This is a genomic window from Microbacterium sp. MYb66 (genome assembly GCF_002979435.1).
In the GTDB taxonomy this organism is placed as follows: Bacteria; Actinomycetota; Actinomycetes; order Actinomycetales; family Microbacteriaceae; genus Microbacterium.
The window spans coordinates 1-55,684 of record NZ_PCOV01000006.1; the positions used below are offsets into that span (position 1 = coordinate 1).

A 55,684-nucleotide genomic window follows, 5' to 3' on the forward strand; every position below is an offset into this window, starting at 1 on the left:
CGTCCCCGCAGCCCCGACCGCGCTTCCGGCTCGTCCGGTGCAGCCCGCGCCGCAGCCGACGCAGAGCTATCCCGGTGCCGCGCCGACATATGCCCCGCCCGGCCCGGCGGCCTACGGCGTTCAGCCCGTCGCCGCACCGCAGCCCGGTTACGCCCCGCCGACCCAGCCCGGATACGCCCCGCCGACCCAGCCCGGTTACGCCCCGCCGGCCCAGCCCGGTTATGCAGTACTACCCGGACAGCCCGGCTACTCGCCGTACGTCGCGCCCGCGTATCCTGCGGCCCAGCCCCGCCCGACGAGTGGTCTCGCCATCACCTCGCTGGTCTGCGGAATCGCCGCGATCCTCCTGTTCTGGGCCATCATCCCGTTGCTGGCTTCGATCGCCGCCGTCATCACCGGTCACATGGCCCTCGGCCAGACGAAGCGCAAGCCGGAGATCGGGGGCCGAGGAATGGCGATCGCCGGCCTGATCCTCGGCTACATCGTGATCGGAATCGGCGGGTTCATCCTCGTCAGCACCATCATCAGCTTCCTGTTCGTCGGAGCATTCAGCCTGCCGTTCATCTTCTCGAGCTGAGCAGCTGCTCGGACAGCACGCCGGTCGGCTCACACCGGCGTAGTCTGGATGCATCGTGAAGAACACGCGTCATGTCCCGGCCGTCACCTCACTGCCGCAGTCCCCGCGGGATGAGGCTGATCATCGTGTGCGCCGCTATGCCCTCACGATGACGATCCGCATCGTCTGCTTCGGCCTCATGATCCTGGTCCAGCCGTACGGCTGGTACACGTGGGTCTTCGGCATCGCAGCGGCCGTGCTTCCGTACATCGCCGTGGTGTTCGCGAACGCCGGGAGCGACAGCACCGAGACCACCGCGGAGTCTCCGGTCCAGGAGCTGGACGCCCCGCGCCCGGCACCGATCGAGACCGAGACCTCCGCTCCCCCCGTGTTCACGATCCACGAAGGCCCGAAGGACCGATGACAGACTTCGAGTGCTCGCGCGCCGGCTGCCGGAGCGCGGCGACCAGACAGGTGGTGTGGCGCAACCCCCGCATCCATGCCGCCGACCGTGAAAAGGTGTGGCTGGCGTGCGAGGAGCACGTGGGCTTCCTCCGCGACTATCTGGCTGCGCGGGACTTCCCGGTCGCCGTTCGCGACGGTGTTCCGGCATGAGCCGACGTTTGACCCGATGGGGTGTGTACGTGCTCATCGCGATCGGCTTCGCGATCGCGTGCGTCTTCCTGTCGAACTGGCAGTTCGAGCGGAACGAGACTCGTGCCGCCCAGATCGAGCTCGTCGAGCAAAATTACGACGCGGATCCCGTTCCCCTGTCCGCTGTCATCGGCGCTGACGGAACGCTCGATCCGTCCGACGAGTGGCGGCCGGTGACGCTGCAGGGCGAGTACCTGCCCGACGAGCAGCTCCTGGTGCGCAACCGCCCGCACGGCGGTACGAGCGCCTTCGAGGTGCTGGTGCCGTTCCGCGACGTCGACGGACGCGTGTTCATCATCGATCGCGGCTGGGTGCCGCCGGGCGAGGGCGAAGCACCCGACGCGGTTCCGGCCCCGCCGGAGGGCGAGGCCGAGGTCACGGTGCGCCTGCGTCCGGGGGAACAACTGCCCGCATCGGGTCGCGGAGCGCCGGAAGGTCAGGTGCCGACGATCCATCTGCCCTCGATCGCCGCACTGACCGACGGAGATGTGATCACCGGGGCATACGGCCGCGTCGTGGCCGAAGAGCCGGCCGGCGCCGGCGCATTGGGCGGCTTCGACTCCCCCACCGACGACCCGGGCCCCCATCTCTCCTACGCGATCCAATGGATCCTGTTCGCACTGATGGGGTTCATCTTCATCGGCTACATCATCCGCACCGAGATCGTGAAGCACCGCGAGGAGGTCGAGGGCATCCCGACGCCCGTCAAGGCTCCGCGGCGCAAGGATCACGACGCGGACGTCGAGGACGAGCTGCTCGACGTCCGCTGACCGACTCGCCCGGTGTCAGTCCTTCCAGGACCCCCGGCGCAGCCGACGACTCAGACGACCTCCACCAGGTCGGGGTCACCCGCGCGGGAAACCAGCAGGTCGACCACCTCCCGGAGAGTCGTGATCCGGCGGGACTCACCCGACCAGTGCTGGTGTCCTCCGTCGAAATGCACGAACTCGGCGCCGAGATCGTCGGCGATCTCTCGGTCGTGGTTGGTATCGCCGATCACGAGCAGGTCTTTCGCCGCGACGCCGGACGTCGCGAGCCATCGTGCGATGACGTCGTGCTTCGAGGCGCGGAAAGGATCATCGATCGAGAGCACCGCCTCGAAGGCGTCGTCCAGACCATAAGGGGCCATCTGCTGCGAGAGCGCTTCAGCGACCGTCGCCGATGCCAGGACCTGCCGGATGCCGAGTTCCTGCACGGCCGACAGTGTGGTGCGAGCGCCTTCATGGAGTCGCGCCTCGCCGGCGCGGGCGGCGAGCGTCTCGAGGTACACCGTCGCGGCCGACACGAATCTGTCCTCGCCGAGCCCGACCGAGCCGTAGAAGTCGCGGATCGGAAAGCGGAACACCGAACGGTAGGCCCCGATGTCCGCGAACGGCTCCAGTGCGTGGTCTCGAAGCACGGCGTTCATCACCTGGCGGCAGATCTCCGCGTCGTCGAGCAGGGTGCCGTTCCAGTCCCAGCACACGGCGCGGATGTGACCCATACTCATGCGAGCACGCTATCCGGGGCCACCGACACGCGTCTGCGCAGCTGCTACGCGAGCTCGATGAGGTCCTGGTACTCCTGGCTCCAGATGTCCTCGACCCCGTCGGGCAGGATGAGCACGCGCTCGGGGTTGAGCGATTGCACGGCGCCCGGATCGTGCGAGACGAGGACGACCGCGCCCTCGTAGTGGGCCAGCGCTCCGAGGATCTCTTCACGCGAGGCGGGATCGAGGTTGTTGGTCGGCTCGTCGAGGAGCAGCAGGTTCGCCGAGGACACGACCAGCGTCGCCAAGGACAGACGCGTCTTCTCGCCGCCCGACAGGACACCGGCAGGCTTGAGCACGTCGTCGCCCGTGAACAGGAACGAGCCGAGCACCTTGCGCGCCTCCATCTCGGTGATGTGGGGCGCGGCCGAGACCATGTTCTCCAGCACCGAGCGGTTCACGTCGAGGTTCTCGTGCTCCTGCGCGTAGTAGCCGACCTTGAGTCCGTGCCCGGGCTCGAGCTGTCCGGTGTCGGGCTGGTCGACACCCGCGAGCATCCGCAGCAGCGTGGTCTTGCCCGCACCGTTGAGTCCCAGGACGACGACCTTGGAGCCGCGGTCGATCGCCAGGTCGACATCGGTGAAGATCTCGAGCGAGCCGTACGACTTCGAGAGTCCACTGGCCATCATCGGCGTCTTGCCACAGGGCGCCGGCTTCGGGAAGCGCAGCTTGGCGACCCGGTCTTCCTGGCGGACCTCGTCGAGCCCGGCGAGCAGCTTCTCCGCACGCGCGATCATCTGATGAGCGGCGGCGGCCTTCGAGGCCTTCGCCCCGAAGCGGGCCGCCTGCAGCTGGAGCGTCGTCGCCTTCTTCTCGGCGTTCGCGCGTTCCTTCTTGCGGCGCTCCTCGTCGGCCACCCGCTGACGCAGGTAGTTCTTCCAGTTCATGTTGTACGTGTCGATGCTCTGGCGGTTCGCGTCCAGGTAGAACACCCGGTTGACGGTCTCGCCGACGAGCTCGACATCGTGACTGATCACGATCAGCCCGCCCTTGTAGCCCTTGAGGAACTCCCGCAGCCACACGACGCTGTCCGCGTCGAGGTGGTTCGTCGGCTCGTCGAGGATCATCGTCTCGGCATCCGAGAACAGGATGCGCGCGAGCTCGATGCGACGGCGCTGGCCACCGGAGAGCGTCGACAGCGGCTGGTCCAGGATGCGATCGGGCAGCGACAGGTTGTTGGCGATGGACGCGGCCTCGGCCTCGGCAGCGTAGCCGCCCTGAGCCTCGAACTGCTCCGTGAGGCGGGCGTAGCGCTTCATCGCCTTGTCGGCCACCGCGGGATCTTCCGAGCCCATTGCGAGCGCCGCCTCGGTCATCCCGAGGTTGAGCTGGCCGAGTCCGCGGGCGTCCAGGATGCGCGTGCGCGCAAGGTCTTCCGGGTTGCCCGAGCGCGGGTCCTGCGGCAGATAGCCGAGCTCGCCCGAGCGGGTCACGTTCCCGCCGGACGGAAGGACGTCACCGGCGAGCACCTTGGTGAGTGTGGTCTTCCCGGCCCCGTTGCGACCGACGAGCCCGATCTTGTCTCCATCGGCGACACGGAACGAGACGTTCTCCATCAGCAGGCGCGCGCCAACGCGGATCTCGAGGTCGTGCACGGCAAGCACAGCGGACGTCCGTTCTTCCAGGGAGGGTGTTCGGCCGATCGGCCAGCCTCCCAGTATAAGCCGCGCAACAGGGAGGCGCGGTCAGCAAGATCAGCCCAGAGAGTGAGGAGTGCGATACCGCAGAGGGATGACCGTTCCGGCACCCGCTGCATAACGTGCATGAGTGGACATCCTCAACGAGCTCATCATGCAGGCGATAGCCTCGCCCTGGCTGTACCTGGTCCTGTTCGCGGTCACCGTCATCGACGGATTCTTCCCGCCTGTGCCCAGCGAGACAGTGCTCGTCGCCGCCGCCGCTGTCGCGGCCTCCACGGGCGAGGGGAATCTCCTGCTCCTCGGGGCTGTCGCCGCGCTCGGCGCTGCGATCGGCGACAACATCGCCTTCGCGATCGGCCGGGCACTCGGCACCACACGTTTCGCTTGGATGCGACGACCGCGTGTCGCCGCGACCTTCGCGTACGCCCAGCACGCGCTCGACCGACGAAGCGCCACTCTCATCCTCGGGGCGCGCTACATCCCGGTGGGACGCGTCGCCGTCAACATGACAGCCGGTGCCCTCGACTTCCCCTGGCGACGCTTCCTCCCCCTGAGCCTGATCGCCGGACTCAGCTGGAGCGTGTTCAGCCTCGCGATCGGCCTGCTCGCGGGCGCCTGGATCAAGGACCAGCCGTTGCTCAGCGCCGGCCTCGGCATCGTCATCGCACTCGTGATCGGCTTCGTGATCGACCGGGTCGCCGCGGCCCGTCGCCGCCGTGCACCTGCCCCGCAACTGGCAGGATGACAGTCATGGCACGCCGCCGCGAGCGCACTCCGCGCCGCCCACGCATCAGCCGCCGCACCGCAGCCCTCGTGGCCCTGTGTGCGGCGGTCGTCGCGCTGTACGCGGTTCTGGTGTCGCTGCAGACCGTCCTGTACGGCACTCCGTTGCCGCTGACGTTCATCCTCGGCGCCGCGCTGTGCGTCTCACCGCTGCTCGCGATCACGCGCCCGGCCTGGTCCATCGCACTCTTCACCGCCGGTGCGCTCGCACTCCCCCTCACGGTCGTTCCGGAGCTGGCCATCCAATCGCCCTGGCCGTGGTCCGTGCCGGCGCTCCTCGTCTTCGTCCTCTTCGTGGGCGTGGTGACCTTTCTCCACGGTGCGCGACTGGGCGCCTTCGCGCTGATCCTCGGGGCGATCGCCTCGCTTCTCGCGCCGATCCTCCGACCCGACATGGTGGCGCTGCCGGCGTCCTCCGCCAGCGCCACGGCCGATCTCATCGTGACGACCGCCGTCGCCTCCGCCATGTTCCTCATCGCAGCGCTGGTCGCCGGACGGGTGCGGGTCGCCGCCGAGTTGACACGCGAGAAGGAGCACAGCGCACTGGAGGAGTCCAGGCGCGCCCTCGTCGAAGAACGCACCAGGATCGCCAGGGAGCTGCACGACGTGGTCGCGCACAGCATGTCCGTCATCCAGGTGCAGGCGTCGACGGCGAGGTACCGGATCCCGGAACTCGACGAGGCCGCGATCGCCGAGTTCGACGACATCGCCGCGACCGCCCGAGGCTCCCTGACCGAGATGCGGCGCATGCTCGGCGTACTCCGCACCGAGGACCAGAGCGCCGAACTCGCCCCCCAGCAGGGCATCGACGACATCCCGGCCCTCGTGGACAGCATCCGCCGCGCGGGCGTCGAGGTCGGGCTCGCGCTCGAGGGCGGGGAAGCCGCAGCGACCGCCACGCCGGCGGTGCAGATCGCCGCCTTCCGCATCGTGCAGGAAGCACTGAGCAACGCCGTCCGACACGCGCCGGGAGCCCGGATCGCCGTGCGCCTGCACGCCGACCCTCAGAACATCCGCATCCGCGTGCACAACGCCGCGCCGCCGCGCAGTCCGGAGAAGCACGGGGGCGGCTACGGGCTTCGCGGCATGCGCGAACGCGCCGAGATCCTCGGCGGGAGCCTGGCCGCCGGCCCCTCGTCCGAGGGAGGGTGGGACGTCGAAGCCGTGCTGCCTCTCGACCCCGAAGCCGCGGTGACGATCACCACCCCTGACAAGGAGAATCCGTGACGATCAGCGTGCTCATCGCCGACGACCAGGCCATGGTCCGCGCCGGCTTCGCCGCGCTCCTCGACGCTCACGAGGGAATCCGCGTGGCCGGTCAGGCGGCGAACGGAACCGAGGCGGTGACGCTCGCCGCGCGTCTCGACCCCGACGTGATCCTGATGGATGTGCGGATGCCGGAGCTCGACGGCATCGAAGCCACCCGGCGGATCCTCGGCCCTTCGTATCCCGCGGCACATGTGCCGCGGATCCTCATGCTCACCACCTTCGACATCGACGACTACGTGTATGACGCGCTCGAAGCGGGCGCGAGCGGATTCCTGCTGAAGGATGCGCTGCCGGAAGAGCTCGTGCATGCCGTCCGTGTGGTCGCCGGCGGCGACGCGCTGCTCGCTCCGAGCGTCACCCGGCGCATGATCGAGCAGTTCGCCGGGCGGCGTCCTCGTACCCCGCGCCAGGCTTCGGCACTGACCGAGCTCACCGATCGCGAGCGTGAAGTGCTCGTGCTGATCGGCCGGGGCCGGTCGAACAGCGAGATCGCCGCCGATCTCTTCATCGCCGAGCAGACCGTCAAGACGCACGTGGGCAAGGTGCTCGCGAAGCTGCATCTGCGTGACCGCGTGCACGCCGTGATCCTCGCCTACGACACCGGACTCGTCGAGCCCTCCTCCTGAGTCACCCCGTCGTAGGGGTCGCAACGGCACCGGGGGGTGATGCCTCCGCGGCCACCCCGTCCATAGTCTCCTGGAACACCGCTTCCGAGGAGGAATCATGGCCATCGTCCAGGCGCCCCACACCGCCGTTCCCGCGCCTCCCCGGCGCGCGTCCCGCGACACCGGGATCGACTTCGTCCGGGCACTGTGCGTGCTCGGCGTCGTGCTCCTGCACTCGATCATGGTCGGCGTCACCGTCACCTCTTCCGGGCCCGTCTTCGAGAACGCCAGCGACGGCACGGGCTGGATCGCCCCGCTCAGCTGGCTCCTCCAGGTCATGCCGCTGTTCTTCGTGATCGGCGGGTTCTCCGGACTGCTCGCGTATCGCCGGATGCGGATGCGCGGGGGCACGGCCGTCGCCTTCGTCGCAGGACGTCTGCATCGTCTGCTGCGGCCCGCGATCTTCACGATCGCGATCGTCGGCATCGGCCTCGCCCTGCTCACCGTCTGCGGCGTTCCGGCCGAACTCATCGCCACCGCGGGGTTCCGCTACGGACAGCCGCTCTGGTTCCTGGGTGTCTTCCTGCTGTGCCAGGCCCTGCTCCCCCTGCTCGCGGCCGCGCACGAACGCGCACCGTCTCTCTCGATCGGCGGACTTGCGTCGGCCGCGATCGCGGTCGACGTGCTCCGCGCCGCGACCGGCCAGGAGGGACTCGGGTTCCTGAACCTCGCCTTCGTATGGATGACGCTGCAGCAGCTGGGCTTCTTCCTCGCCGACGGGCGCATCGACACGCTGCGCAGGCGCGTCCGGGCCACGGCGGGGTTCGGTGCCCTGTTCCTCCTCGCAGCGACGTTCGCGACCGGGATCTACTCCCCCGACCTCATCGAGAACATCAACCCGCCGACTGCGGCCCTCCTGCTCGTCGGCATCGCGCACACCAGCCTGCTCTCCCTGCATCGCGAGCGCCTCGAGCGGTTCAGCCGTCGGCCACGCGTCGCCGCCTTCACAGGATTCGTCACCGCGCGCACCATGACGATCTATCTCTGGCACATGCCGGTCCTGCTTCTGATGGCCGGAGCCACCGCGGTGTACGCCCTCACCGCAGGGGTGGCGCTGCCCGCGCTCGACAGCGCCGGATGGTGGGCAGGTCGACCGCTCTGGTTGGCGACCGCACTCACCCTCACGGCCCTCGTGGCCGTCGCATTCACCCGGTTCGAGGCGCAGCCCGCCCCGCAGGCGACGGGCTCCGTGCCGCGGCTCGTCGTGGGAGCACTCAGCGGCCTGATCGGGGTGGTGCTGCTCCTGGCGCTCGGCACCTCGGTCGCGACCGCCCTCATCGCCGTCGCACTGATCGCGGGGGCCCTTCGGCTCGCATCGCGGGCCCGCCCGCTGCCGTCCGCCGGATCGGTCGCGCTGGTCCCCGCGTGAGCCCTCAGCCCATGCCCCGCGCCGCCAACGCATCGCCGATGTCGTCCGCGTGCCGCAGCGCGAGCACGAGCAGCGGGACCACCGCCTGCACGCCCAACCGCACGCCGCGGGCCTGCTCGGCCTCTCGCACGCGATCGGCGAAACCGGCGATCACCGGGACGGCGGTGATCGTCAGCGAGACCGTTAACGCGACTGCGTCCGGATCGAGTCCGAAGCGTCGGAGCAGACTCAGCAGGCGGTGCAGCACCGCGAGGAGATCCGCCATCCGCGTGGTGAAGGTCAGCAGGCTCGCCAGCAGGAGCACAGCCACGACGCGTCCCGTGCTGACCCACGCGGCGACCGGAGACACGAAGACCAGGAGAGCGGTCGCGAGCACGACGATGATCCAGCGCAGGCGCCAGATCTCGAGGAACGGTGCCCGAAGCGGCAGCCCAGCGACGCCGTAGAGCGCCAGAATCACCAGCAGCGACACAGCGATGCTCACCGGGTCGTGCGGGTAGACGGACAGCACGAGCGCGCCGACGGCCAGGGACGCGAGCTTGAGTCCGGCAGGAGCGCGGTGAAGCATCCCGGTTCCCGCGCGGTACAGGGCGATCATGCGCAGGCCTGGCGATACGTCTCGATCACGGTCGACGGTTCACCGGAGGCGGAGATCCGGCCATCCTCGAACAGGATGGCGGTCTCGCACCTCGCAGCCAGCCCGAGATCGTGCGTCACCAGCACGAGTTGGGCCGGCTGCGCGAGGAGCAGATCACCGATGCGACGGGAGTTGTGCAGGTCGAGGAGCGTCGTCGGCTCGTCCGCCACGATCACTTGCGGACCGGTGACCATCACCGAAGCCAGCGCGAGCATCTGCTTCTGCCCGCCCGAGAGACTCGAAGCGGGCACGTCGGCGTGGTCGGCCAGCCCGTGCGCCTCCAGCGTCAGCCGCACGCGCTCGATCACTTCCGCTTTCGGCCGGCCCCGCAGCGACAGCGCGAGGTCCTCCGCGGGGGTGGGCATCAGGATCTGCGCATCGGGGTTGGTGAACACGAAGCCCACGCGCTTGCGCACTGCCCCTCGGTCTCGCACGGTGTCGAGGCCGTGCACCGACACCGTGCCGCTGCTGGGCGCGACGAGTCCGTTCAGGAGCCGCGCGAAGGTCGACTTTCCCGAGCCGTTGGCTCCGATCACCGCGATGCTCCGAGCGGTCAGGTCCACCGTCACATCGTCCAGCACCGGCCGGCCGTCGAACTGCACCCCCACCCGGTCGAGGGAGATGGGTGCGTGTACGACGCCGACCGACGGTGCCATGCGGACTCCCTCGGGACGACTGACCTGAACACTGTTCACCTGAACGTCGTTCACTATAATCGGAGGATGAGTCCAGAGCACAATCCGGTACGCCATGACCGAGACAGCGTCGCCCGGAGTGCGCTCGCCCTGCTCGATGAAGTGGGCCTCGCCGATCTCTCCATGCGTCGCATCGCCGCCCGACTGGACGTTCAACCCAGCGCCCTGTATTGGCACTTCGCGAGCAAGCAGGAGCTCCTCGCCGACCTCGCGGACAGGATCACCGCCTCCGTCCCGGAGGGCAGCAGTGGTGTCCTGGCGACCGCACGGGCGATCCGCGACGCGCTCTTCGCCTATCGCGACGGCGCAGAGCTCGTCCTCAGCACCTATGCTCTCCAACTCGGTTCAGCGCATGCGCAGTCGGTTCTCACTGAGGCGCTGCGGGCGCAGAATGCCGTCGACCCCGAGGATCGCGGTGCAGCGATCCTGCACTTCGTCCTCGGACACGCCACGCTCGTGCAGCAGCGCATGCACGCCGACAGTCACGGAGCGCTTCCGAGCACCGCCGAAGTCGACGTGACGGCAGGACTCGATCGCGTCTTCGATCTCGGGGTGACCGCTCTCGCGGGCGAACTCACCGCTCCGACGACTCCGCCGCGTGCCCGAGCCTGAGGCCCGGTACCACAGCGAGCACGACAAGCCCGACGCAGAACGCGAACACCGCTCCGAATGCCCCGGCCTCACCGCCGAGGGATGCCACCCCGAGACCGGCCAGGGCGATGGCGACAGCCGCTCCCGTGGAATCGGAGATCGAGAGCGCTGATGAGTTGAACCCCTGGTTCGTGACATCCGAGTAGGCGAGCGTCAAGACCGTCAGCCGCGGATAGAGCAGCCCCATACCGCCACCCGCGAAAGCCCAACCCCACACGACCACGACCGGCGAGACGTCGAAGACCGCGGCGGCGAGCACGCACAGCATCGCGATCAGGAGCGAGCCGAGACTGATCAGGGTGATGCGGTGATTCCCCAGGCGTTCACCGAATCGCCCCTGCAACGCGGAAGCTCCGGCCCAGGCCAGGGCCGCGAGCATCAGTGCGATCCCCGCCCACGTCGCGGTGAAGTCGAACTTCCTCATCAGCAGATAGGGGATGTAGGCCTCTGCGGCGAAGAACGCCCCTGCCACGATGCCGCGCATGAGCACGACGCTCGGCAGTCCCGCTCCCGCCCGCAGTGTGCGTCGCGGGAGCAGCGGCAGCACAGCGAAGCCGATCGCCACGACCGCGCCGAGCGCGACCGGCCAGCCGATCACCGGCTCCAAGTCCGCCGAGAATCCGATCACGACCGCGAGCACCGCCACGACGACCGCGAGAAGGAGGCGCATGATCAGCGCACGCCGGTCCTGGGGCTCTCCTCGGCCCAGATCGACTCCTCGGAGCCGCACCGCGATCGTCAGGAAGGCTACCGCCGTGAGCACGGCGACTCCGAGGAAAGCCCAGCGCCAGTCGAGGTACTCGGCCACGGCGCCGGCGAGGAACGGGCCGACCATGGACGGCACCACCCACGCTGCCGCGAACGCCGCGAAGATCCGCCCGTGCAGCTGCGGCGGATACAGCCTCGCCACGACGACATAGAGCGCGACGGTCTGCCCACCTGTACCCAGCCCCTGCACCAGCCGCCCGATCAGGAACTGGTGCATCGTCACCGCGAAGCCGGAGATCAGCAGGCCGACGATGAAGAGCGTCACGGCCACGTACAAGGCGCCGCGGGGTCCGCGCGCATCCGACCACGCTCCCGTCGCGACCATGCCGATCACGCTCGTCGCGAGGGTGCCTGCGAAGGCGACGGCGAACAGCGCCTCGCCATCGAGAGCTTCGCTGACGATCGGCATGACGGTCGTCACTGCGAGGGCCTCGATCGCCGCGAGGAAGATCAGTGCGACCGCGCCGAGGGTGACCCAGAGGCGTTGGCGATCCCAGATCGTCGGGGCGGTCGCCGATGAGGTCATCGACCCACGAGCGCCGCGATGCGCTCGACGGCCTCGGTGATGATCTCAGGGCTCGTTCCGAAGTTCAGCCGCACATGGCCCGCGCCCTCCGCGCCGAACGCGGGGCCGAAATGCAGGGCGACCCTGGCGTCCTTCAGGATACGTCGTGCCGGATTGTCGCCCCACTCGAGCGCCGAGAGGTCGATCCACGCGAGATATCCGGCGTCGGGGATGCGGTAGCGCGCCCCGGGAAGGTGCGCGGCGAGCAGATCCTCGAGAAGGAGGCGGTTCCCGTCGAGAGTCCGAAGCAGCCCGTCGAGCCAGGGATCGCTCTCCTCCGAGAACGCCGCGACCGCGGCGAGCAGACCGAACTGTCCCGTGCGCCACTCGACTTCCACCGGGAGTCCGCCCACGACGGCGGACGTCTCATCGTCCGCCGTCACCATCAGCGCGCACTTGAGCCCGGCGAGGTTGAACGCCTTGCTGGCACTGACCACGGCATAGCCGACGCGCTGAGCCGCATCGCTCACCGCGAGGAAGGGCATGAAGCCGGTTCCGGGTTGCGCGAGCGGCGCGTGGATCTCGTCGGACACGACGGCGGCACCGAACTCTTCGGCCAGCTCGGCGAGAGCAGCGAGGCTGTCGCGGTCGTGGACCGTGCCGGTCGGATTGTGCGGGTTGCACAGCAGGATCGCAGTCGCACCGTCTTCGAAGGCTGTCCGGATCCCGTCGAGATCGAGCTCCCACCGTGTGCCCGTGTCGCGCAGGGGCACCCGCTCCACCTCGGCACCGGCCTCGGCGACGAGGTCGTAGAAGGGCGGGTAGACCGGTGGTGTCACGACGACCCGCTCCCCCGGTTGCGTGACGCGGCGCAGGATCTCGACGATCCCCATGCTCACGTCGGCAGTGCTTCGCATGCGAGCAGGATCCGGTTCCCACCCGTAGCGCCGGGTCGCGAACGCCGCAAAGGACTCCGCGAGGGGCGTGCGCGAAGCGACGTACCCGGTATCGCCGATCTCCACCGCACGCAGCAACGCGGACGAGATCGCCGGCGCCAGGGGAAAGTCGGTCTCCGCGACGAACAGCGGAAGAACATCAGCCGGGTACTCCCGCCACTTCTCGCTGCTGCGCTCTCGGAGCGCGTCCAGAGACAAGGCCTTCACCTCAAGCATCGGTTCTCCCGAGATCTTCACCGCTGCGGCGCGACGACGTCCGAGTCGACACGATCACGTCGGTATCGTACCGAACGACTCGTGCGGGTCAGATGGCGAAGCCGAGTGCGCGCATCATGTCGCGCCCGTCGTCCGTGATCCGCTCCGGACCCCACGGCGGCATCCAGACCCAGTTGATCCGGAAACGATCGACGACGCTGTCCAGAGCCTGAGCGGTCTGATCTTCGAGCACGTCGGTCAGCGGGCAGCCCGCACTGGTCAGCGTCATGTGGATGACGAGCGCATCGTTCTCGTCATCCCAGGCGAGGTCGTAGATGAGGCCGAGGTCGACGACGTTGATCCCGAGCTCGGGGTCCATGACGTCTTTGAGAGCCTCGGTGACCGCGTCGTACTTCTCGTCCGTGAGGGTCGCTGTCATGCGATCAGCCTACGCCTCGATGGGGGCTGCAGGGTCGAGGAAACGGTCGTATCCCTCGTTCTCCAGCCGGTCTGCGAGCTCGGGGCCGCCCTCTTCCACGATCTTCCCCGCGACCACCACGTGGACGAAGTCGGGGCGGATGTAGCGGAGGATGCGGGTGTAGTGGGTGATCAGCAGCACGCCGAGTCCGGTGGACTCCTTCGCGCGGTTGACGCCCTCCGAGACGATCTTCAGCGCGTCGACATCGAGTCCCGAGTCGGTCTCGTCGAGGATCGCGAACTTCGGCTTCAGCACCTCGAGCTGCAGGATCTCGTGGCGCTTCTTCTCACCGCCGGAGAATCCCTCGTTGACGTTGCGCTGCGCGAACTTCGGGTCCATGCGCAGGTTCGACATGGCCGCCTTGACGTCCTTGGTCCAGCCGCGGATCGCCGGGGCTTCCCCGTCGAGTGCGGTCTTCGCGGTCCGCAGGAAGTTCGTCACCGTGACGCCCGGGATCTCGACCGGGTACTGCATGGCGAGGAACAGTCCGGCACGAGCGCGCTCGTCGACCGTCATCTCCAGGACGTCCTGGCCGTCGAACGTGATGGAGCCGGAGGTCACCGTGTACTTCGGGTGACCGGCGATCGTGTACGCCAGGGTCGACTTGCCGGAGCCGTTGGGGCCCATGATGGCGTGGGTCTCACCGGTGTTCATGGTGAGGTTGATTCCGTTGAGGATCGGGGTGGTCCCCGCCTCGGTCTCGACCGTCACATGCAGGTCGCGGATCTCGAGAACAGACATTCTTCAGACTTCCTTAATCACAGTCGGATCGATGAGCACGTCGTCGCCGTCGATCTGGACGACGTAGACCGGGACGGGCTCGTACGCGGGGAGATTCTGGGGCCTTCCGGTGAGCAGCGAGAACGCCGAGCCATGAGCCCAGCACTCGACGGTGTCGCCTTCCACGAAGCCCTCGGACAGTGAGATCTCGCCGTGGGTGCAGGTGTCGCCGATGGCGTGGATCATTCCTTCGCCGTCTTTGATCACCGTGATGGGCACGCCGCCCGGCTCGACACGCAGCGGCATGTCCTGCTCGAGGTCGGCGACGCCGCAGACGCGCTCGGCGGTCATGCACTCACCTCGGCGAGCTCCGTCTCGATCGCCGCCAGCAGCTCGGTCTCGAGAGCGGGGATGCCGAGGCGCTGCACGATGTCGGTGAGGAAGCCGAGCACGACGAGCCGCCGCGCCTCTTCCTCGCTGATACCGCGGGCCTGCAAGTAGAACAGCTGCTCGTCGTCGAAACGGCCCGTCGCACTCGCGTGGCCGGCGCCGAGGATGTCCCCGGTCTCGATCTCGAGGTTGGGGATCGAGTCGGCGCGTGCACCCTCGGTGAGCACGAGGTTGCGGTTCGCCTCGTAGGAGTCGGTCCCGGTCGCATCCGCTCCGATCAGCACGTCGCCGATCCAGACGCTGTGTGCGCCCTGACCCTGCAGCGCACCCTTGTAGAGGACGTCGCCCTTGGTGTGCGGCCCCTTGTGGTGCAGGTAGACCTGACTCTCGAGGTGCTGTCCGGCATCCGCGTAGGACAGGCCGTACAGGTATCCCTCGGAGCCGGCGCCGGCGAGCTCGACGTTCGGGTTGACGCGCACGACGCCGCCGCCGAAACTCACCACGAAGTGCTTGAGAGTCGCATCCGCTCCGACCCGGGCCTGGTGCGCTGCTGCGTGAACGGCGTCATCCGCCCACTGCTGCAGGCTGATCACCGTGAGCTTCGCACCGTCGCGCACGATGATCTCGACGTTCTGCGCGTACTGGGCAGAGCCCGTGTGCTGGAGGACGACGGTGGCCGAGCTGTGCTCGAGTGCCTCGATCACGATGTGCGCGTCGGCACGACGGTCGGCACCGAGGCCGGTGATGGCGACGAAGACCGGCTCCGCGACCTCTTCCTCGCGCGGGATCCGCACGTGCAGCGCCTCAGGGGTCCCCTGCCAGGCGACCGCCCCCGTCACGTCCTCGGCCAGGAAGACCTCGCCGCGAGGGGATGCACCGATCGCGAGCGGAGCCGAGCGGTACTGCTCGCCGGACGTGAACGTGTAGCTGACGCCGTCGTTCGAGGTGGCCACCTCGAACAGCGAGGTGAGCTGCGCGACCGGTGTGTGCTTCCAGTTCACCTCGCGTCCGGTCGGCGCGCCGAAGTCGGCAGGCTCGAACGAATGCGGGCGCTCGGAGCGGGTCTGCACGGGGACGAATCCCGCGGCGGCGACCTGTGCTGCCGGGTCGATGTGCGCGCCTTCGGGCGCGTTGTTGTGCTGCGCCTCGACAGGCGCTGTCGTCGAGGCCGTCACTAGCCGACCGATCCTTCCATGCCCATCTCGATGAGCTTGTTCAGTTCCATCGCGTATTCCATGGGCAGCTCGCGGGCGATCGGCTCGATGAAGCCGCGCACGATCATCGCCATCGCCTCGTCCTCCGGCATGCCGCGGGACTGCAGGTAGAACAGCTGCTCCTCGCTCACCTTCGAGACCGTGGCCTCATGGCCGAGCTGCACGTCGTCGACACGGATGTCGATCGCCGGGTAGGTGTCGGAGCGCGACTTCGTGTCCACGAGCAGCGCGTCGCAGCGCACGGTGTTCGCGGAGTGGTGTGCCGCGGCATCCACTCGCACCTCACCGCGGTAGCCGGCGCGACCGCCGCCACGCGCGATCGACTTCGAGACGATCGACGACTGCGTGTACGGCGCCATGTGGATCATCTTCGCGCCCGCGTCCTGGTGCTGGCCGGGACCGGCGAAGGCGACGGACAGAGTCTCGCCCTTGGCGTGCTCGCCCATCAGGTAGATCGACGGGTACTTCATCGTCACCTTGGAGCCGATGTTGCCGTCGACCCACTCCATGGTCGCGCCCTCGTATGCGACGGCGCGCTTGGTGACCAGGTTGTAGACGTTGTTCGACCAGTTCTGGATCGTCGTGTACCGAACGCGGGCGTTCTTCTTCACGATGATCTCGACGACGGCCGAGTGCAGCGAATCCGACTTGTAGATCGGGGCCGTGCAGCCCTCGATGTAGTGGACGTAGCTGTCCTCGTCGGCGATGATCAGGGTCCGCTCGAACTGCCCCATGTTCTCGGTGTTGATGCGGAAGTACGCCTGCAGCGGGATCTCGACATGCACGCCCTTGGGGACGTAGACGAACGACCCGCCCGACCAGACGGCGGTGTTCAGCGCGGCGAACTTGTTGTCCCCCGCGGGGATGACCGAGCCGAAGTACTCCTCGAAGAACTCGGGGTGCTCGCGCAGAGCCGTGTCGGTGTCCATGAAGATGACGCCCTGCTGCTCCAGGTCCTCGCGGATCTGGTGGTAGACGACCTCGGACTCGTACTGAGCCGCGACGCCGGCCACGAGCCGCTGACGCTCGGCCTCGGGGATGCCGAGGCGCTCGTAGGTCTCACGGATCTCGGCGGGGAGGTCCTCCCACGTCTGCGCCTGCTTCTCGGTGGAGCGGACGAAGTACTTGATGTTGTCGAAGTCGATCTCGCTGAGGTCCGCACCCCAGGTCGGCATCGGCTTGCGTCCGAAGAGCTGATATCCCTTGAGACGGTTCTTCAGCATCCATTCGGGTTCGTTCTTGAGAGCCGAGATTCCTCGGACGACGTCTTCCGAGATGCCGCGTTTCGCGATGGCACCCGCAGCGTCCTCATCGTGCCAGCCGAACTCGTACACCCCCAGACCGTCAAGCTCCGGGCGGTCGATCAGCACATCCGACATCCAACACTCTCCTCACAGGTCCCAAACGGTGTCATCCGCCCCGACACACCTGATCCCCGTCGAGTCTGCGGGAGCGGGTGCCGTTGGTGGGCCCTCATCACCGGCGCTTCCATCGCGCCTAAACTGTTGACGATGGTTCAGCGCTGTCAGCGCTCATCGCAACAATCCGATTCTACAGGTTCCGCCTGACAGGCGGGCCATGCTCGCCGCGTCGTGCGCGGTCCGGAGGACTTATGCCCGAGACGATGATCCCCGCCTCCTCGACGACGCGAGCGGTCGCCCCGCGTTCCAGGGTGTGGGGTCGTGCGTTGACGATCTTCGCGTGGCTCTCGTTCATCAGCGAGACCATCATCATCGGCACCGGCGGGGCGGTGCGCCTCACCGGCTCGGGCCTCGGATGCTCGGACTGGCCGCTGTGCACGCCGGACTCCCTCGTGCCGATCCTGGAGGTGCAGGGGATCCACGGCATCATCGAGTTCGGCAACCGTCTGATGACCGGCGTGGTCGGCATCATCGCCCTGGTCGTCGTGCTCCTAGTGCTGCACACCATCAGCGGCAAGCGAGCGCTCGTCACCGCGCTCTGGTACGCAGCGGGCGGAATCGCGGCGGCCGGCGTCGCCTACGCGATCGCCTCGCCGTTCCACATCCCCGCGTTCCCCGTGGCCTCCGGCGTCCTCCTTCTCGCCGTGATCGCCGCGGCCGTCCATTCGGTGCGCACGACCCCCGCGCGACGCGACCTGGTCCTGCTCGCGTGGCTCACGCTCATCGGCGTGGTGGCGCAGGCGCTCGTCGGCGGCATCACCGTGCTGACCGGACTCAATCCCTTCATCGTGGGCTTCCACTACACGTCGTCGCTGCTGCTGGTGTGCATCACCGCCGCGTTCCTGGTGCGGCTGAAGACCGCCCCGGGGCCCCGCGAACGCGCCGTCCCGGCCTGGTTCGCCGCTGTCACCCACGTCACTGGCTTGGCACTCGCGGTGACCATCGTCTTCGGCGTGCTGACCACCGGATCGGGACCGCACTCCGGCGACGCCGAGGTCCTGCGGCACGGCTTCGATGCGACCGTGCTCGCACACGTGCACTCCTGGCCGGGGTACGTCCTCGCGGCGCTCGTCCTTTTCCTGACGGTCTCAGCATGGGTGCAGCGCCTCGAGCCGCGTCGCTGGCTCCTCGTGCTCGTCATCGCGATCCTGATCCAGGTGGGCGTGGGCGTCTGGCAGGCACGCGAGGGGCTGCCTCCTCTCCTCGTCGGAATCCACATGGTGCTGGCATCGCTCTCAGCCGCCGCCTACACGGTCGTGGTCCTGCATCTGAAGCGGACCGTCATCGCCGAGGACTGACCCGCGCACAGGCGATCCACAGCTCGCACATCGCCGGCTCATCAGCGCGTCGGCGATGGTGGGCGACATGAACAAGTCACTCTCGCGAAGCATCGGCTTCTGGCTCCTGCTCATCGTCTCCCTCGCCGCGACGGCGGTCGGCGGATGGCTGATCGCCGGCCAGATCGGCACGATGACGACCACGCTGCTCGACGGCACCGCCACCGGTGTCGAGGTGTACGTGGGTCAGTCGCTCGTGGTGGTGGGCGCAGGTGTCCTCGCGGCCGGAATCGTCGGCATCCTGCTCGCCCTCGGACTCGTCGCAGCTCGCTCGCTCGTCCCCGCTCCCGTCCCGGCCGTCGTCGAGGCGATCGACTGGACAGCCGAGGTGAACGAGACGCGTACCGATGCCGAACCCACCGCATCCTCCGAGACCACGCCCGCGTACGACGCCCCGGCCGTCGAGGCCGCCCCCGAAACCGCACCCGACGCCGTCGACCGGAACGATGATGCCGCCTCCGACGCGAAGCCGGACGACTCTCCGACGGTCACACGCTGAACTTCTGAGCGTAAGAACGACTGAGCGGCGTCGATTCGACGCCGCTCAGTCGTTTCTGAAGCGTTTGTCAGAAGGGCAGGAGCGGGTCGACCGCCACGGCGACGAAGATCAACGTCAGGTAGGTGATCGAGGCGTGGAAGACACGCATCGGCCGCGGCTCGGTACCGTGCACCGCGCGGTTGTAGAGGCGGTGCGACTCGTAGATGAACCATCCGCCGAACACGGTGGCGGAGACCGTGTAGACGAGTCCCATGTCCGCGATCGGCACCAGCAGGAGCGAGCAGGCGACGGTCGCCCAGGCGTAGAGGATCACCTGAAGACCGACCTGGGAGGCGTTGCGCGTGACACCCAGCATCGGCACGTCGACGTCTTCGTAGTCGTCCTTGTACTTCATCGACAGCGGCCAGTAGTGCGGCGGCGTCCAGAGGAATACCAGGAGGAAGAGGATGAACGCCGGCCAGTCCAACGAGCCGGTGACGGCCGACCAGCCGATGAGCACCGGGAAGCATCCCGCGATGCCACCCCAGATGATGTTCTGCTCGGTGCGGCGCTTGAGGATCATCGTGTAGATCACGACGTAGAAGAAGATCGCCGTCGCCGACAGCGCTGCCGTGAGCCAGTTCGTCGTGACCAGGAGCCAGACGGTCGAGGCGATCGCGAGGGTCCAGGAGAAGATCAGTGCGCCGCGCGGGCTGACCTCGCCGGTGACCAGCGGCCGATTCTCGGTGCGATGCATGTGCGCATCGATGTCGCGATCGAGGTACATGTTGAACGAGGCGGCGGAACCGGCGCTCAGGGAACCGCCGATGACGGTCGCCAGCACGAGCCAGAGGTTCGGCAAGCCGCCTTGCGCCAGGAACATCACCGGCACGGTCGACACGAGCAGCAGCTCGAGGACACGCGGCTTGGTGAGCGTGACGTAGGCCTTGACAGTGCGACCGACGGACGACTTCCTCACGGTCTGATCAGACATCGTCGAGATCTCGATCGCCTCCTCCGCGCACGTTACCGGACAACCTCTCCAGTGTATGACACCGGATGACGTCATCCGGCTCGCGGGCCCGCGTAGCGCGCGCCACGTCACCGCTATGCTGAAACCACTCGCGCGCCCGGCGATGTGCACACCTCCGTGAAGACGCGGATGCGCCAGGGAATACGGGCGCCCTCGAAACTGTCGGAAAGGGCATGAACGTGTCGGAATTGCAGTGGGATGAGATCGATCGGCGCGCGGTGGACACCGCTCGAATCCTGGCGGCCGATGCCGTCGAGAAGGTCGGCAACGGTCACCCCGGCACCGCGATGAGCCTTGCTCCTGCCGCGTACCTCCTCTACCAGCGGGTCCTTCGCCATGACCCGACCGACACCGACTGGCTCGGCCGCGACCGCTTCATCCTCTCGGCCGGACACTCCTCCCTCACGCAGTACGTCGAGCTCTACCTCGGCGGTTTCGGCCTCGAGCTCGACGACCTCAAGGCGCTTCGCACCTGGGGCTCGCTGACGCCGGGCCACCCGGAGTACGGCCACACCAAGGGCGTCGAGATCACCACCGGCCCGCTCGGCCAGGGACTCGCCTCCGCTGTGGGCTTCGCCTATGCCGCCCGCTATGAGCGCGGCCTCTTCGACCCGGAGGCGGCAGCGGGCACCAGCCCGTTCGACCACTTCGTGTACGTGATCGCCGGCGACGGCGACCTGCAGGAGGGCGTGACCAGCGAGGCGTCGTCGCTCGCAGGGCACCAGCAGCTCGGCAATCTCATCGCCATCTACGACTCCAACCAGATCTCGATCGAGGACGACACCAACGTCGCCTTCACCGAAGACGTCGCGAAGCGATACGAGTCGTACGGCTGGCAGGTGCAGGTCGTCGACTGGAAGAAGACCGGCGAGTACGTCGAAGACGTCGCCGAGCTGCACGCCGCCATCGAGGCCGCTCAGGGCGAGACCTCGAAGCCGTCGCTCATCATCCTCAAGACGATCATCGGCTGGCCGTCGCCCGGAAAGCAGAACTCCGGAAAGATCCACGGCTCCGCTCTCGGTGCGGATGAGCTCGCTGCGACCAAGAAGGTCCTCGGCTTCGACCCCGAGCAGACCTTCGCCGTCGCCGACGACGTCATCGCGCACACCCGCGGCCTCGCTGCACGCGCCGCAGAGGCGCGCGCCGCCTGGCAGGAGTCGTTCGACGCCTGGGCCGCCGCGAACCCCGAGAAGAAGGCCCTGCTCGACCGGCTCGAGGCCCAGGAGCTCCCGGACGACATCACCTCGGCGCTCCCGGTGTTCGAAGGAGGCAAAGAGGTCTCGACGCGCGCCGCATCCGGTCAGGTCATCAACGCCCTCGCCGCCGAGCTCCCCGAGCTGTGGGGCGGATCGGCCGACCTCGCCGAATCGAACCTCACCACCATCAAGGGCGCGCCGTCGTTCATCCCGGCCGAGTGGTCCACCCACGAATGGTCAGGCAACCCCTACGGCCGTGTGCTGCACTTCGGCATCCGCGAGCACGCCATGGGCGCGATCGTCAACGGCATCGTGCTCCACGGACCCACGCGGGCCTTCGGCGGAACGTTCCTCATCTTCAGCGACTACATGCGCCCGTCGGTGCGCCTGGCGGCGCTCATGAACATCCCGAGCATCTTCGTCTGGACGCACGACTCCGTCGCACTCGGCGAGGACGGGCCCACCCACCAGCCGATCGAGCAGCTCGCGACGCTCCGCGCGATCCCGAACTTCACGGTGGTCCGCCCGGCGGACGCCAACGAGACCGCGGTCACCTGGCTGGAGCTCCTCCGTCGCCACGAAGGGCCGGCGGGCATCGCGCTGACCCGCCAGAACATCCCGGTGTTCGAACGCGGCGAGGGTGCAGCCTCCGGCGACACCTTCGCGGCCGCCGCCAACGCGGCCAAGGGCGCGTATGTCCTCGCGGAAGCCCCGAACGGGACTCCGGACGTCATCATCGTCGCCACCGGCTCCGAGGTGCAGCTGGCCGTGAACGCCCGCGAGGCCCTGGCTGCCGAGGGCGTGAACGTCCGCGTCGTCTCCGCCCCCTCGCTCGAGTGGTTCGACGAACAGGATGCGGAGTACCGCGAGAGCGTGCTCCCGGCGTCGGTCACCGCGCGCGTGTCGGTCGAGGCCGGTTCCGTGCTCACGTGGCGTGGCATCGTCGGCGACCGCGGCCGCTCGGTCGGCATCGACCACTTCGGCGCCTCTGCCGATTACAAGACCCTTTTCGAGAAGTTCGGCATCACCACCGAGGCCGTCATCGCGGCCGCCCGCGAGACCATCGCGGCAAACAGCACCAAGGAGAACGCATGAGCACCCCCACCGCACAGCTCGCCGCCGCAGGTGTCAGCATCTGGCTCGACGACCTGTCCCGCACGCGCATCTCCTCGGGCAACCTCGCCGAGCTGATCTCGTCCCGCAACGTCGTGGGCGTCACCACGAACCCCACGATCTTCGCCAACGCGATCACCGACAAGAACAACACGTCGTACGACGCTCAGGTGGCCGAGCTCGCCGCCTCCGGCGCGACGGCCGAGGAAGCGGTGTTCGCCGCCACGACGCAGGACGTCGCGGCCGCGCTCGACGTCTTCCGTCCCGTCTGGGAGTCGTCCGGTCATGTCGACGGCCGCGTCTCGATCGAGGTCTCCCCCGACTTGGCACACGACACCGCCGGCACCGTGGCTCAGGCCAAGGAGCTGTGGGCGAAGGTCGACCGCCCGAACCTCCTGGTCAAGATCCCCGCGACGAAGGCCGGCATCCCGGCCATCACCGAGGCCATCGCGAACGGCATCAGCGTCAACGTCACGCTGATCTTCAGCCTGGAGCGCTACGCCGAGGTCATCGACGCTTACCTCACCGGTCTGGAGCGGGCGCACAGCGGCGACTTCGACCTGTCGAGCATCCACTCCGTCGCATCGTTCTTCGTGTCCCGCGTCGACACCGAGACCGACAAGCGCCTGACCGACATCGGCACGGACGCCGCCGAGGCTCTCAAGAGCAAGGCCGGCCTCGCCAACGCACGCCTCGCGTACGAGCTCTTCGAGCAGAAGTTCGCCGAGAAGCGGGCCCAGGACCTGATCGCGCTCGGCGCCAACCTGCAGCGCCCGCTGTGGGCATCGACCGGTGTCAAGGACCCGGCCCTGCCGGACACCCTCTACGTCACCGAGCTCGTCGCCCAGGGCGTCGTCAACACGATGCCGGAGAAGACGCTCGAAGCGACGTTCGACCACGGTGTCATCACCGGCGACACGATCACGGGCGGCTACGAAGAGGCGCGCGCCGTCTTCGCCGGTCTGGCCGAGGTCGGCGTCGACTTCGCCGACGTCACCCAGGTCCTGGAGGACGAGGGCGTCGCCAAGTTCATCGACTCGTGGCACGACCTGCTGACCCAGGTCGCCGAGGGTCTGGAGTCCCAGCGATGACGTTCTCGATCCACACGTCCGGTGCCGCGCGCGCGGCGATCGATGAGACGGTGCCCAGCCTCGTCCACGATCTCGTCGCGTCGCGCATCACCGGTGGGGACGCCACCCTCTGGGGTCCGGCAGCGGAGGCCGAGGCCTCGGTCCGACTCGGCTGGGTCGAGGCCGTGTCGGTCTCTCGTCCGCTCGTCGCGGAGATCGTCGCCTTGCGCGCCGATCTCAACGCCAAGGGCGTCACGCGCATCGTCCTCGCGGGAATGGGCGGCTCCTCGCTCGCTCCCGAGGTCATCGCACAAACCGCCGGCGTGCCGCTGACAATCCTCGATTCGACGGCGCCCGGGCAGGTGCTCGCCGCTCTCGATGAGGGCCTGACCGACACCGCGCTGGTCGTGTCGTCGAAGTCCGGCTCCACGGTCGAGACGGATTCGCAGCGCCGCACCTTCGAGGCGGCCTTCCGCGACCTCGGCATCGACCCCGTCGAGCGCATCGTCGTCGTCACCGATCCCGGTTCGCCCCTCGACGTCTCCGCGCGCGAGGCCGGCTACCGCGTGTTCAACGCCGACCCGAACGTCGGCGGACGCTACTCGGCGCTCACCGCCTTCGGTCTGGTCCCCTCGGGACTCGCGGGTGTCGACATCGACGAGCTGCTGAACGAGGCCGAGGCCTCGCTGCTCGAGGTCGCCGTCGACTCCGCCGAGAACCCCGCCCTCCGTCTCGGTGCCGCGATCGCCGCGACCACCCCGCGCCGTGACAAGCTCGGTCTGATCACCGACGGCACGCACATCAACGGCCTCCCCGACTGGATCGAGCAGCTCATCGCCGAGTCCACCGGCAAGGACGGGACCGGGATCCTCCCGGTCGTCCTGCTCCCGGTCTCGCCCGAGCTCGACCCGGTGCCCGCCGACCTCCAGATCGTCCGCCTGGTCGACGACGCGAACGAGTTCCACCTGCACGAGCGCCACGAGGGCGAGATCCTCGTCAGCGGCTCGCTCGGGGCCCAGCTCATCGTGTGGGAGTACGCGACCGCGATCGCCGGGCATCTCCTGCGCATCAACCCGTTCGATCAGCCCGACGTCGAGTCGGCGAAGATCGCAGCCCGGGGTCTCCTCGACGCCCGTCCGGAGCCCACCGCTCCGGCGTTCGTCGAGAACGGCGTCGAGGTGCGGGTTTCCGATCCGGCGCTTGCGGCCTCGGGCACCGTCGAGGGCGTGCTCGATGCGCTCTGGGCCCAGCTGCCCGCGGACGGCTACGTGTCGATCCAGGCATATGTCAACCGCCTCGAGGTGCCGCAGCTCCAGGGCCTCCGCGAACTCGTCGCGGCAGACTCCGGTCGCCCGACCACGTTCGGGTGGGGACCGCGGTTCCTGCACTCGACCGGTCAGTATCACAAGGGCGGCCCCGCTCAGGGAGTGTTCCTGCAGATCCTGGAGCGCACCGAGGTCGACCTCGAGATCCCGGAGCGTCCGTTCACGTTCGGTCAGCTCATCCAGGCGCAGGCGGCCGGCGATGCGGCTGTGCTCGCGGAGCACGGCCGTCCCGTCGTCACGCTGACGATCACCGAGTCCTCGGACGACGTGCTCGCCCTCTTCGAAGCCGCACAGAAGTAACAGCAGGAGAATCCCCCACTGATGTCTGTTCCCATCTCGCGCGGGCACAACCCGCTGCGTGACCCCGATGACCGCCGTCTCAACCGGATCGCCGGGCCCAGCGCCCTCGTGATCTTCGGCGTCACCGGAGACCTCTCACGCAAGAAGCTGATGCCCGCGGTCTACGACCTCGCCAACCGCGGCCTGCTCCCCCCGGGGTTCGCCCTGGTGGGGTTCGCCCGCCGGGACTGGGAGGACCAGGACTTCGCACAGGTCGTCTACGACGCCGTCAAGGAACACGCTCGCACCCCGTTCCGCGAGGAGACATGGACCCAGCTCCTGCAGGGCATCCGCTTCGTCTCGGGCGAGTTCGACAACCCCGATTCCTTCCGCAAGCTGCGGGAGACCATCGAGAAGCTCGACGTCGAACGCGGCACGATGGGAAACCACGCGTTCTACCTGTCGATCCCGCCGAAGGACTTCCCGCTCGTCGCCAAGCAGCTGAAGGACTCCGGCCTCGTCGGTGAGAACAGCGACGATGACGAGCGCTGGCGCCGCGTCGTGATCGAGAAGCCGTTCGGGCACGATCTCGAGTCCGCTCGTGCGCTCAACGCCGCGCTCGAGGTCGCCTTCCCGGCCGACTCGATCTTCCGCATCGACCACTATCTCGGCAAGGAGACGGTCCAGAACATCCTGGCGCTGCGCTTCGCCAACGAGCTGTACGAGCCGATCTGGAACCGCAACTACGTCGACCACGTGCAGATCACGATGGCCGAGGACATCGGCGTGGGCGGGCGTGCCGGGTACTACGACGGCATCGGCGCGGCGCGCGACGTGATCCAGAACCACCTGCTGCAGCTTCTCGCCCTCACGGCGATGGAGGAGCCGATCAGCCTCTCGGCCGCCGACCTTCGCGCCGAGAAGGAGAAGGTTCTCGCCGCGGTGCACGTGCCCGAGGACCTCTCCCTCGCCACGGCTCGCGGTCAGTACGACGGCGGGTGGCAGGGAGGCGAGCAGGTCACCGGTTTCCTGGCCGAGGACGGGATGAACCCCGAGTCGACAACGGAGACCTACGCCGCCATCAAGCTCGAGATCGACACGCGCCGCTGGGCAGGCGTGCCGTTCTACCTGCGCACCGGCAAGCGGCTCGGGCGCCGCGTGACCGAGATCGCCGTGGTGTTCAAGCGGGCACCGCAGCACTTGTTCGGTCGTGGCAACGCGTCAGAGCTCGGCCAGAACGCACTCGTGATCCGCGTGCAGCCCGACGAGGGTGTCACCATCCGCTTCGGCTCGAAGGTCCCCGGCAGCGGCTCCAACGTCCGCGACGTGACCATGGACTTCGGCTACGGCCACGCGTTCACGGAGGCGAGCCCCGAGGCGTACGAGCGCCTGATCCTCGACGTCCTCCTGGGCGACCCGCCGCTGTTCCCACGGCACGAGGAGGTCGAGCTCTCCTGGAAGATCCTCGACCCGGTGGAGAAGTACTGGGCCGCCGAGGGCGGTCCGGTCGAACAGTACGCGCCCGGCTCGTGGGGACCGGCATCCGCCGACGACCTGCTGGCCCGCGACGGACGAGTCTGGAGACGCCCGTGATCATCGACCTTCCCGACACGACCGTCAGCCAGGTCGCCAAGCAGCTCGTCAAGGTGCGCGAGGAGGGCGGCGCCGTCGCCCTCGGCCGCGTGCTCACCCTCGTGATCTCTGCGCGCAACGGCGTCGCAGAAGCAGCGATCGACGCCGCGAACGACGCGTCGCGCGAGCACCCGATGCGAGTGATCGTGCTCACCACCGGTGAGGGCGACTCACGCCTCGACGCGCAGATCCGCGTCGGCGGCGACGCCGGAGCCAGCGAGGTCGTCGTCCTGCGGGCCTACGGAGATGCCGCCAGCAACGAGGAGAGCCTCATCACGGGTCTCCTGCTTCCGGACGCTCCGGTGGTCGCCTGGTGGCCCGAGGAGGCCCCGTCCTCCCCCGCGACGTCGCCTCTCGGCCGCATCGCGCAACGTCGCATCACGGATGCAGCGACCTCCCCTGACGTGCGCGACCGTCTCGCACTGCTGGGCCGCACTCACGCGCCGGGAGACACGGACCTCGCCTGGACCCGTCTGACCCACTGGCGCGAGCAGCTCGCCGCCGTCCTGGACCAGCCGCCGTTCGAGCCCATCACGGGTGTCGAGGTGCGTGGTGCTTCCGCTTCCCCGTCCACCGCCCTGCTCGCCGCCTGGCTGCAGATGGCGCTCGACGTTCCCGTGCGCTGGTCGTACGAAGACCCGGAGCACTGGCAGGAGGGCATCAAGTCGGTGCGCCTGTCCCGCACGTCGGGAGACATCCTGCTGGAGCGTCCCTCCCCCGGTATCGCGATCCTCACCCAGCCGAACCAGCCCAACCACGATCTTCACCTGCCGCGGCGCACGCTGCGTGAGTGCCTCGCGGAGGAGCTGCGTCGACTCGACCCCGACGTCCTGTACGGTCGAGTCATCACCGAGGGCTGGGAGAAGCTGGGTCCGCCCGAGACAGGAGAGTGACGTCGATGACGACATCGTCCGCCGAGAAGCGGGTCGTGGTGGAAGCCACTCCCGCGGCCCTCGCCACCCGCGTCGCCGATCGATTCCTCACACGCGTCCGCGCGCGAACCAGGAACGGCCGGATCGCCCACATCGCCCTCACGGGCGGCTCGATGGGTGGTGCCGTCCTGCGCGCGGCGGCCACCGACCCGCGCGCGGCCGAGATCGACTGGTCACTCGTGCACTTCTGGTGGGGCGACGAGCGGTTCGTGCCGCGCGACGACACGGATCGCAACTCCCTGCAGTCGCGACAGGCATTGCTCGACCACATCCCGGTTCCCGCCGAGAACGTGCACGAGGTCGCCGGTCCTGACAGCGGATTGACGCTCGACGAATCGGCAGCGGCCTATGCCGCCGACCTCGCGCGCTTCGGCACCGACGAGAACCCGTGGCCGTCCTTCGCCGTGTGCTTCCTCGGCGTCGGGCCCGACGGCCACATCGCCTCGCTCTTCCCCGACCGCGAGGAGGTCACGGTGACGGATACCGCGGTCCTGGCCGTCCGCGACTCCCCCAAGCCGCCGCCGGAGCGCGTCACGCTGACGCGACCGGTGCTCAATTCGTCGAAGCGGGTCTGGCTCGTGCTGACAGGTGCCGACAAGGCGTCCGCACTGGGCCTCGCACTCGCCGGCGCGAGCTACACGAGTGTGCCCGCCGCCGGAGCCAAGGGTCGCAAGCGCACGGTGATCTTCGTCGACGAGGCCGCTGCGTCCGAGGTCTCCGCCGATCTCATCGACCAGACCTACTGACCGCAGCATCGCTCCCGGTCCTCGCTCGCGCGGCTACTGCTGCTCGGTGGGACCGGGCCGCCTCGGCGGACCGTCGCCGTCATCCGGGCTCTCAGAGCTCTCCGGATGTTCCGTCGCGTCGACGGCCGTCGTCCGCGAGGAGGAGGCTTCTGCGGACGGGCCCTGTCCCGACGCCGCCGGCGTGCTCCCGCGCTCGATTCCCAGCTCCTGGCTGTCGCTGAGCACCTGCGGGTGGTAACGGGCGAGTCCCACCACTCCCCACACGGCGATGGCTCCGGCGATCGCGAAGATCACCATGACCCACGGCGGTGCGGCCGCGGCCTCGCCGAGCACGACCATGCCGATCAGAACCGCGACGAGCGGATCGACGACGGTGAGGCCGGCGATCACCAGGTCAGGCGGGCCCGAACTGTAGGCGGTCTGCACGAAGTACCCGCCGACCGCGGCCGCGGCCAAGAGCGCGAGGACGCAGATCGCGGTGATCCACTCGAACTGGCCGGCCTCGATGCGCTTGATGATGACTTTGGCGAGAGTGGCGACGAAGCCGTAGAGCACACCGGCGCCGACCACGTAGAACAGCGCGCGCATGCGGTGACGGAGGATCAGCCAGCAGGCTCCGAGGACGATGATCACGACCAGCAGGAGAGCCAGGATCACGAAGAGCTCGCGCTCCGTCACCTCCTGCTCCGTCGCGTAGATCGCGGCGAAGAAGACGAAGAGGAAGATGCCGCCGACGCAGCAGGCTATGGCTGTGAGCGATTGTCTCGTCGGACTGTGACCGGAGACTCTCGCGTTCAGAAGCGTCGTGATGACGAGTGCGATGGCACCGAGCGGCTGGACGACGATCAGCGGCGCCTGGACGAGGGCCGCGAGCTGACAGACCACCGCGAGGCCGAGCATGAGCGTTCCGACGAGCCAAGAAGGCCGAGTGAGCAGTCGTTTCAGCTGGTCGAAGCTCAGGCCCGATGCCCCGTCAGCACCGCTGAGGCGCTCGACCTTCTCGACTCCCCGGTGCTGGTACTGCGCACCGAGCGACATGAAGACCGCTCCGGCGAGGGCAAGGGGGATCCCGAGCAGGATGCCGGGGTTCTGGAAGGCTCCCACGAGCTGATCGCCGACCTGTTCGGCCCCGTTCATCCACACCCCAGCAGTCACGCGTATGAGCCTACCTGGCGAGCACCGCCGACTAGGGTTGTGACGTGGCTGTACTTCCGATTCGCATCATGGGCGACCCTGTCCTGCACTCCCCCGCATCCCCCGTCGAAGAGATCACCGACGACGTCCGAACCCTCGTCGCCGACATGTTCGAGACGATGGACACCGCACCCGGCGTCGGACTCGCTGCCCCGCAGGTCGGCGTTCCGCTGCGGATCTACACGTACGCCTACGTCGACGACGACGATCAGCCCTGGCGCGGGGTTCTCATCAATCCGGTCCTCTGGATGGTGCCGCTCGAACCGGGAGATCCCGACCCGGACCTGGAGTCCGAGGGCTGCCTCTCCTTCCCCGGCGAGCGATTCCCCCTGCGCCGCTCCGAGCGGGTGCACGTGACGGCTACCGACTTGGACGGTCAGCCGATCTCGATCGACGTCGACGGCTGGCGCGCGCGCATCATGCAGCACGAGTTCGACCACCTCGACGGCATCCTCTACGTCGACCGTCTCTCCGACGGCGACTGGAAGACCGTGCAGAAGATCGCCCGCAAGCGCGGATGGGGCCGCCCCGGAGCGAGCTGGATGCCGGGCGTGGACGACCTCGAGGGCTGAGGCCCTCCCCCTGCACACCGCATCTTCGCGACGCGGAGGAAGACCGACATGATGACACTGCACCCTCGATACGCACTGCTGCTGGCCGGATGCGCGGTGGCGCTTTCCGCAGCCCTCGCCGGCTGCAGCGCCGTCGAGACCGCTCCGGGCAGTGGCTCGACCCGCGCAAGCGAGAGCGCAAACGCGACGCCGACGTCCGAGGACCCGCTCGCCCCGGAGACGGGCGATTGCCGCAACGAAGGCTCAAGCGGCCTGCCCTCCGACGCCGAGGTCGTTCCCTGCACCGAGCCGCATGACGAAGAGGTCTTCCACACGATCACGCTGACCGGGTCGACTTTCTCGCAGGAGATGGTCGACAGCGCCATCACGGAGTGCGTCGGCGATCCGTTCACCGCCTTCGTCGGCGTGAGCAAGGCGGAATCCTCCCTCGACGTGTATCCCTTCACCCCGACGAGCGAGACGTGGGATCAGGCCGGAGGCCGCGTGGTCTCGTGCGTGCTGTTCGATCCCGCCGGCCCCGTCGAGGGAAGCCTCGAAGGCTCCGCACGCTGAGCCCGGCGCACAACCGCCGGGAACGAGAAAGGCCCCCTCCGTGGAGGGGGCCTTTCCGTTGGCTCCCCGGCTTGGACTCGAACCAAGAACCTGCCGGTTAACAGCCGGCTGCTCTGCCAATTGAGCTACCGAGGAATGTGCTCCGCTGAGCGGGCAACTCGACAAGCTTAGCAAACTCCTGACGGTGTTCGTGACACCGGGCCGCCCTTCGCGGATGCCGGGCGTGTCGGGCTCAGCGCCGCGAATCCGACTCCGCATTCGGCACCCAGAGCAGGTCCTTGCCGACGCCGCGGGCCACGACATGACCGCTGCGGAGCATGAGCGTCTCGGCGTTCAGCTCACGGATGAAGGCCGCGTCGTTGGTGACGAGCAGCGCCGCCATCGACTGCTCCTTCCGGCGACGTGTGATCGCGTCGAACACCACCGGCCGCACTTCGAGATCGAGATTCGCGAGCACCTCGTCGGCGATGAGGACCTTGGGCTCCAGAACGAACGAGCGGGCGATCGCCACACGCTGGCGCATGCCTGCGCTGAGCTCGTAGGGGAACTTCGCCGCTGTGCCCAGCGGAAGGTGCAGCTCGTCGAGGAGTGTGGCCACGCGGATCGAGAGCGCCTTCGAGTTCACGCGTCGCTCGCGGATGAGGATCGGCTCGGCGATCACCTCGTTCACGGTCAGCCTCGGAGGCAGGTCGGCGCCGGCGCCCTGTGGCACGAAGCCGGTGCGGTAGGTGAGGATCCGATGCTTGCGGCCCGGACGACGCACGTCCACGCCGCACACCTCGGCCCGCCCGCCGACCACCTTCACCGAGGGGTCGGTGGAACCGGCGAGAGCGGCGACCAGAGTCGACTTCCCCGACCCCGTGGGGCCGGCGACGCAGATGAGCTCACCGGGGGCGAGAGAGAAGGTCACGCCGTCGACGGCTCGGGTCGGCATCCCGTGACCGATCCTGTCGATCACCAGATCCGAGCAGTCGATCGCGTTCGGGGACTCGGGCCTGCGGGACATGTATCCATCCTGCCCTCTCGACGGCACCGGTCGAGGTTACGACTCGGCGAAGCGCTGACGCTCCGCGTCGATGTCGCGCAGACGCATCCGCAGCGCTCGGCCGCCGTCCGAGTCCGCAGGCACCCGCTGCACTGCGCCGAGGAGCTCCTGTTTCTCATGCTCGAGTCGCCGGAGGATGAGCCGCCGGGCGAGGTCGGCCACGGTGGCCACGGCACGCTCTTCGTCACGAGCAGGGAACGGCGTCATCAGCAGCTCTCCCGCGAGCGAGCGGTACGGCTCGCGGACGCTGTTCACAGCCTCCGTCACCCACCCGGCTCTCGTGCGATCGGGGGCGGATGCCACCGCCTCACGCACCGCGTCCAGCCCCGGCGTGCGGAAAGGAGCTTCGAGGGCCCGGCTCAGGAGCGCCTGGTCCACCTGGTGGCCGTACTGCAAGGCCCCCATCAGTGCGTCCCGTTCCACGGCGACGTCGGGGCTGCGCGGGAGACTCGCGAGCGTGACCGGGGCGACGACGGCCACCCCCGTCGCAGGATCGATCTGGGGGGCTTCACGACGCACCGGCTGCGGGCTCGACCCGCCACGGGCGGCCCGCTCGACTTCGCTGCGCACCTCAGTCGGGTCCATCCCGAGCCGGCGTGCGAGAACACGCTCGTAACCCGGCCGCAGGAGCTGGTCACGGATCTCGGCCACGATCGGCGCCGCGGCGCGGAGCGCACCGACCCGCCCCTCGACCGTGGAGAGGTCGAAACCGCCGAGCTTGCGGTCGATCGCGAACTCGAACATCGGCTGCTTCGTGTCCATCAGCCCGCGAACCGCCGCATCACCGCGCTGGAGGCGCATGTCGCACGGGTCGAGTCCGTCGGGCGCGACTGCGACGAACGTCTGCGCGTTGAACCGATCGTCCTCCGTGAAGGCACGCAGGGCGGCCTTCTGACCGGCCTCATCGCCGTCGAAGGTGAAGACGACCTCGCCCGAGGCGTTGTCGTCGCCCATGACGCGACGCAGCACCTTGATGTGCTCCGTGCCGAAGGCGGTGCCGCAGGTCGCGATGGCGGTCGTGAGGCCGGCGAGGTGGCAGGCCATCACGTCGGTGTAGCCCTCGACGACGACCACTCGGCGTGGATCCCCTCGTGCGATGTCGCGCTTGGCGAGGTCGAGCCCGTAGAGCACCTGCGCCTTCTTGTAGATGGGGGTCTCGGGGGTGTTCAGGTACTTGGGACCGTTGTCGTCGTCGAAGAGCTTGCGCGCGCCGAAGCCGATCGTCTGGCCGGAGACGTCGCGGATCGGCCACACGAGGCGCCCACGGAACCGGTCGTAGACGCCGCGCTGACCGGTGGAGACCAGACCGGCGTTGCTGAGCTCTTCTCGGGTGAAGCCCTGCGCAGTGAGCGCCTTGAGCATGCCGTCCCAGCCGCGCGGCGCGAAGCCCACGCCGAAATGCGCCGCCGCGCCGGCATCGAACCCGCGCTCACCCAGGAAGCGTCGACCGGCCTCCGCGTCGGGGGTGAGCAGCTGCGCGCGGAAGAACTCCGCCGCGGCGGTGTTCGCTGCGTAGAGCCGACTGCGACCGCTCGTCTCGGGCGCTGCTCCGCCGTCTTCGTAGTGGAGCGTGTACCCGATGCGACCGGCGAGGCGCTCGACGGCCTCGGTGAAACTGACGTGGTCCATCTCGCGCAGGAACGAGTAGACGTCGCCGGACTCCCCGCAGCCGAAGCAGTGGTAGTAGCCCACCTGCTGGCGCACGTGGAAGCTCGGGCTCTTCTCGTCGTGGAAGGGACACAGGCCCTTGAGGGATCCGACGCCCGCGGATTTGAGGGCGACTCGCTCACCGACGATGTCGGCGATGTTCGTCCGCGCTTTCACCTCGTCGACGTCGGCCTGCAGTATCCGCGGCATCAGTGCGCCCCTTCGGCGACGGGCCGCCTCTCGGCGTGTGCCCGGGCGCCGGGACGAGCGTGACGGGGCGTCCAGATGCCGACCTCCGCCGGATCGATCTCGCCCACCAGACGGTTGTGCCAGTCGATCGCGCTCTGATCGGTGAGACTCGCGATCTGGTCCACCACGACCCTGGCACGCTCGGCGTCATCCTCAGCCGCGACGAAGTCGGCGGCGAAAGCGGGCTCGAGCACATCGGAGCCGGCGGACCACAGCGCGTCCGTCGACCAGAGCGCGTCGGCGAGGCGCTTCAACACCCGGCGCTGCTCTTTGTAGACGCCCTTGCGGGCTTCGATCGTGACGATCGCCTGACCCATGATGCCTTTGAGGACCGCGATCTCCACTTCGATGACTCGCGGCACGATGACGTGGGCGTTGTAGCGGACCAGCCCGGTGCTTCCGTACGCCTCCTTGGTGGCGGCGACCGCGGCCTTGGCGAAACGCCCGATCAGGTCGCTCGTCAGGTTCTTGAGCCGGGCGAGCGCCTGGCGGGAGCGGTCGAAAGACGCCAGCCACATCGGCTGGGACGCGAGACGATAGAGCGCGTCGGCGAGCTCGTCTCGCGTGAAGTCGTATCCGACCCACTGCTGGATGCGGCCGACGAGCGCGTCATGCGCGTGCGGGTCGGCGAGCTGGGCGACGTCGACGTAGCCGTTCACGATCGCGTCCTCGAAGTCGTGCACGGAGTACGCGATGTCGTCGGAGAGATCCATGATCTCGGCTTCGATGCAGCGCAGACGACCGGGGGCTCCCTCGCGCATCCACCGGAACACGGCCTCGTCCTCGGGGTACACGCCGAACTTCAGCCGCCCCCCGGGGTCCGGCACCGGGCTGTCGACCGTCCACGGGTACTTGCATGTCGCGTCGAGGCTGGCGCGGGTCAGGTTCAGTCCGACCGAGCGGTCGTCGTCGTCGAGCACCTTCGCCTCGAGCCGAGAGAGAATCCGCAGGGACTGGGCGTTGCCCTCGAAGCCGCCGATCGGCTCGGCCCATTCGTTGAGGGCCCGCTCGCCGTTGTGTCCGAAGGGCGGGTGCCCGAGGTCGTGGCTGAGGCACGCGGTGTCGACGACATCGGCCGAGACGCCGAGTGCGACGGCGAGCTCGCGCCCGACCTGGGCGACCTCGAGCGAATGGGTCAGCCGGTTACGCGCGAAATCGGCCGTGCTGGCGGGGCTCAGCACCTGCGTCTTCGCGGCGAGCCTGCGGAGTGCCGCGGAGTGCAGCACGCGCGCGCGGTCGCGAGCGAAGTCGTTGCGCTCGGATCGATGGGTCTCGGCGAAGAAGCGCTCGGCGTCTCGCGCGTCATAGCCGTCGGCGCGCAGGCCGACCTGAGGGTCAACCGCCACTGTTCTCGATCTCCGCTCCACGCATCATCTCGGAGGCGGACGACGCGAGTTCTCGCGACTCCAGCCACTTGTCCGGCAGTGCCGGTCGTTTGGGGTGCCCGGATCGCCCGCGCTGACCCTCGGCATCCGCGCCGGGGTACGGAGCCGTGCGATCGAGACGCCCGAGGAAGTCGTCGATCTCGGCCAGGCTGGACGAGGTCGCCAGACCCGTGCGGATATCGCCGCCGACGGGATAGCCCTTGAAGTACCACGACACGTGCTTGCGCACATCGCGGCATCCGCGGTCCTCGTCCTCGAAGAAGTCGACGAGCAGCTCGGCGTGCCGACGGAAGGCGTCGGCGACGAAACCGAGTGTCGCATCGACCTTCTTGCCCTCGCCTCCGAACGCGGTGGCGAGCTCACCGAACAGCCACGGGCGCCCGAGGCATCCGCGTCCGACGACGACGCCGTCGCAGTCGGTCTGGGCCATCATGCGCACCGCGTCGTCGGCAGACCAGATGTCTCCGTTGCCGAGGACCGGGATGCTCGTCACGGCCTGCTTGAGCTCGCCGATGGCGTTCCAGTCGGCGAAGCCCGAGTAGAACTCGCTCGCCGTCCGCGCATGCAGCGCGACGGCCGCCGCACCGGCGTCTTCGGCCGCGCGTCCCGCCTCGATGAACGTCAGGTGCTCTGGATCGATCCCTTTGCGCATCTTCACGGTGAGCGGCACGTCTCCCGCCGCCTCGACGGCCTGGGCGACGATGTCGGAGAAGAGCTTCGACTTCCACGGGAGCGCTGCTCCCCCGCCCCGGCGGGTGACCTTCGGGACCGGGCATCCGAAGTTCAGGTCGATGTGGTCGGCGTGATCTTCGGCGACGATGATCCGCACGGCCTCGGCGATGGTCTTCGGATCGACGCCGTAGAGCTGGATGGACCGCGGCGTCTCCGACTCGTGGTGACGGATCAACCGCATCGTGGTCTCGTTGCGCTCGACGAGGGCGCGTGACGTGATCATCTCGCTCACGTAGAGCCCGGCGCCGTACTCGCGGCACAGACGCCGGAAGGCGGTGTTGGTGATCCCCGCCATGGGTGCGAGGACGACCGGCACGTCGAGATCGATCGGACCGATGCGAAGGGGGCGGGCGGGGGCGGTGGCGAGAGTCATGTCCCCTCCATTCTCCCAGACGCGGAGCCAGGAGGGATGCTGCGATCTAAGCTGTGAATATGACCGATTCCGCGCTCCGTACGATCCCGTTCACCGACGCGAAGGGCGAGGAGAAGACCCTCGACGATCTCGGTGCCGACGTGGTGCTGGTCGTGAATGTCGCGTCCAAGTGCGGCCTCACCCCGCAGTACGAGCAGCTCGAGGAACTGCAGCGCCTCTACGGCGATCGCGGCTTCACCGTCGTGGGGTTCCCCTGCAACCAGTTCTTCGGCCAGGAGCCGGGTTCGGTCGACGACATCCTCGAGTTCTGCTCGACGACCTACGGCGTCACCTTCCCTGTGAACGACAAGGTCAAGGTGAACGGCAAGAACGCCGCCGAGCTGTACAAGGCGCTCAAGGAGGTCCCGGATGCCGGCGGCAAGGCCGGCCGCGTCGAGTGGAACTTCGAGAAGTTCCTCGTGCTGCCGGACGGAGACGTCCTGCGCTTCCGCCCGAAGCAGAAGCCGGACGCCCCCGAGATCGTCAGCGCGATCGAGGCGGCTCTGACCCGCTAGACCGCAGCGGCCTCCGCCTCGGGCTCCCCCCGCTTCGCCCAGAGGTCGCGGAGGACGTTCTCGAACGCTGCGGGCGGCTGCGCACCGCTGATGCCGTACTGACCGTCGACGACGAAGAACGGCACACCCTGGATCCCGTAGGCACGTGCCTGAGCCTGGTCCTGCCGAACAGCGGGAAGGTACTGCTCGCTCTCGAGTGCCGCGCGGGCCCGATCCGGGTCGAGTCCGACCTCGGCCGCGAGCTCGACGAGGTCATCGATGCGCCCGACGTGCTTGCCCTCGGTGAAGTAGGCGGACATGAGCCGCTCCTCCATTTCGTGCTGCAGCCCCTCGGCCTTCGCGAAGTGCAGCACCTCGTGCGCCTTCACCGTGTTGGTGTGCTGCAGCAGATCGAAGCGGTACTGGAGTCCGGCGTTCGCGGCGACGCCGGTCACGTTCGACAGCATCTGCTCGACCTGCTCCCGCGGCATGCCCTTGTGGCCGGCGAGGAAGTCGATCTCATCGCCGTCGAAGTCGACGGGGGTGTCAGGGGAGAGCTCGAACGAGTGGAAGGTGATGTTGACCTGCGGCGCGTCCTCGTCGGCGGCGACCGCTTCGAGACCCTTCTCGAGGTTGCGCTTGCCGATGTAGCACCAGGGGCAGGCGATGTCGGACCAGATGTCGATGGAGATGGGTTCAGTCACACTTCATCCAACCGCATGGTTCTGTGAGCTATTCCATGGCACCGCGAGGCCGCCGATATGATCTTCGGATGCTCTCCGCCGATGACCCCGTGCCGTTCCGGCCGGAGCGCGTCCTGGTAGCGGGTGTCACCGGATCGGGGAAGACGACGCTGTCCGGTCGCATCGCGGAGATGTGGGGACTGCGCCAGGTCGAGATCGACGGCCTGTTCCACGGAGCGGACTGGATCCCGCGGCCCCAGTTCCTCGACGACGTCCGAACGTTCGCCGCCGAAGACCGGTGGGTCACCGAGTGGCAGTACACGAGCAAGGGCACCGACGAGTTCCTCACCCCGCGAGCACAGCTCGCCGTCTGGCTCGACTATCCGTACCGCGTGGTGCGGACGAGGCTGCTGCGCCGCACGGTGAGCCGCAGCCTCCTGCGGACGCGGATGTGGAACGACAACGTCGAGAAGCCGATCTGGAAGATGTTCCAGGCAGACCCCGAGGAGAACATCCTCGCGTGGCAGACGAAGACCCTGGGGCACTGGGCGGAGCGCATGCCGGGTTATGTCGCACGGTTTCCGCATCTGACGATCGTCCGGCTGCAGCACCCGCGCGAAACGGAGCGGTGGCTGCGGACTCAGGCCGGCGCGTCGGGGACGTCAACCGCTCCGCCGAAGCGACGGTCGCGCGACAGGTAGATGCTGATCGCCCGCCACAGCTCCTCACGGGAGAAGTCCGGCCAGAGCGTATCGAGGAAGACCATTTCGGCGTAGGCCGACTCCCAGAGCAGGAAATTCGACGTGCGCTGCTCTCCGGAGCTGCGCAGGAACAGGTCGACGTCGGGCATGTCGGGCACGTACAGGTTCCGGCGGATCATCTTCTCGCTGATCGCGCTCGGCTTCACGCGTCCTGCCGCGACGTCGGCGGCGATGGCCCGCATCGCGTCGACGAGCTCGACCCTGCCCCCGTAGTTCACGCACATCGTGAGGGTGAGCACGTCGTTGTCCCGGGTCAACTGCTCCGCGTGCTGCAGCTCCTTGATGACGCTGCCCCACAGGCGCGGCTTGCGGCCGGCCCAGCGGATCCGGACGCCCCACTCGTTGAGTTGGTCTCGCCGACGGTGCAGCACATCGCGGTTGTACCCCATGAGGAAGCGCACCTCCTCGGGAGATCGCGCCCAGTTCTCGGTCGAGAACGCGTACACGGAGAGATGCTTGACGCCGGCCTGGATCGCGCCGGCGACGACGTCGAGCAGCACCTCCTCCCCCGCCTTGTGACCTTCGATGCGGTTGAGTCCTCGGCGGTTCGCCCACCGCCCGTTGCCGTCCATCACGATCGCGACGTGCTCGGGAACGGCCGGGAACGCGGGCGGCTGCACGCCCGTCCAATCCAACGGGCGATACGCCACGGCATCCTTGTGCGTATAGGGCTTCGGGCTCACCGCGGTCGATCTCCTGAGTCGTCGGTCACATGGGCGAGCGAGCGGATGCCGCGCTCGAGGTGCCACTGGGCGTAGGCCGAGACGAGACCGGACGCGGCCGCGGTGTCGGACTGCGGAGACGCGTCGATGACGTCCCACTCCCCGGCGATGAGAGCACGGAGCAGTGTCAGGGTCTTGTCCGCGACGCGCGGGCTTCCGGCCGGAGCGCAGTTCGAGCACACCAGCCCGCCCAGCTGTGCGACGAATCGGGCATGCGGACCCGGCGTGCCGCAGCGTGCGCATTCGTCGAGCGACGGCGCCCATCCCGACAGCGACATGACACGGAGCAGGTACGAGTCGAGGATGCTGCGCGCGACGTGCTCTCCGCGCGACAGCGCGCGCAGTCCGCCCACCAGGAGCAGGTACTGATCGGGGGTGGCCTCGGCGTCGCTCAGCCGGTCGGCCGTCTCGACCATGGCGTTCGCCGCCGTGAATCGGTCGTAGTGTGCCGCGATGTCGGTGCCGTAGGAGCCCAGCGACTCCGCCTGCTGCACGATGTCGAGGGAGCGGCCCTGGTAGAGCTGCACGTCGGCGACCATGAAGGGCTCGAGCCTGGCGCCGAACTTCGACGAGGTCCGTCGCACGCCTTTCGCGACCGCGCGGACCTTGCCGTGCCGCCGGGACAGCATCGTGACGATGCGATCCGCCTCACCGAGTTTGTGAGTGCGCAGGATCACCGCTTCGTCTCGGTAGGTGGGCACCCCTCGATTATCCTCTGTACGGGAGAATGGACGCGTGACCGAACCGCTCTTCACCATTCCGCTGTGGGCGGACCTGCTCGGCGTCGGCCTCGGCGGAGTCCAGGGCGCGATGTTCGCATCGGGGTTCCAGGGCCAGCGGCGGCTGGACTGGCTCGGTGTCGCGATCATCGGCATCATGATCGGCATGGGCGGCGGTCTGATCCGCGACATCCTGCTCGGGCAGACCCCGGCCACCCTTCAGAACCAGTGGTACCTCGTCACGGCGGCGGGGGCGGCGCTCCTCGGCATGCTACTCGCGGGCCTGTTCACCCGCCTGAACACGGCGATCGTCGTCCTCGACGCGGTGGTCATCGGCATGTTCGGTGCGTTCGGGACGAGCAAGGCCCTCGCCTTCGGCATCCCCGAGGTGCCGGCCGTGTTCATCGGCGTCTGCGCAGCTGTCGGCGGCAGCTTGCTCCGCGACATGCTGATGGGGCTGCCGACCGCGATCATGCACGTCGGATCGCTCTATGCCGTCGCGGCCGGCGCGGGGTGCACGTTCATCGTCATCGCGGTGGCACTGGGCATGCCCCTCACGATCGCCGCCATCGTCGGCATCGCCGTGACGACGGTGATCCGCATCCTCGCCGTCACGTTCGATGTCTCCCTGCCGGAGCAGCGCCGCATCTACCGACGCAAGGTCGCGGCCGAGACGGGCGCCATCGCGATCGTGAAGCCCAGCGCGGACATCTGAGCCTCTTTCCTGGAGTCGACACCTGTTGTCGGAAATCCGGGAGGATTCCGGCAACAGGTGCCGACTCCGTCTCCTGGTCTGGGCGAAGCTGGCACCCAGTGCCGCTTCAGCCCCGACTTTCCGACGACAGGTGTCACGGAGGGGGCCGGAGGGTCAGACGGCGGCGAGCTCTTCTTGGCGGGTGCGGATCGAGCGGTTGACGCCCGACACGATCGCCTTGAGGGATGCCGTCGAGATGTCGCCGTCGATGCCGACGCCCCACAGGCGCTGGTCGCCGACCTGCAGCTCGACATAGGCCGCGGCCTGCGCGTCGCCGCCGGCGCTGAGAGCGTGCTCGACGTAGTCGTACACCGTGATGTCGAAGCCCTGACCGCGCAGCACCTCGACGAATGCGGCCACCGGCCCGTTGCCGTTGCCGGAGACCGCCACCTGTTCGTCATCGTCGCGCAGCACGACATCGAGCACGACATCGCCGGACATATCGCTGCGGGTCTGCGTCGCGAGCAGTTCGAAGCGGCCCCACTTGGCTGCGGAGTCGTCAGCAGGCAGGTACTCGTCGTTGAAGATCGACCAGATCTGCTCGCTCGTGACCTCGCCGCCCTCGGCATCCGTCTTGGCCTGCACGACGCCGGAGAACTCGATCTGGAGCTTGCGCGGCAGATCGATCGCGTGGTCGGACTTCAGCAGGTATGCGACCCCGCCCTTACCCGACTGCGAGTTCACCCGGATGACCGCTTCGTAAGAGCGACCGAGGTCCTTGGGGTCGACGGGCAGGTACGGCACGGCCCACTCGATCTCGTCGACCGTGACGCCCGCGGCACCGGCGCGAGCCTCCATCGCCTCGAAGCCCTTCTTGATCGCGTCCTGGTGCGAGCCGCTGAATGCGGTGAAGACCAGGTCTCCGGCCCACGGGCTGCGCTCGGGGACGGGCAGCTGGTTGCAGTACTCGACCGTGCGCTTGACCTGGTCGATGTCGCTGAAGTCGATCTGCGGGTCGATGCCCTGCGTGAACAGGTTCACGCCCAGCGCGACGATGTCGACGTTGCCGGTGCGCTCCCCGTTGCCGAACAGGCAGCCCTCGATCCGGTCGGCTCCGGCCATGTAGCCGAGCTCGGCCGCGGCGATGGCCGTGCCGCGGTCGTTGTGCGGGTGCAGAGAGAGGATGATGTTCTCGCGGTGGTTCAGGTTCCGACTCATCCACTCGATCGAGTCGGCGTAGACGTTCGGCGAAGCCATCTCGACCGTCGCCGGGAGGTTGATGATCACCTTGCGGTCGGGCGTGGGCTCGAAGACCTCGATGACCTGGTTACAGATGTCGAGCGCGAACTCGAGCTCGGTGCCGGTGTAGCTCTCGGGCGAGTACTCGTAATAGACCTTCGTGTCGGGGATGGTCTTCTCGAATCGGCGGCACAGCCGAGCGCCTTCGAGCGCGATGTCGATGATGCCCTGCTTGTCGGTGCGGAAGACGACCTCGCGCTGCAGGATGCTCGTCGAGTTGTACAGGTGCACGATGGCCTGCTTGGCGCCGGCGATCGACTCGTAGGTTCGGGCGATCAGGTGCTCGCGCGCCTGGGTCAGGACCTGGATCGTGACATCGTCCGGGATCAGATTCTCTTCGATGAGCTGGCGGACGAAGTCGAAGTCCGTCTGGCTGGCCGAGGGGAAGCCCACCTCGATCTCCTTGTAGCCCATGCTGACGAGCAGCTCGAACATGACCCGCTTGCGCTCCGGCGACATCGGGTCGATCAGTGCCTGGTTGCCATCGCGGAGGTCGACGGCGCACCAGCGCGGCGCCTCGGTGATGCGGGCATCGGGCCAGGTGCGGTCAGGCAGGTGGACATTGATCTGCTCGTGGAACGGCCGGTATTTGTGAACCGGCATCGCCGACGGGCGCTGAGTGTTCTGCATGATGGGGCTTCTTCTCTTCGTCAAGATGGACGGGCCAACACAAGCGCCGCGACGAGGAAGGCCCTAGCTTTAGGACTCGTCGCGGCAGCTAAGAAGAAGCAGACCGCCGAAAGGCATGTGGTCATGCTAGCAGGGATGCGGCATCCGTCACCGACGGTGATGCTGAGACGATCGCGCTGCGGATGACACTTCCCGGTATGAGCACTTCGCAGCGTCGCCTGGCCCTCGCCGCGACATCCGCCGTCGGCCTCCTGCTCCTGAGCGCATGCGCGACGGAGCCGGGAGGCACGGCGGCCCCGTCGAGTACCACCGTCCCCTCGGATCAGCGCATCGAAGACGCGCTCCCGGAGCTGCCGGAAGGGCGGGTGCTCGGGACCGGGATGGTGATCGACGTCGCCGGCGATGCGGTGCTCTGCGGACCCATGATCATGGAGTCCTACCCTCCGCAGTGCCACGGTGTGCCGCTCGACGGCTGGACGTGGGACGGTGTCGACGGCAGCGAGACCAGCGGCGACACGACCTGGGGCACATATGCCGTGTATGCGACGTATGACGGCGACCGCCTGACCGTCACCGATCCCCCGATCATGCTCGCCCTGTACGACCCGATCGCGCCGGAGGATCCGACCGGCGGCGTCGAGGGGGACACGCCGATCGAGGAGCTCACCCGGATCCAGGACGATCTCGCCGCCCGCCTCGGTACCGACGCCAGCGTCGGCTCGGGACAGGGCTACGTCTGGCTCACCGTCGTCTGGGATGACGGCACGATCCAGGATGCCGCCGACGCGGAGTACGGCGAAGGCGTGGTAATCGTGACCTCGGGGCTGCGCGAGATCGACTAGGCGTCAGGGAATCAACGCCAGCTTGCCGCCGGGATGACCGGTCGCGAGGAAGCGATGCGCCTCGGGCGCCTGGTCGAGGGCGAAAGTGCGCGCCATCGGCACGATGAGGTCGCCGTTCTGCGCCAGTGCGATCAGTTCACCGCGCACCTCGTCCCGGAACCGGGCGCTCGCCGGCATGGACCCCGCGATCGCCAGGATCCCCTCAGCGTGCGCTCGTCCCAACGCTGCGATCGTGACGATGCGGCGACGATCGGCGACGAGATCGAGCGACACGTCGACGGCTTCGTCGGTTCCCACCGCATCGAGCGCGGCGGCGATCGGACCCCCGGCGAGCTCATGGACGCGGTCGGCGAGCCCTGACCCGTACTGCACCGGTATCCCCCCGAAGCGCCGCACTTCGTCGAAGCGCGCCTCGCTCGCCGTGCCGATGATCCGGATGCCTCGGAGACGAGCCTGTTGGAGCACGCTCACCCCCACCGCGCCCGATGCTCCGTGCAGCAGGACCGTCTCCCCCGGGGCCGCACCGGTGACGGCGAGCATCTCCGCCGCGGTGGTGCCGACGAGGAGCAGATTCGCGGCCTCCGGATGCGTGAGCGCGGACGGCTTCGCGAACACCTTCTCGGCGGGCACGGTCACCTCGGTCGCATAGCCGCCCTGTACACGGAAGGCGACGACCTCGTCACCGATCGCCGCGCCGCCGGAGCCGATCCGGGTATCCGGGCCGATGGCCGAGAGTTCGCCGGAGACCTCGTAGCCGATGGGGACGGGCAGCTCGACACCAGGTCGGGGCGAGGCGACATGCTTCGCATCGGCGGGGTTCACGCCGGCCGCGTGGACGCGGATCGTCACCTCGCCCGCAGCCGGCGCCGGAACGTCGTGAGTGAGGAACTGCCAGGTCTCGGGTGTACCCCACCTCGGCGCCACCCACTGCTGCGCTTCGACCTTCGCGCGGGGACGCATCGCCTGCGACACCCTCAGAGGACGCAGCGGATGTTCGTGACGGTGCCGGAGAGGTTGGACCAGCTCCCGGCATACACCGTGCCGAGCACCGTGGTCCCGTTACGCGCCTGGGCGTAACCGGTGGAGCGCGCGTTGGCGGCGGACTTCACCGAGAAACTCGACGGAATCGCCAGGACGCCGCACGCGGTGAACGTCAGAGCGCTCCCGCTGAGGGAGTACCCGCTGTAGGCGCAGATCCTCGCCGTCGCGCAGTTCTGGACCGCACGCGCCGAGAATCCGGACGCCGTGGCCACCGTCAGCTCCATGCCGAGCTCGGGCCACACCGCGTGCGTCGAGTCGACGATCACTCCGCCGGGCACCTCTTCGAGCATGGCAGCGACCTGGGGATCGACCTCTCTGTCTCCCAGGACGGCGGCATTGGCGGGCGCCGACCCGAGCGCGATCACCAGACCGAGCACCGCCGCGGCGAACACCGTCATTCGCTTCATTCGATCGTCTCCTCATCCACATCCCACATCTGGTACGAGATGATCGCACCCGCCGGGAAGATCTCGTCGGCGATGAGCACCGTGCGTTCGACCCCGACGATCCGTCCGGTGTCGCGTGACACCAGGATCAGGTCGCTCACCGCGCCGTCGGGCGACTGCACACGGACTCCCGCCACTGGGCGCCCCAGCCGATCGGTGGAGGTTCCCAGAGCGTCGCCGCCGCCCGCCTCCTCCAGCAGAAGCAGCAGCTCCTGGTGCTGCGCGTCCGTCAGCGTCCACTGTCCGAGGACAGAGGTGAACGCGGTCGCCACGTCGAAGGCCGTCGGATCTTCCGGCATCCCGAACGCGCGCAGGATGGCGACCATCTCCTCGCGCGACTCGCCCGGCACCGCCGTCCACGGCGTCGCGAAGTCCCCCGGTGCCATCACGAGGTCGGTGACGACCTCGCCGCTGCTGGTCACCTCTGCGGCGTTGCTCGCGGCGGCATCGGTCGGATCATAGGGAACGCCCGCGACGATCGTCATCCGCCCTGAGCCGTCGGGTTCCCACGTCAGCGTCGAGAGCTGAGGCACGACCGTGGTCGTCTTCGCATCGACATCGACCTCGAATCCCCAGGAGGCGGTGCGCACCGTCCGCTGCGGCACGGTCGGGCCCGGAACATCGGCGAGGGTCGCGCTGGCATCGTCGACGATCTGCGCGACCGTTTTGGAGCCGTCGAAGTCGAGGGGCGAGGGCGTGCCGGCGACCGCGGCGCCCTGCGGGGAGAACACGGCGAACGCCAGGGCGGTGGAGGCCGCGGCGGCTGTCAGACCCGTGGTCCAGCCGATCGTGCGGGCACGACGTCGCCTCGGCGCGCTGCCCGTGCGGATGATGCGGTCACGGCTCGCGAGAGCCCGAGCGTCCGGCGGCGCATCACGCGGCGTCGTCGCAGGATCGGCGTCGCTCAGCAGCCGCTCGAGCACGGCGTTCTCAGTCATCACCCGATATCAGCCCCTCCAGGCCCAGCTCCGTACGCAGTCGGTCCTGCGCGCGGCCCAGCGTCTTCCGCACCCGGGACTCGGAAGCGCGCAACAACTCCGCGATCTCCCCCACCGTGAGTCCATCCCAGTACGTGAGCATGATGATACGCCGTTGAGGCCGAGTGAGGACAGCCAAAGCTCGAAGCACTTCGACACGGCTGACGGGCCCGGGCGCTTCACCGTCGCCGGCGACCCCGACGTGCACGGCATCGAGGGCGCCGTGCGGCGTCGATGCGCGACCAGGACGGGCGCGCAGTCGCCGATCCGCGGCACGGAACAGCCAGACACGACTCGGCGGGCGTGCCGGCCTGAGCCGTGACCAGGCGAACAGGAAGACCTCCGAGACGATCTCGGTGACTTCCTCCTCCGCCCCCACGACACCCTCGATATGGTGCCGCACCGCTGCCCAGTGCTCGTCGAACACTCGGGTGAAGACCTCGTTGCGCAGCGGATTCGGGTCTTCGCTGCGACTGCTCATGTCGCCGGGGTCGGCGGTCTTCCCGCCGCCATCGACGTGGGCCCCGATGCCATCTCAGAAGCCGAGTCTGCCGAGCTGCTTCGGGTCGCGCTGCCATTCCTTCGCGACCTTGACGTGCAGGCCGAGGAACACACGCGTCCCCAGCAGCTGCTCGATGCCGACTCGCGCTCGTGCGCCCACATCGCTGAGTCGCTTGCCCTTGTGACCGATGATGATCGCCTTCTGACTGTCGCGCTCCACGACGATCGAGGCGTGGACATCGGTCAGGTCGGTGCCCTCGCGCGGCGCGATGTCGTCGATCACGACCGCGATCGAGTGCGGGAGCTCATCACGCACGCCGTCGAGCGCGGCCTCGCGGATCATCTCGGCGATCCGGTCCTCTTCCGACTCGTCGGTCGTGATGCCCTCCGGATACAGCGCGGGCCCCTTCGGCATCAGCATCAGGATCTCGTCGGCGAGAACCTCGAGTTGATCCCGGGTCAGCGCGGAGAGCGGGATCACGGCATCCCAGTCCTCACGCAGAGCATCGACTTCCAGCAGGCGCTCGGTGATCTCGTCTCGTCCGGCGGCATCGGTCTTCGTCACGATCGCGATCTTCTTGGCGCGCGGATATCCGTCGAGGGAGGCGGCGATGCGGCGGTCACCCGGGCCCACCTTCTCGTTCGCGGGGACGCAGAAGCCGATCACGTCGACGTCGCCCAGCACCTGCTCCACGAGGTTGTTCAGCCGCTCGCCGAGCAGCGTGCGCGGCTTGTGGATGCCGGGGGTGTCGACGATCACGAGCTGCCCCTCCGGGCGGTTCACGATGCCGCGGATGGCGCGACGCGTCGTCTGCGGCTTCTCGCTGGTGATGGCGATCTTCTCGCCGACGAGGGCGTTCGTCAGCGTCGACTTGCCGACGTTCGGCCGTCCGACGAATGTCACGAACCCGCTCCGGGTGCTCTCAGTCATCGCGTCGATCTCCTTCATCCTGCGAAGCGTCAGGTTCCCCCGCCGCACGTTCCACGAACACGGTCGCGATCCCACGACCTCGACCCCGGGAGGCCCCGCCCGTGAGGACCAGACCATCGACGGTCGCGGTCGCACCGGGCTGCGGCACCTGCCCGAGCGCTTTGCCGAGCAGACCACCGATCGAGTCGACATCCTCGTCCTCGAGCTCGAGACCGAACAGATCGCCCACATCCTCCAGCGAGAGCCGTGCGCTCACGCGGTATCGTCCGTGACCGAGATCGACGAATTCAGCGGATACCTGATCGTACTCGTCGGAGATCTCGCCGACGAGTTCCTCGATCAGGTCCTCCAGAGTCACGAGCCCCGAGATTCCGCCGTGCTCGTCGATCACCAGGCACACGTGCACGGCATCGCGCTTCATCTGCTGGAGGAGGGTCTCGGCGCGCATCGACTCCGGGACGAACGTCGCCGGACGAGCGATGGGACGGATGGAAGCCGCCCGCCAGGCACTGTCGTCGCGATACGCGAACTGCACGAGGTCCTTCAGGTACAGCACCCCGACGACGTCATCCGCTTCGTCATCGACGACCGGCATCCGCGACACGCCGCGGTTCAGGAAGAGGGACATCGCCTCATCGGTGGTCGAGGTCGCATCGACCGTCACCATCTCGGTGCGCGGCACCATCACAGCGCGGACGAACTGGTCGGTGAAGTCGAACACCGAATGGATGAGGTCGCGGTCGTCCTCTTCGATGAGATCGTTCGATGCGGCCTCGTCGACCATGCTCAGCAGCTGGTCCTCGCTGGCGAACGAGCTGCGCCCCGTCCCCGGCGTCACCTTGTTGCCGAGCAGGACGAGCCCCTGGGCGAGCGGGCCGAGGAAGATGCGCAGACCGCGCACGATCGACGCGGTGCCGCGGATCATTCCCTCGGCGTGCTGGCGCCCGAAGGAGCGCGGACTCGCGCCGACGAGCACGAACGTGATCGCCGTCATCAGGACAGCAGCGGCGAGCATGGCCCACCAGTTGTTGTCGATGAGGATCGTGAACGCCACCGTCACGAGGACCGCGGCGGTCACCTCCGCCAGCACTCGGATGAACGCCACCGCGTTGACATGCGCGTCGAGGTCGCCCGCGATGCGGCCCAGTGCCTTGGCCCGGCGTCCCTCGGTCGCCATGTCGGCGAGGTTCGCCCGAGACGCGACCCCGTAGGCGGCATCGATCGCGGCCATCAGGCCGCCGAACGCCACCAGCAGGACCGCCGCGATGAGGAGAAGAGTGGCTGTCATCGTCGGCGTTCAGCCGCGGCGAAGCCCTGGATCAGCTCCTTCTGCAGGCCGAACATCTCACGCTCCTCGTCGGGCTCGGCGTGATCGAAGCCGAGGAGGTGGAGCAGCCCATGGGTGGTGAGCAGGATGAGCTCGTCCATCAGCGTGTGGCGTGCGGCCTGAGCCTGCGTCTCCGCCACCTGCGGGCACAGCACGATGTCTCCGAGCAGCCCCGGAGCGGTCGGACGGTCCTCGGTCCCCGGACGGAGCTCGTCCATCGGGAAGCTGAGCACGTCGGTGGGGCCGGGCTCATCCATCCACTGCACGTGCAGCGCCTCCATGGCGCCCTCGTCGACGAGGACGATCGCCACCTCGGCATCCGGGCTGACGTGCAGCTGCGCGAGGTTGAAGTCCGTCAGGCGCTGCAGCACCGTCTCGTCGACGTCGATCGCCGACTCGTTGTTGATCTCGATCATGAGAGTCCTCGTTTCGGCATGCGGTCACGGGGGCCTGGTCGTTGCGCTCCCCTGCGGTCGGCCCTGTTGGCGAACTCGGCCGCCTGCTCGCGCTCGAAGCGCTGCGCCGTGCGCTTCTCGTCGTATTCGCTGTAGGCGTCGACGATGCGTCCGACCAGGGAGTGGCGCACGACGTCGTCGCTCGTGAGCCGTGAGAAGTGGATGTCGTCGATGCCGTCGAGCACGCGCGTGACCAGGCGGAGTCCCGAGGCGCCCTGCGGGAGGTCGACCTGGGTGATGTCGCCGGTGACGACCATCCGCGTGCCGAAGCCGAGGCGCGTGAGGAACATCTTCATCTGCTCGGGAGTCGTGTTCTGCGCCTCGTCGAGCACGACGAACGAGTCGTTCAAGGTCCGACCACGCATATAGGCGAGAGGGGCGACCTCGATGGTTCCCGTCGCCATCAGGCGCGGGACGATCTCGGGGTCCATCATCTCGTTGAGCGCGTCGTACAGCGGTCGCAGATACGGGTCGATCTTGTCCGTGAGCGTGCCGGGGAGGAATCCCAGTCGCTCCCCCGCCTCGACCGCGGGTCGGGTGAGGATGATTCGGGTGACTTCCTTGCGCTGCAGGGCCTGCACCGCCTTCGCCATGGCGAGATAGGTCTTTCCGGTGCCGGCGGGGCCGATCCCGAAGACGATCGTGTTCTCCTCGATCGCGTCGACGTACTCCTTCTGTCCGACGGTCTTCGGCCGGATCACCTTGCCGCGGGTCGTGAGGATCGCCTCGCCCAGCACCTCGCTCGGACGGGGCCCGCCCTCCTGACGCAGCATGCGCGCCGAACTCGATACGTCACTCGGAGCCAGATCATGTCCAGCCCTCGTCATGGCGAGCAGCTCGTCGACGAGCGCCTTCGCCTTCGCGACCGCGTCCTTGTCGCCGCTGAGCGTGATCTCGTTCCCGCGCACGAGAACCTGCACCTCGGGGTGCTCCTTCTCGAGCATGCGCAGCAGCCGGTCCTGCGGTCCGAGCAGCTGGACCATGGCGACGCCGTCGGCGTAGATCTTCTCGACAGCCTCGGGTGGTCGACCACCCAGGCTCCGCTCCTGTGGCTCGTGATTCTCAGGCACCGACGCTCTTCTCGGTCAGTCCGCCGGCCAGGATATGGGCGTGGACGTGGAAAACGGTCTGTCCGGCGTTCGCGCCGGTGTTGAACACGAGGCGGAAGTCTCCGTCCTCGGTGTGCGCCGCAGCCAGCTCCCCGGCGAATGCGACCATCTCGGCGAGCAGGGTCGGGTCACCCGCGGCGAGTTCGACGACGTCGCGGTACTCTGCGGTCTTCGGCACCACGAGGAGATGCACCGGGGCCTGCGGGGCGATGTCGCGCAGCGCGAAGAGGCGGTCCGTCTCGCCGAGGATCTCGGCAGGGATCTCCCCGTTCAGAATGCGCGTGAAGATCGAGGGTTCCGTCATGCCGTCAAGTCTACTGACCGCCACGTCCTCGCAGCCCTGAGCTCTCGGAGGGCTGAGGAGAGGTCACCATCGACCGAGCGCCACCGACAGCACCGCGATCGCCGCAGGGCCCGCGGTCGAGGTGCGAAGAACCGTCTCTCCCAGCAGCACACGTTCGGCCCCCGCGGCCGTCAGCCGGTCGAGCTCCTCGTCGGAGATCCCGCCCTCCGGCCCGACGACGAGGACGAGATCACGCGCGTCCGGCTCGATCTCGGACAGACGCACAGACGCCGTGGGGTCGAGCAGCAGCACGCGCTGCGAACCCGCCCGCTCGGCGAGCTGCTTCGTCGAGACGGCCGCGACCACCTCGGGGATCCACGCGCGGTGCGCCTGTTTCGCCGCCTCGCGGACGATGCTCGCCCACCGCTCGCGTCCCTTCACCGCCTTCGGTCCTTCCCAGCGGGAGACGCTCCGGCTCGCCTGCCAGGGCACGATCTCGTCGACACCCAGCTCGCACGCCGCCTGCACGGCGAGCTCGTCGCGGTCGCCCTTCGCGAGCGCCTGGACCAGGACGATCCGCGGTGCGGGCGCCGGATGCTCCACGCGCTCCGAGATGCGGACATCGACGCGAGCAGGAGACACCTCCTCGGCGAGGCCGACCAGCCACACCCCCGCCCCGTCGCCGACGGTGACCGCTTCGCCGACGCGGAGCCGCCGCACGACCGCCGCGTGCTTGGCCTCGGCACCCGTCAACGACACCAGGTCGCCGACACCGGCATCCGACGACGATTCGACCAGGAAGTGCAGCGCCATGATCAGTGGCTGCGGAAGCGGTCGCGGAGCTTGGAGAAGAGTCCCTGCTGGAACTGCGCGAGCTGCGGCTCCGGCGACTTCACCTTCTTCGCGAAGTCCTCGATCAGCGCCCGCTGCGCGGAATCCAGCCGGGTCGGAGTCAGCACCTGCACGCCGACCCGCAGGTCACCGCGCTGCGTACCGCGCAGCGGAGTGATGCCGCGGCCCTTGATCGTCAGCACGTCTCCGGACTGCACGCCGGGGCGGATCTCCAGCTCGACCTCGCCGTCGAGCCCCTGGATCGTGGTCTCGGTGCCGAGGATGGCGTCGGTCATCGACACCTCGAGCGTGGCGAGCAGGTCGTCGCCCTCGCGGCTGAAGGCGGGGTGCGCATTCACCGTCACCTCGACGTACAGGTCGCCGTTGGGGCCGCCCGCCTTGCCGACCTCGCCGGAGCCGGGGAGCTGCAGTCGGAGTCCGGTCTCGACGCCGGCCGGGATGTCGAGCGAGACGGTACGGCGCGAACGCACCCGTCCTTGACCGCCGCAGGTGCCGCACGGGTACGGGATCGTGGTGCCGTAGCCCTCGCACGTCCCGCAGGGCGCGGAGGTGACGACGTTGCCGAGCAGGCTCCGCACCTGGCGCTGCACGTGCCCCGATCCGCCGCAGATGTCGCAGGTGACCGGAGAGGTGCCCTCCTGACAGCAGGATCCCTGGCATGTCTCGCACAGCACCGCGGTGTCGACGTCGATGTCCCGATGCGCACCGAACACCACGTCGCCGAGATCGAGCGTGACGCGAACGAGGGCGTCCTGCCCCCGTTCCCGGCGGGAGCGAGGACGCGCACCCCGGCCGCCGCCCTGCGACGCTCCGAAGAACGTCTCGAAGATGTCGCCGAATCCGCCGAAGTTGCCGAAGTTCCCGGCCGCGCCGTCTCCACCGCCCATGTCATAGCGACGGCGGGAGTCGTCGTCGCTGAGCACGTCGTACGCGTGCGTGACGAGCTTGAACTTCTCCGCAGCGTCTTCTCCCGGGTTCACGTCCGGGTGCAGCTGTCGCGCGAGGCGTCGGTACGCCTTCTTGATCTCGTCGGTGGAAGCGTCCCGGGACACCCCGAGAACCTCATAGTGGTCCGCCACAATCGCCTTTCTGCGTGTGTCCTGATGGCGGCCGCGTCAGCGGCCGGCCTCGTCTTCGTCGAGCATCCGCGACAGGTAGCGGGCGACGGCCCGCGCCGCAGCGAGGTTGCTCGGGTAGTCCATGCGCGTCGGCCCCATCACGCCGACTCGCGCTGTGCCGCTGGGCGCGGCGTAGTTGCTGGCGACGATCGATGCCTCACCGAGACCGAACGGGGCGTTCTCGGTACCGATGCTGGCCGCGAGCCCGTGCTCGTCCGTCACCATCTCGCTCATCAGACGCAGCAGCGTCACCTGCTCTTCGATGGCTTCGAGGAGGGGATGGATGCTGCCCCGGAAATCCTGCTCGCGACGTGCGAGGGTGGCCGCTCCCGCCATCACCAGACGCTCCTGACGGAATCCGCCGAGCTCGTCCATGACCACGCCGGCGAGCGTGCGCAGCACGACGTCCTGGGGCTTCTCTTCGGCGGCGAGCAGAGACTGGAGACGGTCGGATGCCTCACCGATGCCCTGACCGGTGATCAATGCGGACAGTCGAGCGCGGAGCACCGCCATGTCGGCGTCGTCGATCGCCTCCGGGAGCACAGCCATGCGCTGTGAGACACCTCCCGCATCGGTCACGAGCACGATCAGAAGTCGATTCGGCGCGAGCGCGACCAGTTCGACGTGAGTGACATGGGCGCGGGCGAACGACGGGTACTGTGCGAGCGCGACCTGTCCGGTCAACTGCGTCAGCACCCGCACGGTGCGGACCATCAGGTCGTCGAGGTCGGCGGGTTCACCGAGGAACGACTCGATCGCGGAGCGCTGCGCGGACGAGAGCGGGCGCAGCTGCGCGAGATGGTTCACGAAGACGCGGTAGCCCTTGTCGGTGGGCACGCGGCCGGATGAGGTGTGCGGCGCGGTGATGAGCTCCTCGTCCTCGAGCAGCGCCATGTCGTTGCGGATCGTCGCCGCCGAGACGCCGAACGAGTGCCGGTCGACGATGGAACGGCTGCCGACGGGTTCGTGGGTCTCGACGTAGTCCTGCACGATCGCGCGGAGAACCTGGAGTCCTCGCTCAGTGACCATCACCCTTCCCTTCCGCTGGCACTCGGACGTTCAGAGTGCCAATCCTACCCCGTGCAGCTCGGGATTCTCCGTACCGCAGGCGCACGACCCTAGGATGACGCTCATGACCTCCGCTCCCCAGGCCACCCTGTCCAGCGGCATCGTCCGCGGTTCCGAGGAGCACGGGGTCGTCCGCTACCTCGGCGTTCCCTACGCGGACGCCCCGTTCGGTGAGAACCGCTTCCGTGATCCGCAGCCGGTCACCGGGTGGCCGGAGGTCCGCGAAGCGACCCGGTTCGGGCCGACCGCGCCTCAGGTGCCGTACGCCGGGGCGATCGGCGAGCTGCTGGGCTCCGTGCGCATCGACGGCGACGACATCCTCACCGCCAACGTGTGGGCTCCGGTCGACGCATCCGATGCGCCTGTCCTGCTGTGGATCCATGGCGGGGCGCTCGAACGCGGGACGGCAGCGCTGCCGTTGTACGACGGCACGGTGTTCGCGAAAGCGGGGATCGTCTTCGTCTCGATCAACTACCGGCTGGGATCCGAAGGCTTCTCGGTGCTCGACGGGGTCCCCCGCAACCTCGGCCTGCGCGACGCCGCCGCCGCACTCGAATGGGTGCACCGCGAGATCGCGGCGTTCGGCGGCGATCCCGCACGGATCACGGCCATGGGCGAGTCCGCCGGCGGGGCGATCGTCGCCGGCCTCCTCGCCCGCGACGAATCTCGAGCGCTGATCCGCCGAGCCATCATCGAATCCGGACCGCTCCAGGCCCAGACCCCGAAGAAGGCGGGCCGCGTGACGGCGCAGATCGCGAAGCGGCTCGGTGTGCGGACAGACCGCGAGTCGTTCGCCGCGCTCAGCCCGGAGCAGCTGCTGGGCGCGCGGACGGCGCAGTCCGCCGGATCCTCGCCGCTGGGAGGTGCACCCGGCTTCCAGTTCGCCATCGACCCGGACAGCCTTCCGCGGTCGCCGCATGAGGTTCTCGGAGAGATCGACACCCCTCTGCTGATCGGCAGCAACACCGACGAGTATCGGCTCTGGTTCCCACCCGAAGCGCTCGCGGGTATCAGTGAACTCAAGCTGCAAGCGGCTCGTCTCCTCTCCCGGATCCCCCAGCGCGCGGTGGGCGAGTACCGATCCGCGTTCCCCGGGGCGAGCACCGGCGAGATCTTCGGGCAGCTCGTCACCGACCTGATGCTGCGTGCGCCGCTGAGCCGGGTCGCGGCCGCGCGTCCGCAGATCACGCACGTGTACGAGTTCGCGTGGCCGAGCCCGGTGAGGGATCTGCGCGCCGCCCACGCACTGGAGCTCGGCTTCGTGTTCGACCGGCTCGGCGACGACGAGGCCAGACGTCTGACCGGACCCGATGCGCCGCGAGGACTCGCCCGCGAGATGAACGCGGCCTGGATCGGATTCGCGACCGAGGGCGAACCCGGCTGGCCCGTCTACGGCCCGGATCGTCGGACGCGGCTCTTCGATGCCGACAGCGCGACCGTTCCCCAACGCCGGACCGCGGGGATGGATCTGCTCCCCGGCTGACCCGGGTCGCGGAAGTCAGTCGGTCAGCTCGCGCACGACGGCGTCGGCGAGGAGACGTCCCCGCAGTGTCAGCCGGATGCGGCCCTGGACCGCGGCGACGGGATCGACGAGCCCATCCGCGATCAGACCGGCGACCCGGCTGCGGTTGGGCGCGGGCACATCGTCGACGGCGATGCCCTCGCGGATCCGGCTGAGCAGCAGGATGCGCTCCAGCGTCCGCGACTCCTCATCGGGTCGCTCGGTGCCTGCCGCCGGAGACTCGGTTGCCGCGAGCCGCTGCGCGTACGCCGCAGGGTGCTTCACGTTCCACCACCGCAACCCCGCGACATGGCTGTGCGCGCCGGGGCCGAAGCCCCACCAGTCGCTCCCCCGCCAGTAGGCGAGATTGTGTCGGGAGCGCTGATCCGGCGTGCGCGCCCAATTGCTGACCTCGTACCACTCGAACCCGCCGACGGCGAGGCGGGCGTCCGCGAGTTCGTACATGTCGGCCTGCAGGTCGTCGTCGGGGGTGGGGACCTCGCCGCGTCGGATCTGACGGGCCAGCTTGGTGCCGTCCTCGATGATGAGGGCGTAGGCGGAGATGTGGTCCGGCTCGAGCGCGAGTGCGGCGTCGAGAGAAGCCTCCCAGTCGGCGAGCGACTCCCCCGGCGCCCCGTAGATGAGGTCGACGCTCACCGCGAGTCCGGCATCCTTCGCCGCCGCGACGGCGGTGCGCACGTTCTCCGGGCGGTGCGTGCGGTCGAGGGCGGCGAGCACATGCGGGACGGCGGACTGCATGCCGACCGACATCCTCGTCACCCCGGCATCCGCCAGAGTGCGGGCCACCGCCGGGGTCACGGTGTCCGGATTCGCCTCCACCGTCACCTCGGCGCCCTCTACCAGGCCGAAAGCCGACGTCGCGGCTCCGAGCATGCGGGCGAGGTCGCCGGCGGGCAGGAGTGTCGGCGTGCCGCCGCCGAAGAAGACCGTGTCCATCGGCCGCAGCGCGCCCGCATCGCCGAGCACGCGACGCGCCAGGTCGATCTCGGAGATCAGCGTCGAGGCGTAGTCCTCCTGCTTCGCACCGCGCAGCTCGGTCGAGGTGTACGTATTGAAGTCGCAGTACCCGCAGCGCACCGTGCAGAACGGAATATGAAGATACGCCGAGAACGGCACGCTCGAATCGATCGGAAGATCGGCGGGCAGATGCCCGTCCGTCGGCGCAGGGTCACCCAGAGGAAGCGGTC

General features: G+C 68.4%; 58 protein-coding genes and 1 tRNA gene (1 of these 59 cut by a window edge). 24 read left to right on the forward strand and 35 right to left on the reverse strand.

Annotated elements, in window-relative coordinates:
* From CQ045_RS18940 to CQ045_RS12680, 4 genes are all read left to right on the forward strand, one after another.
* On the forward strand, positions 1–577 hold a 577-nt coding region (locus tag CQ045_RS18940), incomplete at its 5' end, for a DUF4190 domain-containing protein (RefSeq protein ID WP_308737022.1).
* A gap of 55 nt (positions 578–632) precedes the next feature.
* Positions 633–980, forward strand: coding sequence for a DUF3099 domain-containing protein (locus CQ045_RS12670; protein WP_105724254.1), 348 nt, complete (start codon positions 633–635; stop codon positions 978–980).
* The gene (locus CQ045_RS12675; protein WP_105724256.1) at positions 977–1,171 is read left to right on the forward strand and encodes a hypothetical protein; all 195 of its coding nucleotides are present in this window, start codon (positions 977–979) and stop codon (positions 1,169–1,171) included. Before CQ045_RS12670 ends, CQ045_RS12675 begins: the two co-directional genes overlap by 4 nt.
* Positions 1,168–1,980 carry an SURF1 family protein gene (locus tag CQ045_RS12680; protein ID WP_105724258.1) on the forward strand — a complete coding sequence of 271 codons (813 nt, stop codon included), beginning with the start codon at positions 1,168–1,170 and terminating at the stop codon, positions 1,978–1,980. Before CQ045_RS12675 ends, CQ045_RS12680 begins: the two co-directional genes overlap by 4 nt.
* Positions 1,981–2,030: 50 nt before the next feature.
* On the opposite strand, the gene CQ045_RS12685 is transcribed toward CQ045_RS12680, so the two are convergent.
* Together CQ045_RS12685 and CQ045_RS12690 are read right to left on the reverse strand one after the other, a co-directional pair.
* Positions 2,031–2,699, reverse strand: coding sequence for an HAD family hydrolase (locus CQ045_RS12685; protein WP_105724260.1), 669 nt, complete (start codon positions 2,697–2,699; stop codon positions 2,031–2,033).
* 44 nt (positions 2,700–2,743) lie between these two features.
* Positions 2,744–4,342, reverse strand: coding sequence for an ABC-F family ATP-binding cassette domain-containing protein (locus CQ045_RS12690; RefSeq protein ID WP_105724262.1), 1,599 nt, complete (start codon positions 4,340–4,342; stop codon positions 2,744–2,746).
* A 163-nt stretch (positions 4,343–4,505) separates the two neighbouring features.
* Here CQ045_RS12690 and CQ045_RS12695 point away from each other — a divergent pair, with 163 nt between their 5' ends.
* The 4 genes from CQ045_RS12695 (at position 4,506) to CQ045_RS12710 (ending at position 8,464) form a co-directional block, all read left to right on the forward strand.
* On the forward strand, positions 4,506–5,123 hold the full coding sequence (locus tag CQ045_RS12695) for a DedA family protein (protein WP_105724264.1): 618 nt from the start codon (positions 4,506–4,508) through the stop codon (positions 5,121–5,123).
* A gap of 5 nt (positions 5,124–5,128) precedes the next feature.
* Positions 5,129–6,388 (forward strand): sensor histidine kinase, encoded by a 1,260-nt coding sequence (locus CQ045_RS12700; RefSeq protein WP_105724266.1) that lies wholly within the window; start codon positions 5,129–5,131, stop codon positions 6,386–6,388.
* Entirely contained in the window at positions 6,385–7,056 is a 672-nt protein-coding gene (locus CQ045_RS12705) for a response regulator transcription factor (protein WP_105724268.1), read from the forward strand. Before CQ045_RS12700 ends, CQ045_RS12705 begins: the two co-directional genes overlap by 4 nt.
* Before the next feature lie 97 nt (positions 7,057–7,153).
* Positions 7,154–8,464: an acyltransferase gene (locus CQ045_RS12710; protein WP_105724270.1), complete on the forward strand. Its 1,311-nt coding sequence runs from the start codon at positions 7,154–7,156 to the stop codon at positions 8,462–8,464.
* A 4-nt stretch (positions 8,465–8,468) separates the two neighbouring features.
* Here CQ045_RS12710 and CQ045_RS12715 read toward each other — a convergent pair whose 3' ends face one another.
* Together CQ045_RS12715 and CQ045_RS12720 are read right to left on the reverse strand one after the other, a co-directional pair.
* Positions 8,469–9,062, reverse strand: a complete 594-nt coding sequence (locus CQ045_RS12715; protein WP_105724272.1) for an energy-coupling factor transporter transmembrane protein EcfT — start codon at positions 9,060–9,062, stop codon at positions 8,469–8,471.
* On the reverse strand, positions 9,059–9,757 hold the full coding sequence (locus CQ045_RS12720) for an energy-coupling factor ABC transporter ATP-binding protein (RefSeq protein ID WP_105724632.1): 699 nt from the start codon (positions 9,755–9,757) through the stop codon (positions 9,059–9,061). The genes CQ045_RS12715 and CQ045_RS12720 overlap by 4 nt, the downstream gene beginning before the upstream one ends.
* Positions 9,758–9,823: 66 nt before the next feature.
* Here CQ045_RS12720 and CQ045_RS12725 point away from each other — a divergent pair, with 66 nt between their 5' ends.
* Positions 9,824–10,408 carry a TetR family transcriptional regulator gene (locus CQ045_RS12725; protein ID WP_105724274.1) on the forward strand — a complete coding sequence of 195 codons (585 nt, stop codon included), beginning with the start codon at positions 9,824–9,826 and terminating at the stop codon, positions 10,406–10,408.
* On the opposite strand, the gene CQ045_RS12730 is transcribed toward CQ045_RS12725, so the two are convergent.
* The 7 genes from CQ045_RS12730 to sufB form a co-directional block, all read right to left on the reverse strand.
* Positions 10,371–11,741 carry an MFS transporter gene (locus CQ045_RS12730; protein WP_105724276.1) on the reverse strand — a complete coding sequence of 457 codons (1,371 nt, stop codon included), beginning with the start codon at positions 11,739–11,741 and terminating at the stop codon, positions 10,371–10,373. The two genes, CQ045_RS12725 and CQ045_RS12730, sit on opposite strands and share 38 nt — an antisense overlap.
* Complete coding sequence (locus tag CQ045_RS12735) at positions 11,738–12,892, reverse strand: MalY/PatB family protein (RefSeq protein WP_105724278.1); 1,155 nt, start codon at positions 12,890–12,892, stop codon at positions 11,738–11,740. The genes CQ045_RS12730 and CQ045_RS12735 overlap by 4 nt, the downstream gene beginning before the upstream one ends.
* Positions 12,893–12,980: 88 nt before the next feature.
* Positions 12,981–13,310 (reverse strand): metal-sulfur cluster assembly factor, encoded by a 330-nt coding sequence (locus CQ045_RS12740; RefSeq protein ID WP_021200756.1) that lies wholly within the window; start codon positions 13,308–13,310, stop codon positions 12,981–12,983.
* 9 nt (positions 13,311–13,319) lie between these two features.
* The gene (gene sufC, locus CQ045_RS12745; protein ID WP_105724280.1) at positions 13,320–14,090 is read right to left on the reverse strand and encodes a Fe-S cluster assembly ATPase SufC; all 771 of its coding nucleotides are present in this window, start codon (positions 14,088–14,090) and stop codon (positions 13,320–13,322) included.
* A gap of 3 nt (positions 14,091–14,093) precedes the next feature.
* The gene (locus CQ045_RS12750) at positions 14,094–14,420 is read right to left on the reverse strand and encodes a non-heme iron oxygenase ferredoxin subunit (RefSeq protein WP_105724282.1); all 327 of its coding nucleotides are present in this window, start codon (positions 14,418–14,420) and stop codon (positions 14,094–14,096) included.
* Positions 14,417–15,634 (reverse strand): Fe-S cluster assembly protein SufD, encoded by a 1,218-nt coding sequence (sufD, locus tag CQ045_RS12755; RefSeq protein WP_105724285.1) that lies wholly within the window; start codon positions 15,632–15,634, stop codon positions 14,417–14,419. Before sufD ends, CQ045_RS12750 begins: the two co-directional genes overlap by 4 nt.
* Positions 15,634–17,052 carry a Fe-S cluster assembly protein SufB gene (gene sufB / locus CQ045_RS12760; RefSeq protein WP_105724287.1) on the reverse strand — a complete coding sequence of 473 codons (1,419 nt, stop codon included), beginning with the start codon at positions 17,050–17,052 and terminating at the stop codon, positions 15,634–15,636. Before sufB ends, sufD begins: the two co-directional genes overlap by 1 nt.
* A gap of 233 nt (positions 17,053–17,285) precedes the next feature.
* Here sufB and CQ045_RS12765 point away from each other — a divergent pair, with 233 nt between their 5' ends.
* Positions 17,286–18,392, forward strand: coding sequence for a heme A synthase (locus CQ045_RS12765; RefSeq protein ID WP_105724289.1), 1,107 nt, complete (start codon positions 17,286–17,288; stop codon positions 18,390–18,392).
* Positions 18,393–18,459: 67 nt separating this feature from the next.
* The gene (locus CQ045_RS12770; RefSeq protein ID WP_105724291.1) at positions 18,460–18,930 is read left to right on the forward strand and encodes a tetraspanin family protein; all 471 of its coding nucleotides are present in this window, start codon (positions 18,460–18,462) and stop codon (positions 18,928–18,930) included.
* A gap of 67 nt (positions 18,931–18,997) precedes the next feature.
* On the opposite strand, the gene CQ045_RS12775 is transcribed toward CQ045_RS12770, so the two are convergent.
* A complete protein-coding gene (locus CQ045_RS12775) occupies positions 18,998–19,903 on the reverse strand; it encodes a heme o synthase (protein WP_105724293.1) in 906 nt (301 codons plus the stop codon).
* Positions 19,904–20,121: 218 nt separating this feature from the next.
* Between CQ045_RS12775 and tkt the strand changes: the two genes are divergently transcribed.
* The 6 genes from tkt to pgl are packed head-to-tail and all read left to right on the forward strand — an operon-like array spanning position 20,122 to position 28,235.
* A complete protein-coding gene (gene tkt / locus CQ045_RS12780; protein WP_105724634.1) occupies positions 20,122–22,233 on the forward strand; it encodes a transketolase in 2,112 nt (703 codons plus the stop codon).
* Entirely contained in the window at positions 22,230–23,342 is a 1,113-nt protein-coding gene (gene tal / locus CQ045_RS12785; protein ID WP_105724295.1) for a transaldolase, read from the forward strand. Before tkt ends, tal begins: the two co-directional genes overlap by 4 nt.
* Complete coding sequence (locus CQ045_RS12790) at positions 23,339–24,946, forward strand: glucose-6-phosphate isomerase (protein ID WP_105724297.1); 1,608 nt, start codon at positions 23,339–23,341, stop codon at positions 24,944–24,946. Before tal ends, CQ045_RS12790 begins: the two co-directional genes overlap by 4 nt.
* Positions 24,947–24,967: 21 nt before the next feature.
* The gene (gene zwf, locus CQ045_RS12795; RefSeq protein WP_105724299.1) at positions 24,968–26,518 is read left to right on the forward strand and encodes a glucose-6-phosphate dehydrogenase; all 1,551 of its coding nucleotides are present in this window, start codon (positions 24,968–24,970) and stop codon (positions 26,516–26,518) included.
* Entirely contained in the window at positions 26,515–27,450 is a 936-nt protein-coding gene (locus CQ045_RS12800; protein ID WP_105724301.1) for a glucose-6-phosphate dehydrogenase assembly protein OpcA, read from the forward strand. The genes zwf and CQ045_RS12800 overlap by 4 nt, the downstream gene beginning before the upstream one ends.
* A gap of 5 nt (positions 27,451–27,455) precedes the next feature.
* On the forward strand, positions 27,456–28,235 hold the full coding sequence (gene pgl / locus CQ045_RS12805) for a 6-phosphogluconolactonase (RefSeq protein ID WP_181156555.1): 780 nt from the start codon (positions 27,456–27,458) through the stop codon (positions 28,233–28,235).
* 33 nt (positions 28,236–28,268) lie between these two features.
* On the opposite strand, the gene CQ045_RS12810 is transcribed toward pgl, so the two are convergent.
* Positions 28,269–29,372 (reverse strand): DMT family transporter, encoded by a 1,104-nt coding sequence (locus CQ045_RS12810; RefSeq protein WP_105724305.1) that lies wholly within the window; start codon positions 29,370–29,372, stop codon positions 28,269–28,271.
* Between the two features lie 62 nt (positions 29,373–29,434).
* Here CQ045_RS12810 and def point away from each other — a divergent pair, with 62 nt between their 5' ends.
* Together def and CQ045_RS12820 are read left to right on the forward strand one after the other, a co-directional pair.
* The gene (gene def, locus CQ045_RS12815) at positions 29,435–30,001 is read left to right on the forward strand and encodes a peptide deformylase (protein ID WP_105724307.1); all 567 of its coding nucleotides are present in this window, start codon (positions 29,435–29,437) and stop codon (positions 29,999–30,001) included.
* Positions 30,002–30,049: 48 nt separating this feature from the next.
* Complete coding sequence (locus CQ045_RS12820) at positions 30,050–30,553, forward strand: septum formation family protein (protein ID WP_105724309.1); 504 nt, start codon at positions 30,050–30,052, stop codon at positions 30,551–30,553.
* 59 nt (positions 30,554–30,612) lie between these two features.
* Here CQ045_RS12820 and CQ045_RS12825 read toward each other — a convergent pair.
* From CQ045_RS12825 to dusB, 5 genes are all read right to left on the reverse strand, one after another.
* Positions 30,613–30,688, reverse strand: a tRNA-Asn gene (locus CQ045_RS12825).
* A gap of 97 nt (positions 30,689–30,785) precedes the next feature.
* Positions 30,786–31,559 carry an ATP-binding cassette domain-containing protein gene (locus CQ045_RS12830; RefSeq protein WP_105724311.1) on the reverse strand — a complete coding sequence of 258 codons (774 nt, stop codon included), beginning with the start codon at positions 31,557–31,559 and terminating at the stop codon, positions 30,786–30,788.
* Between the two features lie 36 nt (positions 31,560–31,595).
* Positions 31,596–33,455: a DNA primase gene (dnaG, locus tag CQ045_RS12835; protein WP_105724313.1), complete on the reverse strand. Its 1,860-nt coding sequence runs from the start codon at positions 33,453–33,455 to the stop codon at positions 31,596–31,598.
* Entirely contained in the window at positions 33,455–34,840 is a 1,386-nt protein-coding gene (locus CQ045_RS12840) for a deoxyguanosinetriphosphate triphosphohydrolase (protein ID WP_105724315.1), read from the reverse strand. Before CQ045_RS12840 ends, dnaG begins: the two co-directional genes overlap by 1 nt.
* Positions 34,830–35,984, reverse strand: a complete 1,155-nt coding sequence (gene dusB, locus CQ045_RS12845; RefSeq protein ID WP_105724317.1) for a tRNA dihydrouridine synthase DusB — start codon at positions 35,982–35,984, stop codon at positions 34,830–34,832. Before dusB ends, CQ045_RS12840 begins: the two co-directional genes overlap by 11 nt.
* Positions 35,985–36,043: 59 nt before the next feature.
* Here dusB and CQ045_RS12850 point away from each other — a divergent pair, with 59 nt between their 5' ends.
* Positions 36,044–36,538, forward strand: coding sequence for a glutathione peroxidase (locus tag CQ045_RS12850; RefSeq protein ID WP_105724319.1), 495 nt, complete (start codon positions 36,044–36,046; stop codon positions 36,536–36,538).
* Here the strand turns inward: CQ045_RS12850 and CQ045_RS12855 are convergent.
* On the reverse strand, positions 36,535–37,221 hold the full coding sequence (locus CQ045_RS12855) for a DsbA family protein (RefSeq protein ID WP_105724321.1): 687 nt from the start codon (positions 37,219–37,221) through the stop codon (positions 36,535–36,537). The genes CQ045_RS12850 and CQ045_RS12855 overlap by 4 nt on opposite strands.
* 68 nt (positions 37,222–37,289) lie before the next feature.
* Here CQ045_RS12855 and CQ045_RS12860 point away from each other — a divergent pair, with 68 nt between their 5' ends.
* Complete coding sequence (locus CQ045_RS12860) at positions 37,290–37,901, forward strand: AAA family ATPase (RefSeq protein ID WP_105724323.1); 612 nt, start codon at positions 37,290–37,292, stop codon at positions 37,899–37,901.
* On the opposite strand, the gene CQ045_RS12865 is transcribed toward CQ045_RS12860, so the two are convergent.
* The gene (locus CQ045_RS12865; protein ID WP_105724325.1) at positions 37,841–38,644 is read right to left on the reverse strand and encodes an isoprenyl transferase; all 804 of its coding nucleotides are present in this window, start codon (positions 38,642–38,644) and stop codon (positions 37,841–37,843) included. The genes CQ045_RS12860 and CQ045_RS12865 overlap by 61 nt on opposite strands.
* Positions 38,641–39,384 carry a DNA repair protein RecO gene (gene recO / locus CQ045_RS12870; RefSeq protein WP_105724327.1) on the reverse strand — a complete coding sequence of 248 codons (744 nt, stop codon included), beginning with the start codon at positions 39,382–39,384 and terminating at the stop codon, positions 38,641–38,643. The genes CQ045_RS12865 and recO overlap by 4 nt, the downstream gene beginning before the upstream one ends.
* 34 nt (positions 39,385–39,418) lie before the next feature.
* Between recO and CQ045_RS12875 the strand changes: the two genes are divergently transcribed.
* Positions 39,419–40,117 (forward strand): trimeric intracellular cation channel family protein, encoded by a 699-nt coding sequence (locus tag CQ045_RS12875; protein ID WP_105724329.1) that lies wholly within the window; start codon positions 39,419–39,421, stop codon positions 40,115–40,117.
* A gap of 153 nt (positions 40,118–40,270) precedes the next feature.
* Here CQ045_RS12875 and leuA read toward each other — a convergent pair whose 3' ends face one another.
* Positions 40,271–42,025: a 2-isopropylmalate synthase gene (gene leuA / locus CQ045_RS12880; RefSeq protein WP_105724331.1), complete on the reverse strand. Its 1,755-nt coding sequence runs from the start codon at positions 42,023–42,025 to the stop codon at positions 40,271–40,273.
* A gap of 197 nt (positions 42,026–42,222) precedes the next feature.
* On the opposite strand from leuA, the gene CQ045_RS12885 reads away from it, so the two are divergent.
* Positions 42,223–42,867: a hypothetical protein gene (locus tag CQ045_RS12885; protein WP_258131060.1), complete on the forward strand. Its 645-nt coding sequence runs from the start codon at positions 42,223–42,225 to the stop codon at positions 42,865–42,867.
* Between the two features lie 3 nt (positions 42,868–42,870).
* Here CQ045_RS12885 and CQ045_RS12890 read toward each other — a convergent pair whose 3' ends face one another.
* The 12 genes from CQ045_RS12890 to hrcA form a co-directional block, all read right to left on the reverse strand.
* Positions 42,871–43,827 carry an NADP-dependent oxidoreductase gene (locus CQ045_RS12890; protein ID WP_105724636.1) on the reverse strand — a complete coding sequence of 319 codons (957 nt, stop codon included), beginning with the start codon at positions 43,825–43,827 and terminating at the stop codon, positions 42,871–42,873.
* A 14-nt stretch (positions 43,828–43,841) separates the two neighbouring features.
* Positions 43,842–44,315, reverse strand: coding sequence for a hypothetical protein (locus CQ045_RS12895; RefSeq protein WP_105724335.1), 474 nt, complete (start codon positions 44,313–44,315; stop codon positions 43,842–43,844).
* The gene (locus CQ045_RS12900) at positions 44,312–45,292 is read right to left on the reverse strand and encodes a hypothetical protein (RefSeq protein WP_105724337.1); all 981 of its coding nucleotides are present in this window, start codon (positions 45,290–45,292) and stop codon (positions 44,312–44,314) included. Before CQ045_RS12900 ends, CQ045_RS12895 begins: the two co-directional genes overlap by 4 nt.
* Entirely contained in the window at positions 45,285–45,812 is a 528-nt protein-coding gene (locus CQ045_RS12905) for an RNA polymerase sigma factor (RefSeq protein ID WP_105724339.1), read from the reverse strand. The genes CQ045_RS12900 and CQ045_RS12905 overlap by 8 nt, the downstream gene beginning before the upstream one ends.
* 54 nt (positions 45,813–45,866) lie before the next feature.
* Positions 45,867–46,763 carry a GTPase Era gene (gene era / locus CQ045_RS12910; RefSeq protein WP_105724638.1) on the reverse strand — a complete coding sequence of 299 codons (897 nt, stop codon included), beginning with the start codon at positions 46,761–46,763 and terminating at the stop codon, positions 45,867–45,869.
* Positions 46,756–48,051 (reverse strand): hemolysin family protein, encoded by a 1,296-nt coding sequence (locus tag CQ045_RS12915; RefSeq protein ID WP_105724341.1) that lies wholly within the window; start codon positions 48,049–48,051, stop codon positions 46,756–46,758. Before CQ045_RS12915 ends, era begins: the two co-directional genes overlap by 8 nt.
* Positions 48,048–48,506: an rRNA maturation RNase YbeY gene (gene ybeY, locus CQ045_RS12920; RefSeq protein ID WP_105670030.1), complete on the reverse strand. Its 459-nt coding sequence runs from the start codon at positions 48,504–48,506 to the stop codon at positions 48,048–48,050. Before ybeY ends, CQ045_RS12915 begins: the two co-directional genes overlap by 4 nt.
* Positions 48,503–49,528 (reverse strand): PhoH family protein, encoded by a 1,026-nt coding sequence (locus CQ045_RS12925; protein WP_258131069.1) that lies wholly within the window; start codon positions 49,526–49,528, stop codon positions 48,503–48,505. Before CQ045_RS12925 ends, ybeY begins: the two co-directional genes overlap by 4 nt.
* Positions 49,529–49,607: 79 nt before the next feature.
* On the reverse strand, positions 49,608–49,958 hold the full coding sequence (locus tag CQ045_RS12930) for an HIT domain-containing protein (RefSeq protein ID WP_105724343.1): 351 nt from the start codon (positions 49,956–49,958) through the stop codon (positions 49,608–49,610).
* Positions 49,959–50,021: 63 nt separating this feature from the next.
* A complete protein-coding gene (locus CQ045_RS12935; protein ID WP_105724345.1) occupies positions 50,022–50,750 on the reverse strand; it encodes a 16S rRNA (uracil(1498)-N(3))-methyltransferase in 729 nt (242 codons plus the stop codon).
* Positions 50,751–50,752: 2 nt separating this feature from the next.
* Positions 50,753–51,868, reverse strand: a complete 1,116-nt coding sequence (dnaJ, locus tag CQ045_RS12940; RefSeq protein ID WP_105724347.1) for a molecular chaperone DnaJ — start codon at positions 51,866–51,868, stop codon at positions 50,753–50,755.
* A 36-nt stretch (positions 51,869–51,904) separates the two neighbouring features.
* Positions 51,905–52,936 carry a heat-inducible transcriptional repressor HrcA gene (gene hrcA / locus CQ045_RS12945; protein ID WP_105724349.1) on the reverse strand — a complete coding sequence of 344 codons (1,032 nt, stop codon included), beginning with the start codon at positions 52,934–52,936 and terminating at the stop codon, positions 51,905–51,907.
* A gap of 103 nt (positions 52,937–53,039) precedes the next feature.
* Between hrcA and CQ045_RS12950 the strand changes: the two genes are divergently transcribed.
* Positions 53,040–54,458, forward strand: coding sequence for a carboxylesterase/lipase family protein (locus CQ045_RS12950; RefSeq protein ID WP_258131061.1), 1,419 nt, complete (start codon positions 53,040–53,042; stop codon positions 54,456–54,458).
* Positions 54,459–54,473: 15 nt separating this feature from the next.
* Here the strand turns inward: CQ045_RS12950 and hemW are convergent, their stop codons facing one another.
* Positions 54,474–55,684 carry the 3' portion of a radical SAM family heme chaperone HemW gene (gene hemW, locus CQ045_RS12955; RefSeq protein WP_105724353.1) on the reverse strand. 7 nt of this gene lie beyond the right edge of the window, so the window shows 1,211 of its 1,218 coding nt (coding positions 8–1,218); its start codon lies off the right edge, out of view; the stop codon is at positions 54,474–54,476.

Excerpts from the sequence above, each read along its gene's own strand:
- CQ045_RS12675 (WP_105724256.1), top strand. The coding sequence starts at position 977 with ATGACAGACTTCGAGTGCTCGCGCGCCGGCTGCCGGAGCGCGGCGACC.
- CQ045_RS12680 (WP_105724258.1), top strand. The coding sequence starts at position 1,168 with ATGAGCCGACGTTTGACCCGATGGGGTGTGTACGTGCTCATCGCGATC.
- CQ045_RS12685 (WP_105724260.1), bottom strand. The coding sequence starts at position 2,699 with ATGAGTATGGGTCACATCCGCGCCGTGTGCTGGGACTGGAACGGCACC.
- CQ045_RS12700 (WP_105724266.1), top strand. The coding sequence starts at position 5,129 with ATGGCACGCCGCCGCGAGCGCACTCCGCGCCGCCCACGCATCAGCCGC.
- CQ045_RS12710 (WP_105724270.1), top strand. The coding sequence starts at position 7,154 with ATGGCCATCGTCCAGGCGCCCCACACCGCCGTTCCCGCGCCTCCCCGG.
- CQ045_RS12715 (WP_105724272.1), bottom strand. The coding sequence starts at position 9,062 with ATGATCGCCCTGTACCGCGCGGGAACCGGGATGCTTCACCGCGCTCCT.
- CQ045_RS12720 (WP_105724632.1), bottom strand. The coding sequence starts at position 9,757 with ATGGCACCGTCGGTCGGCGTCGTACACGCACCCATCTCCCTCGACCGG.
- CQ045_RS12725 (WP_105724274.1), top strand. The coding sequence starts at position 9,824 with ATGAGTCCAGAGCACAATCCGGTACGCCATGACCGAGACAGCGTCGCC.
- CQ045_RS12730 (WP_105724276.1), bottom strand. The coding sequence starts at position 11,741 with ATGACCTCATCGGCGACCGCCCCGACGATCTGGGATCGCCAACGCCTC.
- CQ045_RS12735 (WP_105724278.1), bottom strand. The coding sequence starts at position 12,892 with ATGCTTGAGGTGAAGGCCTTGTCTCTGGACGCGCTCCGAGAGCGCAGC.
- CQ045_RS12740 (WP_021200756.1), bottom strand. The coding sequence starts at position 13,310 with ATGACAGCGACCCTCACGGACGAGAAGTACGACGCGGTCACCGAGGCT.
- sufC (WP_105724280.1), bottom strand. The coding sequence starts at position 14,090 with ATGTCTGTTCTCGAGATCCGCGACCTGCATGTGACGGTCGAGACCGAG.
- CQ045_RS12750 (WP_105724282.1), bottom strand. The coding sequence starts at position 14,420 with ATGACCGCCGAGCGCGTCTGCGGCGTCGCCGACCTCGAGCAGGACATG.
- sufB (WP_105724287.1), bottom strand. The coding sequence starts at position 17,052 with ATGTCGGATGTGCTGATCGACCGCCCGGAGCTTGACGGTCTGGGGGTG.
- CQ045_RS12765 (WP_105724289.1), top strand. The coding sequence starts at position 17,286 with ATGCCCGAGACGATGATCCCCGCCTCCTCGACGACGCGAGCGGTCGCC.
- CQ045_RS12770 (WP_105724291.1), top strand. The coding sequence starts at position 18,460 with ATGAACAAGTCACTCTCGCGAAGCATCGGCTTCTGGCTCCTGCTCATC.
- CQ045_RS12775 (WP_105724293.1), bottom strand. The coding sequence starts at position 19,903 with ATGTCTGATCAGACCGTGAGGAAGTCGTCCGTCGGTCGCACTGTCAAG.
- tal (WP_105724295.1), top strand. The coding sequence starts at position 22,230 with ATGAGCACCCCCACCGCACAGCTCGCCGCCGCAGGTGTCAGCATCTGG.
- CQ045_RS12790 (WP_105724297.1), top strand. The coding sequence starts at position 23,339 with ATGACGTTCTCGATCCACACGTCCGGTGCCGCGCGCGCGGCGATCGAT.
- zwf (WP_105724299.1), top strand. The coding sequence starts at position 24,968 with ATGTCTGTTCCCATCTCGCGCGGGCACAACCCGCTGCGTGACCCCGAT.
- pgl (WP_181156555.1), top strand. The coding sequence starts at position 27,456 with ATGACGACATCGTCCGCCGAGAAGCGGGTCGTGGTGGAAGCCACTCCC.
- CQ045_RS12810 (WP_105724305.1), bottom strand. The coding sequence starts at position 29,372 with ATGAACGGGGCCGAACAGGTCGGCGATCAGCTCGTGGGAGCCTTCCAG.
- CQ045_RS12820 (WP_105724309.1), top strand. The coding sequence starts at position 30,050 with ATGATGACACTGCACCCTCGATACGCACTGCTGCTGGCCGGATGCGCG.
- CQ045_RS12830 (WP_105724311.1), bottom strand. The coding sequence starts at position 31,559 with ATGTCCCGCAGGCCCGAGTCCCCGAACGCGATCGACTGCTCGGATCTG.
- dnaG (WP_105724313.1), bottom strand. The coding sequence starts at position 33,455 with ATGCCGCGGATACTGCAGGCCGACGTCGACGAGGTGAAAGCGCGGACG.
- dusB (WP_105724317.1), bottom strand. The coding sequence starts at position 35,984 with ATGACTCTCGCCACCGCCCCCGCCCGCCCCCTTCGCATCGGTCCGATC.
- CQ045_RS12850 (WP_105724319.1), top strand. The coding sequence starts at position 36,044 with ATGACCGATTCCGCGCTCCGTACGATCCCGTTCACCGACGCGAAGGGC.
- CQ045_RS12860 (WP_105724323.1), top strand. The coding sequence starts at position 37,290 with ATGCTCTCCGCCGATGACCCCGTGCCGTTCCGGCCGGAGCGCGTCCTG.
- leuA (WP_105724331.1), bottom strand. The coding sequence starts at position 42,025 with ATGCAGAACACTCAGCGCCCGTCGGCGATGCCGGTTCACAAATACCGG.
- CQ045_RS12885 (WP_258131060.1), top strand. The coding sequence starts at position 42,223 with ATGAGCACTTCGCAGCGTCGCCTGGCCCTCGCCGCGACATCCGCCGTC.
- CQ045_RS12890 (WP_105724636.1), bottom strand. The coding sequence starts at position 43,827 with ATGCGTCCCCGCGCGAAGGTCGAAGCGCAGCAGTGGGTGGCGCCGAGG.
- CQ045_RS12895 (WP_105724335.1), bottom strand. The coding sequence starts at position 44,315 with ATGAAGCGAATGACGGTGTTCGCCGCGGCGGTGCTCGGTCTGGTGATC.
- CQ045_RS12900 (WP_105724337.1), bottom strand. The coding sequence starts at position 45,292 with ATGACTGAGAACGCCGTGCTCGAGCGGCTGCTGAGCGACGCCGATCCT.
- CQ045_RS12905 (WP_105724339.1), bottom strand. The coding sequence starts at position 45,812 with ATGAGCAGTCGCAGCGAAGACCCGAATCCGCTGCGCAACGAGGTCTTC.
- era (WP_105724638.1), bottom strand. The coding sequence starts at position 46,763 with ATGACTGAGAGCACCCGGAGCGGGTTCGTGACATTCGTCGGACGGCCG.
- CQ045_RS12915 (WP_105724341.1), bottom strand. The coding sequence starts at position 48,051 with ATGACAGCCACTCTTCTCCTCATCGCGGCGGTCCTGCTGGTGGCGTTC.
- ybeY (WP_105670030.1), bottom strand. The coding sequence starts at position 48,506 with ATGATCGAGATCAACAACGAGTCGGCGATCGACGTCGACGAGACGGTG.
- CQ045_RS12925 (WP_258131069.1), bottom strand. The coding sequence starts at position 49,528 with ATGGTCCAGCTGCTCGGACCGCAGGACCGGCTGCTGCGCATGCTCGAG.
- CQ045_RS12930 (WP_105724343.1), bottom strand. The coding sequence starts at position 49,958 with ATGACGGAACCCTCGATCTTCACGCGCATTCTGAACGGGGAGATCCCT.
- CQ045_RS12935 (WP_105724345.1), bottom strand. The coding sequence starts at position 50,750 with ATGGCGCTGCACTTCCTGGTCGAATCGTCGTCGGATGCCGGTGTCGGC.
- hrcA (WP_105724349.1), bottom strand. The coding sequence starts at position 52,936 with ATGGTCACTGAGCGAGGACTCCAGGTTCTCCGCGCGATCGTGCAGGAC.
- CQ045_RS12950 (WP_258131061.1), top strand. The coding sequence starts at position 53,040 with ATGACCTCCGCTCCCCAGGCCACCCTGTCCAGCGGCATCGTCCGCGGT.